Source organism: Halomonas sp. Cn5-12, assembly GCF_021532545.1.
Classification (GTDB): Bacteria; Pseudomonadota; Gammaproteobacteria; order Pseudomonadales; family Halomonadaceae; genus Vreelandella; species Vreelandella aquamarina.
In genome coordinates this window covers 1-43,256 of sequence record NZ_JAKGAY010000028.1, presented here as the reverse complement: position 1 = coordinate 43,256, position 43,256 = coordinate 1, and the positions used below count along the sequence as shown (strand labels likewise).

Annotated in this window: 39 protein-coding genes and 1 tRNA gene; 31 read left to right on the top strand and 9 right to left on the bottom strand. The window is 55.3% G+C overall.

The genetic code is table 11. From position 1 onward, the window contains the following. Positions 1 to 214 precede the first annotated feature (214 nt). Positions 215 to 290 (top strand) — tRNA-Ala (locus L1249_RS13760). 146 nt (positions 291 to 436) lie between these two features. On the opposite strand, the gene argF is transcribed toward L1249_RS13760, so the two are convergent. After that, on the bottom strand, positions 437 to 1,357 hold the full coding sequence (gene argF, locus L1249_RS13755) for an ornithine carbamoyltransferase (RefSeq protein ID WP_044630133.1): 921 nt from the start codon (positions 1,355 to 1,357) through the stop codon (positions 437 to 439). 217 nt (positions 1,358 to 1,574) lie between these two features. Here argF and grxD point away from each other — a divergent pair, with 217 nt between their 5' ends. The 8 genes from grxD (at position 1,575) to L1249_RS13715 (ending at position 7,568) form a co-directional block, all read left to right on the top strand. Further along, entirely contained in the window at positions 1,575 to 1,925 is a 351-nt protein-coding gene (gene grxD / locus L1249_RS13750; RefSeq protein ID WP_044630132.1) for a Grx4 family monothiol glutaredoxin, read from the top strand. 157 nt (positions 1,926 to 2,082) lie between these two features. Next, the gene (gene dnaX, locus L1249_RS13745; protein ID WP_228168999.1) at positions 2,083 to 3,987 is read left to right on the top strand and encodes a DNA polymerase III subunit gamma/tau; all 1,905 of its coding nucleotides are present in this window, start codon (positions 2,083 to 2,085) and stop codon (positions 3,985 to 3,987) included. 48 nt (positions 3,988 to 4,035) lie between these two features. Then, positions 4,036 to 4,362, top strand: coding sequence for a YbaB/EbfC family nucleoid-associated protein (locus L1249_RS13740; protein WP_044630130.1), 327 nt, complete (start codon positions 4,036 to 4,038; stop codon positions 4,360 to 4,362). Positions 4,363 to 4,365: 3 nt separating this feature from the next. Beyond that, positions 4,366 to 4,971 (top strand): recombination mediator RecR, encoded by a 606-nt coding sequence (gene recR, locus L1249_RS13735; protein ID WP_044630129.1) that lies wholly within the window; start codon positions 4,366 to 4,368, stop codon positions 4,969 to 4,971. Between the two features lie 53 nt (positions 4,972 to 5,024). Further along, positions 5,025 to 6,158: a ribonuclease D gene (gene rnd / locus L1249_RS13730; RefSeq protein WP_228168998.1), complete on the top strand. Its 1,134-nt coding sequence runs from the start codon at positions 5,025 to 5,027 to the stop codon at positions 6,156 to 6,158. Then, entirely contained in the window at positions 6,155 to 6,448 is a 294-nt protein-coding gene (locus tag L1249_RS13725; protein ID WP_044630128.1) for a YcgL domain-containing protein, read from the top strand. The genes rnd and L1249_RS13725 overlap by 4 nt, the downstream gene beginning before the upstream one ends. A 31-nt stretch (positions 6,449 to 6,479) precedes the next feature. Beyond that, on the top strand, positions 6,480 to 7,052 hold the full coding sequence (locus L1249_RS13720) for an acyl carrier protein phosphodiesterase (protein WP_228168997.1): 573 nt from the start codon (positions 6,480 to 6,482) through the stop codon (positions 7,050 to 7,052). 57 nt (positions 7,053 to 7,109) lie between these two features. Continuing rightward, on the top strand, positions 7,110 to 7,568 hold the full coding sequence (locus tag L1249_RS13715) for a YcgN family cysteine cluster protein (protein WP_044630126.1): 459 nt from the start codon (positions 7,110 to 7,112) through the stop codon (positions 7,566 to 7,568). 542 nt (positions 7,569 to 8,110) lie between these two features. Here L1249_RS13715 and L1249_RS13710 read toward each other — a convergent pair. After that, positions 8,111 to 10,183, bottom strand: coding sequence for a S9 family peptidase (locus tag L1249_RS13710; protein ID WP_228168996.1), 2,073 nt, complete (start codon positions 10,181 to 10,183; stop codon positions 8,111 to 8,113). A 62-nt stretch (positions 10,184 to 10,245) separates the two neighbouring features. Here L1249_RS13710 and L1249_RS13705 point away from each other — a divergent pair, with 62 nt between their 5' ends. The 8 genes from L1249_RS13705 to L1249_RS13670 all read left to right on the top strand — a co-directional run bounded on the left by L1249_RS13705 (position 10,246) and on the right by L1249_RS13670 (position 21,261). After that, on the top strand, positions 10,246 to 10,668 hold the full coding sequence (locus tag L1249_RS13705; protein ID WP_044630124.1) for a hypothetical protein: 423 nt from the start codon (positions 10,246 to 10,248) through the stop codon (positions 10,666 to 10,668). Positions 10,669 to 10,695: 27 nt separating this feature from the next. After that, positions 10,696 to 11,475 carry a class II glutamine amidotransferase gene (locus L1249_RS13700; protein WP_074210766.1) on the top strand — a complete coding sequence of 260 codons (780 nt, stop codon included), beginning with the start codon at positions 10,696 to 10,698 and terminating at the stop codon, positions 11,473 to 11,475. 165 nt (positions 11,476 to 11,640) lie between these two features. Then, the gene (locus L1249_RS13695) at positions 11,641 to 13,314 is read left to right on the top strand and encodes an AMP-binding protein (protein WP_213262229.1); all 1,674 of its coding nucleotides are present in this window, start codon (positions 11,641 to 11,643) and stop codon (positions 13,312 to 13,314) included. A gap of 203 nt (positions 13,315 to 13,517) precedes the next feature. Next, entirely contained in the window at positions 13,518 to 17,429 is a 3,912-nt protein-coding gene (gene hrpA, locus L1249_RS13690) for an ATP-dependent RNA helicase HrpA (protein WP_235253639.1), read from the top strand. Positions 17,430 to 17,542: 113 nt separating this feature from the next. Next, on the top strand, positions 17,543 to 18,664 hold the full coding sequence (locus tag L1249_RS13685) for a beta-ketoacyl-ACP synthase III (RefSeq protein ID WP_137094458.1): 1,122 nt from the start codon (positions 17,543 to 17,545) through the stop codon (positions 18,662 to 18,664). 65 nt (positions 18,665 to 18,729) lie between these two features. Next, positions 18,730 to 19,551 carry an MlaA family lipoprotein gene (locus L1249_RS13680; RefSeq protein WP_137094456.1) on the top strand — a complete coding sequence of 274 codons (822 nt, stop codon included), beginning with the start codon at positions 18,730 to 18,732 and terminating at the stop codon, positions 19,549 to 19,551. An 8-nt stretch (positions 19,552 to 19,559) separates the two neighbouring features. After that, entirely contained in the window at positions 19,560 to 20,753 is a 1,194-nt protein-coding gene (locus L1249_RS13675) for a PP2C family protein-serine/threonine phosphatase (protein ID WP_044630118.1), read from the top strand. Then, positions 20,743 to 21,261, top strand: a complete 519-nt coding sequence (locus L1249_RS13670) for an STAS domain-containing protein (RefSeq protein ID WP_044630117.1) — start codon at positions 20,743 to 20,745, stop codon at positions 21,259 to 21,261. The genes L1249_RS13675 and L1249_RS13670 overlap by 11 nt, the downstream gene beginning before the upstream one ends. Positions 21,262 to 21,326: 65 nt before the next feature. Here L1249_RS13670 and tal read toward each other — a convergent pair whose 3' ends face one another. Continuing rightward, complete coding sequence (gene tal, locus L1249_RS13665; RefSeq protein ID WP_058576304.1) at positions 21,327 to 22,265, bottom strand: transaldolase; 939 nt, start codon at positions 22,263 to 22,265, stop codon at positions 21,327 to 21,329. Between the two features lie 150 nt (positions 22,266 to 22,415). Between tal and L1249_RS13660 the strand changes: the two genes are divergently transcribed. The 8 genes from L1249_RS13660 to arsJ all read left to right on the top strand — a co-directional run bounded on the left by L1249_RS13660 (position 22,416) and on the right by arsJ (position 31,307). Continuing rightward, entirely contained in the window at positions 22,416 to 23,606 is a 1,191-nt protein-coding gene (locus L1249_RS13660; RefSeq protein WP_137094454.1) for a multidrug effflux MFS transporter, read from the top strand. A 2-nt stretch (positions 23,607 to 23,608) separates the two neighbouring features. Continuing rightward, complete coding sequence (locus L1249_RS13655) at positions 23,609 to 24,340, top strand: sulfite exporter TauE/SafE family protein (RefSeq protein ID WP_137094452.1); 732 nt, start codon at positions 23,609 to 23,611, stop codon at positions 24,338 to 24,340. Positions 24,341 to 24,456: 116 nt separating this feature from the next. After that, complete coding sequence (locus L1249_RS13650) at positions 24,457 to 25,470, top strand: substrate-binding domain-containing protein (RefSeq protein ID WP_074210762.1); 1,014 nt, start codon at positions 24,457 to 24,459, stop codon at positions 25,468 to 25,470. A 163-nt stretch (positions 25,471 to 25,633) separates the two neighbouring features. Then, positions 25,634 to 26,884: a phosphate ABC transporter permease subunit PstC gene (pstC, locus tag L1249_RS13645; RefSeq protein WP_044630112.1), complete on the top strand. Its 1,251-nt coding sequence runs from the start codon at positions 25,634 to 25,636 to the stop codon at positions 26,882 to 26,884. An 18-nt stretch (positions 26,885 to 26,902) separates the two neighbouring features. Continuing rightward, the gene (gene pstA / locus L1249_RS13640; protein ID WP_089675902.1) at positions 26,903 to 28,069 is read left to right on the top strand and encodes a phosphate ABC transporter permease PstA; all 1,167 of its coding nucleotides are present in this window, start codon (positions 26,903 to 26,905) and stop codon (positions 28,067 to 28,069) included. Between the two features lie 23 nt (positions 28,070 to 28,092). Beyond that, a complete protein-coding gene (gene pstB / locus L1249_RS13635; protein ID WP_044630110.1) occupies positions 28,093 to 28,932 on the top strand; it encodes a phosphate ABC transporter ATP-binding protein PstB in 840 nt (279 codons plus the stop codon). Between the two features lie 127 nt (positions 28,933 to 29,059). Next, positions 29,060 to 30,091, top strand: a complete 1,032-nt coding sequence (locus tag L1249_RS13630) for an ArsJ-associated glyceraldehyde-3-phosphate dehydrogenase (protein WP_044630109.1) — start codon at positions 29,060 to 29,062, stop codon at positions 30,089 to 30,091. 49 nt (positions 30,092 to 30,140) lie between these two features. Continuing rightward, on the top strand, positions 30,141 to 31,307 hold the full coding sequence (gene arsJ, locus L1249_RS13625) for an organoarsenical effux MFS transporter ArsJ (RefSeq protein WP_266100052.1): 1,167 nt from the start codon (positions 30,141 to 30,143) through the stop codon (positions 31,305 to 31,307). Between the two features lie 38 nt (positions 31,308 to 31,345). On the opposite strand, the gene L1249_RS13620 is transcribed toward arsJ, so the two are convergent. From L1249_RS13620 to arsH, 4 genes are all read right to left on the bottom strand, one after another. After that, complete coding sequence (locus L1249_RS13620; RefSeq protein ID WP_044630107.1) at positions 31,346 to 31,642, bottom strand: CC/Se motif family (seleno)protein; 297 nt, start codon at positions 31,640 to 31,642, stop codon at positions 31,346 to 31,348. Between the two features lie 17 nt (positions 31,643 to 31,659). After that, entirely contained in the window at positions 31,660 to 32,067 is a 408-nt protein-coding gene (gene arsC / locus L1249_RS13615; RefSeq protein WP_044630106.1) for an arsenate reductase (glutaredoxin), read from the bottom strand. Positions 32,068 to 32,343: 276 nt separating this feature from the next. Further along, positions 32,344 to 33,411: an ACR3 family arsenite efflux transporter gene (arsB, locus tag L1249_RS13610; protein ID WP_044630104.1), complete on the bottom strand. Its 1,068-nt coding sequence runs from the start codon at positions 33,409 to 33,411 to the stop codon at positions 32,344 to 32,346. Positions 33,412 to 33,424: 13 nt separating this feature from the next. Then, positions 33,425 to 34,144: an arsenical resistance protein ArsH gene (gene arsH, locus L1249_RS13605; protein WP_054641343.1), complete on the bottom strand. Its 720-nt coding sequence runs from the start codon at positions 34,142 to 34,144 to the stop codon at positions 33,425 to 33,427. A gap of 147 nt (positions 34,145 to 34,291) precedes the next feature. On the opposite strand from arsH, the gene L1249_RS13600 reads away from it, so the two are divergent. Together L1249_RS13600 and L1249_RS13595 are read left to right on the top strand one after the other, a co-directional pair. After that, entirely contained in the window at positions 34,292 to 34,702 is a 411-nt protein-coding gene (locus tag L1249_RS13600; protein WP_044630102.1) for an arsenate reductase ArsC, read from the top strand. Positions 34,703 to 34,728: 26 nt separating this feature from the next. Then, on the top strand, positions 34,729 to 36,351 hold the full coding sequence (locus L1249_RS13595) for a methyl-accepting chemotaxis protein (RefSeq protein WP_044630101.1): 1,623 nt from the start codon (positions 34,729 to 34,731) through the stop codon (positions 36,349 to 36,351). Positions 36,352 to 36,469: 118 nt separating this feature from the next. Here L1249_RS13595 and L1249_RS13590 read toward each other — a convergent pair whose 3' ends face one another. Then, complete coding sequence (locus L1249_RS13590) at positions 36,470 to 37,657, bottom strand: acetyl-CoA C-acyltransferase (protein ID WP_172514352.1); 1,188 nt, start codon at positions 37,655 to 37,657, stop codon at positions 36,470 to 36,472. A gap of 127 nt (positions 37,658 to 37,784) precedes the next feature. Between L1249_RS13590 and L1249_RS13585 the strand changes: the two genes are divergently transcribed. From L1249_RS13585 to L1249_RS13570, 4 genes are all read left to right on the top strand, one after another. Next, the gene (locus tag L1249_RS13585) at positions 37,785 to 38,348 is read left to right on the top strand and encodes a TetR/AcrR family transcriptional regulator (RefSeq protein WP_062373313.1); all 564 of its coding nucleotides are present in this window, start codon (positions 37,785 to 37,787) and stop codon (positions 38,346 to 38,348) included. 193 nt (positions 38,349 to 38,541) lie between these two features. Next, positions 38,542 to 40,212, top strand: coding sequence for an AMP-binding protein (locus tag L1249_RS13580; protein ID WP_228168995.1), 1,671 nt, complete (start codon positions 38,542 to 38,544; stop codon positions 40,210 to 40,212). Between the two features lie 17 nt (positions 40,213 to 40,229). After that, the gene (locus L1249_RS13575; RefSeq protein ID WP_228168994.1) at positions 40,230 to 40,997 is read left to right on the top strand and encodes an SDR family NAD(P)-dependent oxidoreductase; all 768 of its coding nucleotides are present in this window, start codon (positions 40,230 to 40,232) and stop codon (positions 40,995 to 40,997) included. 227 nt (positions 40,998 to 41,224) lie between these two features. Then, positions 41,225 to 43,030 (top strand): acyl-CoA dehydrogenase C-terminal domain-containing protein, encoded by a 1,806-nt coding sequence (locus L1249_RS13570; protein WP_137094448.1) that lies wholly within the window; start codon positions 41,225 to 41,227, stop codon positions 43,028 to 43,030. Between the two features lie 28 nt (positions 43,031 to 43,058). Here L1249_RS13570 and L1249_RS13565 read toward each other — a convergent pair. Continuing rightward, on the bottom strand, positions 43,059 to 43,256 hold a 198-nt coding region (locus tag L1249_RS13565), incomplete at its 5' end, for a hypothetical protein (protein ID WP_235253638.1).

Below are 43,256 nucleotides of genomic sequence, written 5' to 3'. Positions count from 1 at the left end.
CAACGGCTGTTTGCTCAAGGCCGAAGTGTTTTCTACCCCCCTCTGGAGAAGAGCGCCAGACGCCGAGGCGCGAATACCAGACTTGTTCACCTCCTCAGGAGGACTATGCCGATGACACGCCGGAAAAAATGGGGAGACCCTAGTTGCTTTAATGCTTGACTCTTACAGTGCTGTGAATTAGTATTCGCCCCGCTGCACGAAACTGGCAGCATGTGGGGCCTTAGCTCAGCTGGGAGAGCGCAACACTGGCAGTGTTGAGGTCAGCGGTTCGATCCCGCTAGGCTCCACCAATATTTCTAAACGCTACGTTATTTATAACGTGGCGTTTTTTTATGCTTGTTTTGTACCCGGCGTGGTGGCGTTTGCTTTCGAGGGCGTTGTGCACAAGCCCGCCCTGCAAAGCATACAGGGCGGGATAGAGGTTAGGCGATAGAGGTTATGCGTCGACTTTGCCTAGTAACAAAAACTCGATCAATGCTTTTTGAGCGTGTAGGCGGTTGCCGGCTTCCTGCCATACTACTGCCCTTGGGTCGTCCAGCAGCGTGAGGCTGATCTCTTCGCCTCGATGAGCAGGCAAGCAGTGTAAAAACAGCACGTCAGATTGGGCGGAGTCGAGCAGGGCTTCAGTTACCTGGAAGCCTGCAAAGTCGGCTTCTCGTTTTGCCTGCTCCTCTTCCTGGCCCATGGAAGCCCATACGTCAGTAGTGATTAAGTCAGCACCTTTAGCCGCTTCTTGTGGGTCGTGGAGCAGGGTGACGCAGTCACCCGCAGCGGCCATGATATCTTCGCGTGGTTCATAGCCTTCCGGGCAGCAGACCCGCAGATGAAAGCCGAACTGGCGGGCGGCGTTGATCCAGGAGTGGCACATATTATTGCCATCGCCAATCCACACCGCGGTGCGACCTTTGACGCTGCCGCGCAGCTCTGTCCAGGTCATCACATCTGCCAGCAGTTGGCAGGGGTGGTAGTCGTCGCTTAGGGCATTAATCACCGGCACGCTGCTGGCGCTGGCATAGGTTTCCAGGCCTTGGTGGGAGAAGGTGCGAATCATGACTGCATCCACCATCTCAGAGAGCACGCGAGCGGTGTCTTCGATTGGCTCACCGCGGCCAAGCTGGGTATCACGAGGAGAGAGGAAGAGCGCATGGCCACCAAATTGCGCCATGCCTGTTTCAAAAGAGACGCGGGTTCGGGTGGACGATTTTTCAAAAATCATCGCCAGCGTGCGGTTTGGTAGCGGTGTGTACACTGGGCCATTAGCTTTAAGATCCGTCTTGATCTTAATGGCACGCTGGATCAAATACGCCAGCTCATCTGGGGTCAAATCCAATAGGGTAAGGAAATGGCGTGTCGCCATGGACTTCTCTCCGCGCAAAAACACCATCCTAGCGATGCGGCAGGGGATGCGCAACGCGGGCGGCATGCGTAGAATGGCTGCCACGCGTTAAGGCCGAGTAGTTTGCTCGGGTATTGGTGTAATCACCAATCCATGGCATTACTAGGTCGTGGGGTTAAAGCCAGTTGACGAATTGCGTAAACTGGCTTGGATCACATCACTTATTTAGGAGCACATTATGAGCACCACTGCCGAAAATATTCAGCGTCAAATCAGCGAAAACCCGATTTTGATCTACATGAAAGGCACCCCCCAACTGCCCCAGTGCGGCTTCTCTGCACAGACAGTGCAGGCGCTGATGAGCTGCGGCGAACGTTTTGCCTTCGTCAACGTATTGGATAACCCGGATATCCGTGCTGAGCTGCCGAAAATTGCCAACTGGCCGACCTTTCCCCAGCTATGGGTAGAAGGCGAGCTGGTAGGCGGCTGCGATATTGTCATTGAAATGCATCAAAACGGTGAGCTTGAAAAGTTGGTAAAAGAAGCCGCCCAACGTGCTGGTGCCGCTGAAGGTGGCGATAACGCCTAAGCGTAACGCCTCATGCCGCTCGGCATCTGCCGGGCGGTTGGCGGGCTGCGGTGCAGCCGCTAGAATGGTGCTTTATGAAGCACCAACAATTAGCATCTACGGTTTACGATAGGCTGTTTAGCATCGACAGTCAGCCCGCCTAAGGAAGTTTTGCTCAATGAGCTATCAGGTTCTGGCCCGCAAATGGCGGCCACGTACATTCCACGAGCTCGTGGGCCAGGCCCATGTTCAACGCGCCTTGGTCAATGCCCTTGATCAGGGCCGCTTACACCACGCTTACCTGTTTACTGGCACGCGTGGCGTCGGCAAAACCACGCTGGCGCGCATTTTGGCGAAATGCCTTAACTGTACCGCTAATGGGCGCGGGGATGAGGGAATTACCTCGACACCCTGCGGTCAGTGCGATAGTTGCCAAGCCATCGATGAAGGCCGTTTTGTCGACCTGATCGAAGTCGACGCTGCTTCGCGAACCAAAGTAGAAGATACCCGCGAACTGCTCGATAACGTTCAGTACGCGCCTACCCAAGGGCGCTACAAGGTATACCTTATTGATGAGGTGCACATGCTCTCCACCAGCAGCTTTAATGCGCTGCTTAAAACGCTGGAAGAGCCGCCACCCCATGTAAAATTTCTGTTAGCGACCACCGATCCGCAGAAGCTCCCCGCCACGGTACTATCCCGCTGTTTGCAGTTTACGCTCAAGCATATGCCGCCTGAGCGGGTAGTCGAGCACTTAACTTATGTGCTGGGCGAAGAGGGGGTTGAGTATGATGAAAGCGCGTTGTGGCTGTTAGGCAAGGCTGCTGAAGGCTCCATGCGCGATGCAATGAGCCTGACTGATCAAGCCATAGCCTTTGGCCAAGGGGCTGTGCGCCATGCTGATGTAGCGGCAATGCTGGGCACGTTGGATCATCGCCATGTGCTGGCCGTGGTTGAAGCGCTAGCAGCGGTAGATGTTCAGAAGTTGCTGGCAGAAGTGGCCCAGCTAGCCGAGCAGGGGCCTGATTTTGCCGCCGTGCTAGATGAGTTAACTGCCATACTCCACCGCTTGGCCGTGGCGCAAATGGTGCCGGATGTAGTGGATAATAGCCACGGTGACCGAGCGCAAATTCAGCAGCTGGCCAGCCGTTTTACCGCTGAAGATATCCAGCTCTACTACCAGATTGGTATCCAGGGGCGTGGCGATATGGTACACGCCCCAGACTTGCGTAGTGCTCTGGAGATGACGCTGTTACGGATGCTGGCTTTCCGCCCTCAGGGCGTTCCCAAGCCACCTGCGACGCCGCTGCCGCTACGCCCTGAGCCTGCGCCGTCAGCAGATGCAACGCCAGCTCCCACAGCACCGCCAAGCGCCCCTGTGTTAGCGGAGCCAGCCGCAAAAAAGCCTGAGCCTGCACCCGCCGCTGCCGAGGCTGAGCCGCCTGAGCCTGCGGTGCAGGTAGCTCCACCAAGTGAGGCGCCCGAGGCATTAGAGCCGCAATATGATGCGCCGCCGCCCTGGTCGCTTGAAGAGGTAGAAAGCGCCGCTACGCTCTCGCCAGAGCCAGAGCCAGAGCCAGAGCCAGAGCCAGAGCCAGAGCCAGAGCCAGAGCCAGAGCCCACTCCATCCTTTAATGTGGCGCCTTCCTCGCTTTCGGCTGAATCGCTGGCCTCGGGAGATCTCTTAAACCACGCCGCGTGGCTGGCTTGTTTTGACGCCTTAGGTTTAGGCGGGCTGACGCGTAACTTAGCGGCACATTGCCAGTTAGAAAGCGATGATGGTGGCACTGTGGTGCTGCGGCTTGACCCCAGCCAGTCCGCCATGAAGGCCGAGGTTCATAACGTGCGCATTGAGCGAGCGCTGAAAGAGATCGGCATACCAAGAAGGGTTCAGTTCAGCGTGGCTGAACTTGACGCCACGCTGGAAACACCCCAGCAACAGGAAGAGCGTTTACAGCAAGAACGCCATGCGCAGGCTGTTGATCTGTTGCATCACGACCCCAATATTCAGAAGTTGCAGCAGGCGTTTGGGGCTACGCTAATTGAGTCAACCGTAAAACCAGCGCCAGAGCCACGTTCCTAACGGCCGACGGCTACCAACTCGCTTATTAATGATTTAGGAGAAGACCGCATGTTTAAAGGCGGAATGGGCAACATCATGAAGCAAGCCCAAGAAATGCAGGAAAAAATGCAGCGCGTTCAAGAAGAAGTGGCCAAAGCTGAAGTGCACGGCGAAGCGGGTGCGGGCATGGTAAAAATTACCATGAACGGCCGCCATGATGTCAGCGATGTGACGATCGACCCCAGCGTGCTGGAAGAAGATAAAGAGCTGCTTGAAGATTTGCTGGCGGCAGCGGTCAACGATGCTGTACGCAAAGTAGAAGCGAACTCCAAAGCGAAAATGGAAGAGGCAACAGCCGGTTTAAACCTACCGCCCGGCTTTAAGATGCCGTTCTAAACCATGCGCTTTTCTCCGCTTGTTGAGCAATTGATGGACGCGTTTCGCGTGTTGCCAGGCGTTGGGCCAAAAACGGCTCAGCGCATGGCGATGCATTTACTAGAGCGTGAACGCCCAGGTGGCCAGCGATTAGCCGCAGTGATTCAGCAGGCGATAGAGGAAGTAGGCTACTGCCAGCGCTGCCGTACGCTCACCGAAGCCGATATTTGCGCGCTGTGCGAGAGCTCTCGCCGTGATGATGCACTGTTGTGCGTGGTTGAATCGCCCGCAGACCAGCTAGCGATTGAAGAGGCTGGCGGTTTTCAAGGGCGCTATTTTGTACTGCATGGTCACCTTTCACCGCTAGATGGTATTGGCCCGGAAGCTATCGGGCTGGAGTTGCTCGAAAGCCGTGTAGCTGAAGGCAATATTCGTGAAGTCGTTCTTGCTACTAACCCTACGGTAGAGGGTGAGGCGACAGCGCATTACATTGCCTCTCAGCTTGCGCATTACGGTGTATCCTTTTCTCGTCTCGCCTATGGCGTGCCGATGGGCGGTGAGTTGGAGTATGTGGATGGCGGTACATTAAGCCGCGCTTTTAATGGTCGCCAGCCCTTTGCTAGCGATTAATGCTGATAATAAACGCAAGCGCTGATGCGGTTGTGCCAACTCGGAAGATTGCTTTGTCCTCTTCAACTTCTGCTTTGTATCAATGGATTGATAGCGCCGAGGCGTTAGACGCCGCCTGTGAACAGGTTTCCGGTGCCAGCGTTATTGCCTTAGACACCGAGTTTTTCCGCGAGAATACGTTTTTCCCCATACCGGCGCTGATTCAGTTTGCCAGTCATGAAGTGGCATATTTAGTCGACCCGTTATCAACACCCTGCACCAACGCTTTTAAAGCGCTATTGCAAAATAGCGCGGTGAAGCTGCTGCATGCCTGCAGTGAAGATTTAGAAGTCTTCCAACGCTGGGCGGGCGTGTTGCCTACGCCGCTGGTGGATACCCAGGTGGCGCAAGCCTTCTTAGGCGAAAATCCTGGCATGGGTTACCAAAAACTTGTAGAGCACTGGGTAGGCGAAACGCTTCCCAAAGAGGAGACACGCTCTAATTGGCTGGAGCGTCCGTTAACGTCTTCTCAATGTGAGTACGCCGCGCTAGACGTAATTTACTTGCTTAAAGTGTGGCAGCTTCAAGCGGAAAAACTCGACGCCTTAGGGCGGCGTGAGTGGTTGGACAGCGAGTGCTCCAGCTTGATCGAACAGGCAGGACGCAGCGTTGAAAACGACGGCCAGTGGTATACCCGCCAGCGCCAGCTTTGGCGATTGACGCCTCGCCAGCTTGAGGCCTACCGGCTAATGACGATTTGGCGCGAGGGCGAAACCCGCCGTCGAGATTTACCGCGTAATTGGCTGGTGAGCGATAAGCTGCTGTTCGTTGTGGCAGAAAAAATGCCCAAAAACCGCTATGAGCTAGCCGAGGTTGAGGGCATCAAGCCGCCGCTGGTCAAAAAAGAGGGCGATGCTCTACTGGCGCTAGTGAAGCAGGCCCAGCACTGTCCAGAAAGCGACTTACCTACGCGTTGGCCAGACCCCATGCAGCCTGCATTTAAGCGCCGTTTCAAGGCGATTAAGGGAGTGGTTGCCGAAAAAGCAGCGGCTCTTAATATTGCTCCGGAAATGTTGCTGCGTCGCCGGGATATTGAGGCGCTGGTCATGCAGCGGCTTGCACACCAGCCATTACAAGAACTGAGTGGTTGGCGCGATACCTGCTTAACGCAAGCGATTCATCAGGCGCTTGAGGAGTCATCTTTATGAGCGAAAAACTGCTATGCGAGATTTTTAAAAGCTCGCGCAAAGACGAAATGTACCTCTACGTGGATAAGCGTAAAGGAATGGAGACAGTGCCTGAGGCGCTGATGGAGACCTTTGGTAAGCCGGTTCCTGTGCTAACGATGATGCTGACCGCTGATAAGCCGCTTGCCCGTGTGAAGGCTGCCGATGTGATGGCTGCGATTGAGGAACAGGGATTTTACCTACAAATGCCGCCTGCCAAAGAGCCCTACTTACTGGACATTCATCGCGCTCAGACGACAGATCGCTCGTGAGTTATCGGCGCATTAGCGTGGCGCAAAAGCGATGAACTTTCTTGCCCACGCATGGCTGGCTCAGCCGGGGGACGACGGCTTTCTTTACGGTAATTTGATTGCCGATGGCGTGAAAGGCAGCGACCTTTCTGCTTGGTCGCCAAGCGTTGCCTGTGGCATTCGCCACCATCGGCGAGTTGATGCCTGGGTAGACCAGCACCCTAGCGTTATGATGGCCAAGCAGCGCGCTCCTCAGGCTCAAAGACGCTATGCGGGCATTGCGCTGGATGTTGTGTGGGATCATTTTATTTCTCGCCAGCAGGAGGGGGCTAGTCAACATCAGCTGATTGATCGCTGCTATCGATTACTCAGCGCGTGGCCCGCGCCACAACGTCTAGCGACGATGATGCCGGTGCTGGTTGAGCACGACTGGTTGCGCCGTTACGCTGATTTTGATTTTACATGTCGTGCGGTGGCGGGCATCGGGCAGCGCCTTTCCGGCCCCAACCGTCTGGCTGAATTAGTGCCCTGGCTGCGTGAAGACTACACTGCTTTAGAGGCGGATTTCAGCGTGTTATGGAGTGAGTGCCGGGAGGCGCTGACCAGTGATGGTAAGACAAGCTGAGATTAGCTGGCTGCTATAGCCTGCCTAACGTTAATGTTTAACCGGGGTGATTAGACGATGGAAACCGCGTTGCGCGAGCGCTTCTGGGAACGCTATTCGTTGGAAGAGCTAACGCCTCCAGAATGGGAAGCCCTGTGTGACGGCTGCGGTCAGTGCTGTTTGCTAAAGCTGCATGATGATGAGACGCAAGAGCTGGCCATTCTTAACGTAGCGTGCCGCCTGCTGGATACTCATAGCTGTCAGTGCAGCGATTATGAAAACCGCTTTGAGAGCGTGCCTGACTGCACCCAGCTGACCCCAGCGCTGGTAAAAGAGTTTACTTGGTTGCCACAAACCTGTGGGTACCGACGAGTGGCGGAAGGTCGCAAGCTGGCAGGATGGCATCCATTACTAAGTAACGATGCTGAACGAGTCCATCGAAAAGGCATCAGCGTCAGAGGGTTTGCTGTGTCCCAAGATGAGGTGCCAGAAAGGCAACTCGAAGAGCATATAATTGCCGTTCTTCCTATGTCGTGATTTTCATGTTTGAGCCCCTGCCGTAGCCTTCCTTGGCGTACGCTTAGACCGCTGGCGAATGCACTGTTAGCTAGCGGTTTTCGTTTTGCTGCTATCCCAAATCGTTAAAAAAGCCTCTTTAAGAGCCGAGGGTTGCGGCTTGGCAGCGGTTTTTTTGGTTGCCTGAGTGTTAGCGGGCTTCGTTGGGGTATCCCAAATGGTGGGAAACTGTTCCTGATATTTCATCGTGTTACTCCTAATGATCAGCAATATAGACGTTGGTATATAAAACTTATGGTTAGTATGCCGTAAAAATTATTTTATGGAAAATATTTTCATAAAATAAATGGCGTAAAAAAAGCAGCGCCTTGGCGCTGCGAGTGGTTGTATTGGTGGCTGTGTTAAAGCGCGTTTTGCTGCTGTACTGCTAACCAGTGGGTCAGAGGCTCAAATGCCATGGGTTTGGCAAATAAGAAGCCCTGCCGTACATCGCAATTCAGTGCCAAGAGGTGATGCAGTGAAAGTGCCATTATGAGCGTTTCAGCCGCTTAGAGACGAATTGATCAGCGGTTCCCTAACCCTAGCGCCCACAGAATAAACGCATCCTGGCGGGCTGTATCGCGCCACGCCTTAAACCTTCCTGATGCGCCGCCGTGGCCGCTGCTCATATCGGTATGCAGCAGGATAGGCGCAGCCCCCTGCTGTGCCTGACTCACTCGGGCGTAGAATTTGGCGGGTTCCCAGTAGCTAACGCGGGTATCGAACCAACTACCCTCAATCCAAAGCGCTGGGTAGCGCTGCGAGCGGATGTTATCGATAGGTGAATAACCGGCGATACGTTCAGCCACGTCGGGTGCCTCAGGATTACCCCACTCGGTATACTCAGCGGTGGTGAGCGGCAGCTCTGGGTTCTGCATGGTGCGCAGTACATCCAGGAAAGGAACATCCAACACCGCCGCGCAGAAGGCCTCCGGCGCACGGTTGATGCAAGTACCCACCAGCAATCCGCCTGCACTGGCACCGCAGGCGACTATCCGCTCAGGCTGGCTGATATGGGTGGCCACAAGCGCTTCACGGGCGGCTAAAAAGTCGTGAAAGCTGTTCTCTTTATGAGCCATCTTGCCTGCTAAGTACCACGGTTCGCCGCGCTCACCGCCGCCGCGCACATGGGCCACAGCAAAGGCCACGCCGCGCTCCAGTAGCTCTAAGCGAGCAATCGAGAACCAGGGGTCCAGCGCTTCACCGTAAGCACCGTAACCGTATAACAGGGTGGGCAGTGGCTGGCCTGCCAAGTCTTCTCGCATGACCACCGATACCGGGACTTGCTCGCCATCGTGGCTGGTGGCCCATATTCGGCGGCTGACTAGCTGCTCTGGAGCGAGACTGCCATGAACGGGCACCTGTTTTAAGAGCGTGCGTACACCGCTATCGAGGTCTAAGGCATACCAGCTCGGAGGGCGGGTAAACGACTCTTCGCGCAGGTGCAGCATGCGTGCATTAAAGTGTGGCGAGTCTTCCAGCAGCTGTGAACAGGGCGTTTCGGGCAGGTCAATGTAGCTATCAAGCAGCGTTTGATGGTGACTATCCAGCTCCAAGCGCCGCAGCAGTACCTGCGCATCCTGATGGCTTCTCTCAGCCAGTATCAAGCCCCACTCAAACGCATCAACCCCTTCCAGCGTCGCGTCATCGCGATGCGCAATCAGCGGCTGCCAACTGGCGTTATCGCTTTCGGCGCGCATATCCAGCTGAAAGTGAGGGCCCGTCTGGTTGTGTAGGCGATAAAAGACCCCTGGCCGATGATCAATGCTGACTTCCACGCCCGGCTCGCGGGCATGCAGGCAAACGAGGGGTGTTTCGGGCTGGTCGGCAGGTAGGGCGAGAACTTCGGTGGTGTCTTTTGAGCCGCTCTCGATGATCAACCACGCTTTAGAGCGCGTTTTACCCACGCCTACCCAAAATTCTGGGTCTGCCTCGCGTAACACTAGGGTCGGTGTCTGCATAGGGGCATGTTCTGCGAACGCGACCCATAGCCGCCATAGGCTGTCAGGGCGCTGGGTATCGTCGAAACGGGTAAACAGCAGCGTGGCGCCGTCTGCAGTTTGGTCCTCTGCCCAGCAAACGCTGGGTCCGATATCGCTAAGTAGTTGGCGCGGCGTGCCGTTAGGCAGCGCTTTTAACCAGAGTGTGAAGCGTTCATCGCCCTGGGTATCTTCGGTCCAGGCGAGCCACTGCTCATCCGGGGAGAGCGCCATATCACCCATGTCGTAGAACGGCTGCTCGGCAGCGCGCTCGCGAACGTCAAAAAAACAGCTTTTTTGCTCAGGTTGGCCATTTGGGTAACGCCACCAGCAGGGGTAATCATCCTCAGCGCCGGTCTCGCTCCAGAACGTAAAGTGGTCAAGCGCTGTCTCTAGACTTTTCACCGCCAATTCACGGCGCGCTAGATGCGAGTGGTAAAGGGTGTCTGCGAGGGGGGAGAGCGGTGCAAACCAATCGGCATGCTGCTGGTTGGCCGCGGTAAGAAAATCGCTGACATCAGCGCTTTCGCGGTTTTCTAACCAGTGCCATTCAGGGTCATCGGCGCGATAATAGCGCGCTACGGGCGAGCCTTCGTGCATACCAGGCTGTGCTTTCATAAATTGATAGGTACCATAACGGGAAATCAACGTCGGGTGCTTCCACCCACATGAGGGGTATTATGCTGTTTGCAGACTCAATGTCACTGCTGTGGTTCAGTTATTACGGTCTTTCACTGCTGGTGCTGCTAGCGGTTTACTTTGGATTGGCATTTTTGCCGCGTTTGCCTCGGCTCATCGTGACATGGGGCGTGGCGGGGGCGATGTGGATGCCTGCCAGTTATCGGCTGCCACTGGTCGAAGAGGGGGAGTTCTATAGCGGTTGGGCACCGTCCGCTATGGTCGCTGCCGTGGGCGTTTTTGAGAACAGTGCCACTGCTCTGCGCAACGGCTTGCTCTGGTTAGTCTTAGGGATAGCCCTAGGCGCGGGGATTGGTGTAGCGCTGTGGTGGTGGCGTCGTCCTGCGCCTGTTGAAGACACGCCTGCCCGCCGCCAAGTGGAGGACCCACAGCCTACTCGCCGCCGCGAACCGGTTATCCGTTAATGCGACTGGCATCAAGGGAGTGGGCCAATGTGTGAGCTATTGGGTATGAGCGCTAATGTGCCTACCGATATCTGCTTCAGCTTTTCAGGCTTTTTACATCGCGGTGGTGGCACAGGCCCTCATCGCGATGGGTGGGGCATCGCCTTTTATGAAGAGGGCGGCTATCGCGAATTTAGAGATCCTCACCCTTCTGTGGATTCACCGATTGCGCGTTTAATTTGCGACTACCCCATCAAATCAAATGTTGTGATCAGCCATATTCGCCAAGCCAACGTAGGCGGCGTGCGATTGGCCAACACGCATCCCTTTGCTCGTGAAATGTGGGGGCGGCCCTGGTGCTATGCCCATAATGGGCAATTAAGTGATTGGCAGGAACTGCCTTTAGGGGTTTACACCCCGGTTGGCAATACCGATAGCGAACACGCGTTTTGCTGGTTAATGGGCGAGTTGCGCCGGGTGTTTCCAACGCCACCGGCTGCCCCAGAAACGCTTTGGGAAAAGCTCCATGACCTCTGCGAGCAGCTAAGAGGGCTGGGCGTTTTTAATCTACTCCTTTCTGACGGCGTCCATCTTTATAGCTACTGCTCTACCAAACTGGCGCACATCACTCGCCGTGCGCCTTTTGGTGAAGCGGAGTTGTCAGATGCAGAGATGACGGTCAATTTTATCGAGCACACCACGCCTAACGACATTGTCTCGGTGATTGCCACCGAGCCACTGACTCAAAATGAAGCATGGCAGCGCATGGTGCCTGGGGAGTTATTGGTGTGGAGAGAGGGAGAAATTAACGCTCGATACTGTCCATAAGATAAGTCTCGGTGATGGACTATAAGCTAAAGTTGAAACGCAAGTTTCAATCGATCGTTTTACAGTGTCATAAACGTCGTATATCGTTGGCGTTTAATCTCTTTATACAACCACACCACAATAACAAGGTCGGTCTCACATCGACACGGATAGCGGAGATAGCCCATGAGCGAACACGCCAGCCCCCCCATTTTACGCGGCCCAGTGCTTGAAGGCTTGGATCAGTACAGCTCTATTACGGATGTTTTTCAGTCAGCCGTCTCGCGCTTTGCCAGCAAGCCCGCTTTTACCTGCATGGGCAAGACGCTGAGCTTTTCCGACCTTGATCGTCTTTCAGCTGATTTTGCTGCGTGGCTGCAGCATGAAACCGATTTGGTGCCGGGCGACAGAATCGCCATTCAGTTGCCGAACGTTCTGCAGTTTCCTGTCGCCGTATTTGGTGCTCTGCGAGCAGGGTTAGTGGTCGTCAACACCAATCCGCTGTATACCGAGCGGGAGATGGCGCATCAGTTTAAAGACTCCAATGCCAAAGCCATTTTGATTCTGGCCAATATGGCCGACAAGCTGGAAAAAGTGCTCGATAAAACCGATATCAAGCATGTACTGGTGACTCAGCTAGGCGACCTACATGATGTGCCCAAGCGCTGGCTGATCAACGCGGTGGTGAAACACGTCAAAAAAATGGTGCCTGCCTATTCGCTCCCAAGCGCCGTTGGTTTCCGAGACGCCCTGAAAAAAGGCGCTTCACTGAAGCACACCCCCGTAGAGCGCACGCTGGATGACTTGGCGGCGTTGCAGTACACCGGCGGTACGACCGGCATGCCCAAAGGGGCGATGCTGACCCACCGGAACCTAGTGGCCAACATGCTCCAGGCGCGCTCAGCGATTGGCGAGCATCTCACGGACGGCGAAGAGCTGGTGATTGCACCGCTGCCCGTGTATCACATCTACACCTTTACCGTTAACTGCTTGTTCTTAATGGAAACTGGCAACCATTCGTTGTTGATCACTAACCCCCGTGACTTGCCTAATTTCGTTAAAGAGCTGAAGGGGCTGCCGTTCACGGGGTTTATCGGCCTCAATACGCTGTTTAGCGCGCTGTGCAATCGGGACGATTTCAAGCAGCTCGACTTCTCTAAATTGAAGCTGACTATTTCAGGCGGCATGGCGTTAACCAAAGCGGCTGCCCAGCGCTGGGAAGATACCACTGGCTGCCCGATCGCCGAAGGCTATGGCCTAACGGAAACCTCGCCGATTGTCAGCTTCAACCCTAACGATGCGATCCAACTGGGGACGATTGGTAAGCCGGTAGCGGGCACCTCGGTGAAAGTGGTTGATGTTGATGGTAACGATGTACCGTTTGGCGAGCCGGGCGAACTTTGCGTGCAAGGCCCGCAGGTCATGAAAGGGTACTGGCAGCGTGAGGAAGAGACGCGCAACGCTATTGATGAAAACGGTTGGTTCCATACCGGCGATATCGCCGTGTTGCAGGACGACGGCTATATCAAAATCGTTGATCGTAAAAAAGACATGATTCTGGTGTCGGGCTTTAACGTTTACCCCAATGAGGTTGAAGACGTAGTAGCCGCCCATCCCGATGTGCTGGAAGCGGCGGCCGTCGGTGTTGCCGATGAAAACGCGGGTGAAGCTATTAAACTGTTTGTGGTGTCCAAAAACAGCCAGCTTGACGCTGAAACGCTGCGCGCTTGGTGCAAGAAAGAACTGACGGCTTATAAAGTGCCGAAGTACATCGAGTTCCGCGACGAGCTGCCGAAAACCAACGTTGGTAAAGTGCTGCGCCGCCAACTGCGCGACCAGGAAACAACTCATGCGCCGTAAGGGTTGAGCACTCGGTCAAGCAGGCGTTAGGCGTCTCGTTCGCGAAAGCGTTACAATGGTCGGCCCACTTGCGAGTGGGCCGACGTTTATTCTGAGATGGAACCGAGCCTAACGTGACCACCGACACGCACTCATCCCGCATCGATACCCCGCAAGACAACGCCCCCTCGCTTACAGCGCTCACTGAGTCGCTGAGTCACGTGATGCTGCGTGATCAAGAGCGGCTCTCGCGTAGAGTGGCGGGCCTGCGGCGTCGGCAGCGAGATAAGAAGCCGATCGACCGCGGCTTGAACGAGGTGGAGCGGGAAGTCGACAAAGCCAAGCAACTGCTGGCGCAGCGCGAAGCCCTGCGCGTGACGCTGGATTACCCGGCAGAGCTGCCGGTGGTAGAGCGCCGTGAGGATATTCTCACCGCGATTCGCGACCACCAGGTGGTGGTCGTGGCAGGGGAAACCGGTTCGGGTAAAACCACGCAGCTGCCCAAAATGTGTTTAGAGCTTGGCCGAGGCCGAAAAGGGTTGATTGGTCATACGCAGCCACGGCGGCTGGCTGCGCGCAGCGTTGCAGGGAGGCTGGCGGAAGAGCTAAGCGTGCCGCTAGGCGAGCAGGTGGGCTATCAGGTGCGCTTTAACGACCAAAGCTCGCCGAGCACACTCGTTAAGCTGATGACCGATGGCATCCTGCTGGCTGAGACGCAGCACGACCCGCTGCTGCTGCGCTACGACACGCTGATTATCGACGAAGCCCACGAGCGTAGCCTTAACATCGATTTCTTACTGGGTTACCTCAAGCGTCTGCTGCCTAAGCGCCCTGATTTGAAAGTCATCATTACCTCCGCAACGATCGACGTGGAGCGCTTTGCGGCCCATTTCGGCTCGCCTAAAACGCCTGCGCCGGTGGTCGAGGTGTCTGGACGCACGTTCCCGGTAGATGTCCACTACCGCCCGCTGGTGCGCAGCGAAGAGGACGAGGATGACCGCACGCTGCAGGAGGGGATTTTGCATGCCGTGCGTGAGATCGAAACAATCGAGCGTGAAAAAGGCTGGCTGCATGGCCCCCGCGATGTGCTGGTGTTTCTACCCGGCGAGCGGGAAATCCGCGAAACCGCCGATACGCTGCGCCGCGCGGATTTAAAGGGCACCGAGATTCTGCCGCTGTATGCACGGCTCTCTAATGAGGAGCAGAACCGGGTGTTTGCTCCCCACCGTGGGCGTCGCATCGTACTGGCAACTAACGTGGCTGAAACGTCGCTCACCGTGCCGGGAATTCGCTATGTTATCGACCCTGGCCTTGTACGCATTAGCCGCTACAGCTACCGGGCGAAAATCCAGCGGCTGCCCATTGAGCCGGTCAGTCAGGCAAGCGCCAATCAGCGTAAGGGCCGCTGTGGGCGGATTGCGGAAGGCGTGTGTATTCGTCTTTACGACGAAGAGGATTTCCTGTCACGTCCCGCGTTTACCGACCCGGAGATTCAGCGCACCAACTTAGCATCGGTCATTCTTTCAATGCTGGCGCTCAAGCTCGGCAATATTGAAGACTTCCCCTTTGTTGATCCGCCCGATGGCCGCTTTGTCAAAGATGGCTTCCGGCTGCTATTTGAACTGGGCGCAGTAAATGATAAGCAACAGCTTAGCGCCCTGGGGCGTAAGCTGGCGAAACTACCCATTGACCCGCGTTTGGCCCGTATGGTGTTGGCCGGTGCAGAGCGAGGCAGTCTGCGGGACGTGCTGGTCGTGGTCTCTGCGCTGGCGATTCAAGACCCCCGTGACCGGCCCGCTGACAAGCGCCAAGCCGCTGACCAAGCTCACCAGCGCTGGCACGACCCAGACTCCGATTTCGTTGCGCTGCTAAATTTATGGCATGGCATCGAGAATGCTCGTGAAGCGTTATCGGGCAACCAACTGCGCCGCTGGTGCCGTGACCACTACATTAACTACCTGCGCATGCGCGAGTGGCACGATACGTTCCGCCAGTTGCGCCAATTGCTGCGGGATATGGACATCGAGGTACCTGCGCCGCTGCCTCGTGATGAGAACGAGAGCGAAGAGCAGGCCAAGCAGGCAAGGCGAAAAACATCGGGCAAGCTGCATCAGGCGCTGCTGTCTGGCCTGCTCTCCAATTTGGGTACGCTGCTTGAGAACCGAGAGTACCTCGGCGCGCGTAACCGCAAGTTCATGATTCACCCTGGCTCTGGGCTGGCGAAAAAAACACCCAAATGGGTCATGGCCTTTGAGCTGATCGAAACCACCAAGCTGTTTGCGCGCACTGTTGCCAAGATCGACCCGCAGTGGATCGAGCCCCAAGCGCAGCATCTGGTGAAAAGTAGCTATAGCGAACCCCATTGGGAAATGAAGCGTGCTCAGGTCGTGGCGTTTGAACAGGTCACTCTGTTTGGCCTGCCGATTGTGGCGCGCCGTCGTGTCCATTACGGGCCTATTGCGCCCCAGGAGTCGCGGGAGCTGTTTATTCGTCGGGCGCTGGTGGAAGGCGAGTTCCAAACCAAAGGAGAATTCTTCACCCATAACCGTGCGCTGATCGAAGAGGTAGAGGCGCTAGAAGATCGTGCCCGCCGACGGGATATCTTGGTCGACGAAGAGACGCTGTTCGCCTTCTACGATGAGCGGATACCCGCCGATATCGTTAACGGCAAGGGCTTTGAACACTGGCGCAAGCAGGCCGAGCGCCAAGACCCCACGCTGCTGAAGTTTGATATCGATGCGCTAAAGGCCCGTGATGCTCACGACGTTACTCAGGCGCAGTACCCTGATCACTTAACGCTGTCTGGCGTAGCGTATCCGGTCAGCTACCACTTTGACCCAGATGCCGAGGACGATGGCGTGACCCTCACCGTCCCTGCGGCCATGTTGCCTCAGCTGCCGGTGCACGCGTTGGAGTGGCTGGTGCCGGGGCTGTTGCGTGAAAAGTGCATTGCGCTACTAAAATCGCTGCCGAAAAGTATTCGTCGCCAAGTGGTACCCATTCCCGACTGGGTCGATGCCGCGCTGGAGACGCTGGTGCCCGATGAGCGGCCGCTCACCGAAGCGCTGGGTGAATTTATCCGCCGCCGCACTGCTACCCGCGTTCACCCTGATGATTGGCGTCTCGATCTGCTGCCGCCGCACCTCATTATGAACGTGCGGGTCGTTGATCATGCGGGTAAAACGTTGGGCCAAGGACGCGATGTGCGTGCGCTGGAGCGGCGTTTCGAAGAGGCGGCGAGTGCAGGCGCCCAGGCGCTGGCCGATCAGGCAAGCCAAGCGCCCGCCTTGGATGAGTTACCAGAGTCGCCGCTGCCCGAGTCGCGGGTAACGACTCAGGCCGGTATCCGAGTGGAAGCTTACCCAGCACTAATGGCCGAGGCCCATAGCTTTAAAGTGGCGCTTTTTGATCATCCCGCGAAGGCGGCGGCGGTTCACCAGGAAGGCGTGGCACGCTTGGCCATTGCCAAGCGGCCAGAACAGGTGAAAGCCATCAAGCGCTTACCTGGCGTGGAAAAGTGCGCTCTACTCTTTGCTAAAGTGGGTAGTAAACAAGCATTAGTGGATGATTTGCTGCTGGCGGTCTTCACGCAGGTGGTGGCAACACATCCGCTGCCACGCTCTGCCAATGAGCTCACCGAGCGGCTTAAGGCAACCGAAAGTGAGCTGATTCCTTATGCAACATCGCTACTGACACGCATTGAAGAGGCGCTTAAAGGGCATCTGGCGGTGACCAAAGTGCTTAAAGGGAAGCTTAACTTTGCCCTAGCGCTCGTTTACAGCGATGTAAGCGCGCAGATGCAGCGCTTGGTTTATCCTGGCTTTATTCGCGATGCAGGGGAGTGGCTTAGCGAATATCCGCGCTATACCGAAGCGGCTCTCATCCGCCTCGATAAAGCGGCCCGTGAACGTGGTCGTGACCAAATGATGATGCAGGATGTCCAAGCCCTAGAGGCTCGTTTTGATGCGCGGCGAAAAAGCGAGCGCAGAGGTGCCGCTGAAGACCCTGAATTGGTCTCATTTGGCTGGTGGATACAGGAGTTGCGAGTATCGCTATTCGCCCAGCAGCTAGGCACTCAGATGCCGGTATCCGTGAAGCGCTTGGAAAAGCGTTGGGAAGAGATTACCAGCGTTTAATGCTAAACGAGCAAGCGCTTAGGCTTAGATAGGGCGGGGTGGACAACCTCGCCATACGCTATTTTACTGACGGTTTCGGCTATGTGCCTTGAGGCCGCAATAAGGAGACAGGCATGACCAATGTAGTGATCACCGGTACAGGACTCTATACACCGGAAAACGCCATTGATAACGCGGCGTTGGTCGCTGCTTTTAACGCGTGGGTTGATCACCATAACTCCCAGCATGCGGATGCCATCGCGCGTGGAGAGCAAGAAGCACTTGCTTATTCCAGCAGTGAATTTATTGAGAAAGCCTCGGGAATTAAAAGTCGCTATGTGCTCGATGCCCAAGGGATCCTTGACCCTGAGCGTATGCGGCCTAAACTGCCTCAACGTCATAATGATGAACCATCTATTCAGTGTGACATGGCGACCCAGGCAGCGCGTCAGGCGCTAGAAACGGCACAGGTCGATGCCGCCGATATTGAGCTGGTGATTGTGGCCTGTTCAAACTTAGAGCGTGCCTACCCGGCGGTCGCGGTAGAAGTGCAGCAAGCGTTGGGAACATCGGGTTACGGCTTTGATATGAACGTGGCGTGTAGCTCCGCCACGTTCGCTTTAGAAACAGCGGCCAATGCGATTGCGTCAGGCAGCGTAAAACGCGCGCTGATTGTGAATCCAGAGATTTGCTCTGCGCATTTGAACTTCAGAGATCGTGACAGCCACTTTATTTTCGGCGATGCTTGTACGGCTATGGTACTGGAAAATAGCGATGTTGCTGTGGCCAACGAGCGTTACGAAATTCTGGGAACGCGACTGGTGACTAAGTTTTCCAATGCGATTCGCAACAATGCGGGCTTTTTAAACCGCGTGACCGATAGCGATCCGCAGGCGTTAGATAAGCTGTTCGTTCAGGAAGGGCGCCGCGTTTTTAAAGAGGTGTGCCCCATGGTCGCTAAGCTTATCACTGACCATCTCGCTTCATTAGAGCTGTCGGGGGCGGATTTAACGCGGATGTGGTTACATCAGGCCAACCGCCATATGAACGATTTGATTGCACGTAAAGTGCTGGGTGAAGAACCCAACGAAGCACAGGCACCGATTATTTTAGATCGCTATGCGAATACCAGCTCAGCGGGTTCGATTATCGCTTTCCATCTTCACCGTGAGGCACTGTTGGAAGGGGATATCGGCGTTATTTGCTCGTTTGGGGCGGGGTACAGTGCAGGCAGTGTGGTGCTACGTCGCCAGTAATAGGCCGATGATGCCTATCACCGGCTATGTTAGGAATAGCGTTCTATGTTGAAAGAGGAAATCGCATGCTGAGGCTGTTGGCACCGCAAAAAGAGGGTCTAAGCACATGGCAGAAGCTATTGCCTATCGTGTTGCTAGCCACGTTAAGCATGGGAGGGTGTGCCAGTACGGGGTCTTCTCAAGAGGAAGACGCTGCGCAAGAGCGTGTAGCGGCAGACCCGCAGGACCCTTGGGAGGGCTTCAACAGGCGTGTGTTCGCGTTTAATGATGTGCTGGACCGCTACGCCCTCAAGCCCGTTGCACGAGGGTATAAGGCAGTCACTCCCGAGCCGGTGCAAACTGGGGTTGGCAACTTTTTCTCCAACTTAGGCGAAGTGCGTACCGTGCTCAATAGCCTGCTGCAGGGCAAACCCGCCAACGCGGGGTTAGCAACATCACGATTCTTGATCAACTCGACGGTGGGTATTGGCGGCTTGCTTGACTATGCCACGCTCATGGAAATTACCGCGGATAAAGAAGATTTTGGTCAAACCATGGCCGTGTGGGGCTGGGAGGACTCGCGCTATTTAGTGTTGCCTCTGCTAGGTCCGCGCACGCTCAGGGATGCCTCTGGCTTGCCAGCCGATTCCGCTGCGAATCCCATTACGTATATGGACGATCATCAGCTACGTGCAGGCCTGACGGCACTCGATATTATTCACCTTCGCGCGGGCTTGTTAGACCAAGAATCGTTGATTTCGGGGGATCGCTACCGGTTTGTCCGCGATGCCTATTTGCAGCGCCGCCAGTTTGAGGTGAATGACGGTGTGCTTGGCGAAGACCCGTTTGCCACAGATGATTTTGATTTCGACGATACCGACTTCGGTGACGACGATTTCGCCGATTGAGGCCTAACATGGATCACGCTAAGCAGTTGATCGCGGTAATCGACGAGCCCGGTGCAGAGCGTGACGCGCTGGCTGAGGCGATTACCTGTGACGGTATGTGGGTGTTTGCTGCAGATAATATTGACCATCTGCCTAGTGGCACGGCGCTGATTGTCGCGCATGCTCGGGCAGTGCCGCGTCAACAGTGGTCTCAGTTGACCCACCGGTTGCCAACCCTGGTCGTCAGCGACTCTCGTCAGGATGCTGACTTGATTAAGGCCATTGATGTGGGGTTGGTGGACTACATCGTTCATCCGCTGCGACATACCGAGCTGCTGCGCCGAATGATTCGTAAGGCGATTGAGCTTCACACCTTAGCCCAAGAGCGTGATCGTGATCGTGAACGTCTCGCTGAACTCAATGGGAGCCTTGAGACTCACCTTGCGCTACTGCGGATGGACCAGCAAAGCGGGGGGCATATTCAGCGGCGTTTGTTGCCAGCGCATCCTAAAGTGATCAACGGCGTTTATTACGACTACTGGTTTGCGCCATCGCTTTATTTGTCGGGGGATTTTCTCGACTATCAGCGTTATAACGACCGTTTTAGCGCGTTCTATTTTGCCGATGTCTCTGGGCATGGAGCGTCGTCGGCCTTTGTCACGGTGCTGCTGAAGTATTTGTGCAACCGATGGTTAAGCGAGTGGGATGGCCAAGCGCCAGAGCGGCTGCCGCCTGATTGGTTAGCGGCGATGAATCGTGAGCTTCAGGATACCAACATTGGTAAGCATGCCACGTTATTCGTCGGTGTTATTGACCATGAAGCGCATACTCTTCACTATTCGCTCGGCGCACAGCTACCGATGCCGCTGTTGGCGGCTGACGGTAAGCTGGAGCGCTTAACCGGGGAGGGAATGCCGGTAGGCCTTTTCCCAGATGTGGAGTATCCTGCGCTTAGCTGTGCTTTACCGGCCAACTTTCGTTTGTGGCTGTGTTCAGACGGTGTATTGGAATGCTTGCCGGGTAAAACGCTCGACACGCGGCTCACGGAACTTGAGCAACTCGTTAGCGAAAGTGTCACGCTTGAGCAGTTGCGCGATCGGCTAGCCAAAACCAATTCGCTTTTGATAGAGGGCGATGAGGATGATGAGGCGAACCAGGACCGCGATGCTTTACCCGATGACCTGACAATCATGATGGTGAGCGGATTTGGTCATGCTGATTGAAGAGGGCCGCATTAAAGCGGCGTTCAACTCTGGTGTTTTTGTGTTAAAACTCTGTGGCGATGTGCGGTTAACGCTATGCGCCACGCTAGATACCCAAGCGCAACGTCTTGCTGAAACCCCTGGCCTTCAGGCGGTGATGATTGACCTGCGCGAAGCGACCAATGTCGACTCAACGGCGCTGGGTTTTCTGGCCAAAGTAGCCATGGCGGTTAAAGGGCGGCTGGAACAGCCTCCGACGATTATTGCTGATAACCCTGATGTACGGCAAATGCTGGACGTGATGGGCTTCGCGCGTTTTTTTACTCTGATGGAAGCGCCTCTGCAGCCTAGTGCAACACTTAACTCTTCTATGCAAGACCTGCCCGCTGAGCCTGCAGATGAAGAAGGCTTGCGTACGCGTATTCTCGAGGCGCATCGCATTTTAATGCATATGAACGAGCATAATCGCGAACAGTTTCAGCCGCTGGTAGAGATGCTTGAAGCGCAATCCACAGTGGCACATAAATAAAACACCCTCTTACCTAGTCGATAAGAGGGTGTGATGGATATGCTACCCAAACTGGCTGGAAGCAATTAGCTCTGCCGTAGTTTGCCAAGTAGCTCTTCAAGCTTGCGCTGGTCGGCCATGAATTTACGAATGCCTTCAGCCAGCTTGTCAGACGCCATTTCATCTTCGTTCATTTGCCAACGAAAATCTGCTTGGGCTAGCGCCTGCTCTGCTGAGCTGCTGGCACCCATGGGCGTTAGCTGGCGGGGAAGGTCGCCCTGTAGTTCATCTAACTCGTTAAGCAGCGCAGGGGATATAGTGAGGCGGTCACAACCTGCCAAGGCTTGTATTTCGCCTACGTTACGGAAGCTGGCTCCCATCACAATCGTTGGATAGCCGTGACCCTTGTAGTAGTCATAAATACGCTTAACCGATTGTACGCCAGGGTCATTGGCGCCGCTGAAGTCAGCTTCCGGCGAGCGCGCTTTGTGCCAGTCGAGAATACGGCCCACAAACGGTGAAATCAGCGTAGCGCCAGCATCGGCACAGGCCTGCGCCTGAGCAAAGCCAAACAGCAGCGTCAGGTTGGTGCGAATGCCATCGCGCTCAAGCTGGCGGGCCGCTTGAATGCCTTCCCAGGTGGACGCCATTTTAATCAAAATACGCTCAGGGCCGACACCATGCTGGGCATAGCGCTCAATTAGCGAGTGCGCTTTGGTAATGGTGGCATCACGGTCAAACGAGAGGCGGGCACTGACTTCTGTCGACACATAGCCCGGCACCAGCTTGCTAATCTCGCTGCCAATATCCACCGCGACACGGTCTACCGCGTCGTCGAGATCGGTGCTCTCTTTGGCGATGCTTGCCAAGCGAGCGCGGCGCTCTTCCTGCTGAGCAGCTTGAAGGATGAGAGAGGGGTTGGTAGTTGCATCCTGGGGCTGGAAGCGGCGAATAGCCTCAAGGTCGCCCGTATCAGCAACCACGGTGGTCATTTCTTTTAATTGGCTTAATAGGCTAGTGGCCATGCAATGCTCCTTGGTTGTCCTGTGGGGTACTTTAGCAAGGGCCGCGCGTGGCGAACAGACACCGACAAATGAATTGAAATCGATTATGATTAGCGGCCTACCTTTTCGGCGGCACGCGCCGCTTTTTTTATGCCCATTTTAAGGAGGCTTATGGAACTTAATCCTCGTCGGGTGGCTTGGTTGGTGGCCGCCAACACAGCGCTTGCGCCTTTCGCGATTGATGCCTATCTGCCTGCCATCGGCATACTGGCTGAGAGTATTAATGCCAGCATTCACCATACTGAACTCTCGATCAGTATGTTTTTGTTTGGATTTGCATTGGGTCAGCTCTGCTTTGGGCCGTTATCAGATCGGTTAGGCCGGAAGCCGGTGCTGTTAAGTGGGCTAGTGGTCTTTATGCTGGCCAGCCTAATGATTACCACTGCCGATAGCTTAACGTCGCTATTGGTTTGGCGCTTTATTCAAGCGTTAGGGGGCGGCGCCTGTGTGGTGAACTCGGCTGCCATCGTACGCGACTGTTTCAGCGGGCGTGAGGCGGCTAAGGTGATGTCCACCATGGCCATGATCATGATGCTGGCCCCGCTGGTGGCACCGGCGGTGGGTAGCCTGCTGCTTCACATTGCTGGCTGGTGGCTCATCTTTATTTTCCTGGCTGTTTATGCCGGTTTCTTACTTTGGCTGTTAGGTACGCGCTTACCTGAAACCCGCGATACCAACTTGCCTGCGGCCTCGCCTCGGCAAGTGATCCGCAACTATGCAAGCGTGCTGCGCCACAAAGAGGGCATGGGTTATATCTGTGCGGTAGCCGCTTCGTTTGCCGGGCTATTTGCCTTTGTGACCGCATCGCCATTTTTATACTTGGACTATTTTTCGCTTTCGCCAAGCGTCTACCCACTGGTGTTTGGGGTCAACGTGGTGGTGATTGCACTCTCCAATCGCGTCAATATTCACTTGCTGCGCAATCGCACACCACAGCAGAACCTGCGCTTAGGACTGGCTGTTCAGCTGGTGGCCGCCCTGGGTCTTGTGTTGGCCACGGCGCTTAACGTGGCGTCGCTCTATGTGGTGGTGCCGCTGGTGATGATGTTTACGGGCATGATTGGTCTGATTACGCCCAACGCCATCTCTTCATTGTTGGATCATTTTGGCCATATCAGTGCCACCGCGACAGCGCTGCTGGGCGGCATACAGTTTAGCTGTGGCGCGTTGGCAGGCGTGCTGGTGGGGCTATTTCAAGTGGAGCACTTGTGGCCCATGGTTTTAACCATGCTAGGCGCTGCCCTGCTGGGTAATATCGGCGTAAGAGTGCTGACCGAAACCCCAAAGGCGGATGAAGCGTAGTAATGGATAGCCTGCTGCAGTGGTTAGAGGTGCCCTTGGATAGCTGGTTAGCCTGCGCAGCTGTACTGCTGTTAGGTGCCTTTGTACAGCGGGCCACGGGCTTTGGCTTGGCGGTGGTGGGTGCGCCACTGCTGTTGATGATAGAGCCACGGCTGGTGCCGGTGATTTTGGTGCTGTTTGGTTTCACTGTCTCTTTGATAATGGTGCGCCGTTACTGGCATGAGGTGAGGTTAAGGGAAATAGGCGTTGCCCTGATTGGACGCTTACCGGGTAATGGATTGGGCATTTGGCTGTTGCTGGCAGCGCCGATGGTTGTGCTGGAAAAGTTAATTGCTGCCATCGTGCTATTTGCTGTGCTGGTCACGGTATGCCGCTTCGAGCTGCCGGTGAACCGCTTCACGCTATTTGTGGCGGGCATTCTCTCCGGCGTTTTTGGGACGGTGGCGGCCATCGGCGGGCCGCCCATTGTGCTACTCATGCACGGTTTCTCACCTGACCGCATGCGTGGCAACTTAGCAGCCTTTTTTGTCCTCACCTCTTTGTTAACCCTGCTAACGCTGGCGCTGGCAGGACAGATCAGTGTTTGGCACTTCAAGCTGGCGCTTACTTTTCTGCCTGCCGTGTTGTTAGGCAATGCGCTGGCCGATGCCATTGCCGATCGGTTGGATAAACAGCTACTACAGCGGCTTTCATTGGGGCTTTGTACCTTTGCCGCGCTCGGTCTGCTGTTATAGAGAGAAACTTTTTAAAAAAATAGGCACGTTTTTGGTGATGTCATAAAGATGTCATCGAAGCGGTGCAAAGTACGTCATGCGAAGGTCAGAACCCTACATCGACAGGAGTATTTCGCATGAACCGTATTCTAAAAACCACCGTTATCGCGGCGGCTGTAATGAGCGTTGCCGGTGTGGCGCAAGCACGTGACCAGATTCGTATCGTCGGCTCCAGTACTGTTTACCCGTTTGCCAGCTACGTTACCGAAGAGTTTGGCGCGCTGACCAACTACCCGACGCCGGTTATCGAGTCCACAGGTTCTGGCGGTGGTATTCGTCTGTTCTGTAACGGTGTTGGCGAAGGTACGCCGGACATCACCAACGCATCTCGTCGCATGAAGCCTTCTGAACTCGAGCGTTGCGAAGAGAACGGTGTAACCGACATCACCGAAGCGAAAATCGGTTCTGACGGTATCGTTCTGGGCTTGGCTGCTAGCAACGAGCCGATCGACCTGACGCTTGAGCAAATTTTCCTGGCGGTGGCCGCCCAGGTGCCGGTCGACGGCGAACTGGTAGATAACCCCTACACCAACTGGAGCGACATCGACGCTTCTCTGCCGGATCGCGCCATCTCTATCTATGGCCCGCCCAGCACTTCCGGTACCCGTGATGCGTTCGAAGAGCTGGTGATGGAAGCCGCCTCTGCCGAAATGGACATCTACGGTGAAGAAGGTTACACCGATATCCGTACTGACGGTGTTTACATCGACGCCGGTGAGAACGACAACCTAATCGTTCAGCGTCTGGCGGAAGACACCGGTGCCTTCGGTATCTTCGGCTACTCCTTCCTGGTTGAGAACCCGGACACCATCATGGGTGCGACCATTGGCGGTGTTGAACCTGAAGTAGAAGCCATCAGCTCTGGTGAGTACCCGGTTGCTCGTTCACTGTGGTTCTACCTGAAGAACCAGCACGCTGACGAAGTCACTCCGATGTATGAATACGCCAACATGTTCATGGAAGACCAGATGATCGGTTCTGACGGTTATCTGGTAGACATTGGCCTGATTCCGCTACCGGAAGCGGAGCGTGAGCAGGCTCGCCAGAAAGTTGCTGACCGCGTTAAGCTGGTTGCTGCTGATCTGGAATAATCGCTAGCACATATAATCGCTAGCACATAGTGACAACATGGCCGGTAGCCTTTGCTACCGGCCATTTGTTTTTGGGTCACGCTGTCTTTGTCATATTGCTGTCATGTTTTTAATCCAAAGTAGCAGCCAACACGATTTCATTAGGTGATGCGAGCGAAATTCGATGCAAACAAACCAGCTACTTTTACTCTTTTGCACAGTGCTCTTGCTGCTTGGGCTAGTGGCCTTTTTTGTGGGCCGAGCGAAGGCTGCGCGGGTCCGTGCTTCTGGCGCGGCGATGTATGCACAGCCTGACCAATATGCGTGGTTTGCTGTTCTCTCAACAGCAGGCCCTGCGGTGCTGGTGGGGGCGCTAGGCTCGCTACTGTTATTACTGTTGGGCGCAGATATTCCGCCCATGTATTTATTAGCAGCCAGTTTAGTGGTCGCTGCGGCTGGTTTGGCGGTTGGTGTGGCTCAAGTGAAGCCCCATTTTCACGCTCGCCAAGCCATTGAACGGGTGATTCGCTGGGTGCTAACCGGCGCCGCGATGATATCGATCTTTACTACCTTCGGTATTCTGTTTTCGATCATTTCGGAAGCCCTGCGCTTTTTCCAAATGCACAGCTTCTGGGAGTTCATTACCGGTACAACCTGGAACCCTGGGGCGAGCTTCCTAGCTGCCGCCGGACGCGGCGATGGTAGTGGCGCGCAGTTTGGCTCAGTGCCGCTGTTCGCCGGTACCTTCATGATCACCGCGATTGCCCTGCTGGTGGCGGTGCCCATTGGCCTGCTGTCGGCTATTTACATGTCGGAGTACGCTCCACAGCGGGTGCGCACGATTGCTAAGCCGGTGCTTGAGGTGTTGGCAGGTATTCCCACGGTGGTTTACGGTTTCTTCGCCGCCATTACCGTCGCGCCGATTATCGTCAATATTGCTGGCTTCTTTGGTCTGGATGCCTCTTACAACAACGCCGTTGCCCCTGGCATCGTGATGGGCATCATGATCATCCCGTTCATCTCGTCGCTCTCTGATGATGTGATCAACTCTGTGCCTGACAGCATGCGTCAAGGCTCGCTGGCACTAGGGATGACGAAAGGTGAAACCATCCGGGACGTGGTCATACCTGCGGCACTGCCCGGTATCATTTCCGCCGCACTGCTAGGCATGTCCCGAGCGCTGGGTGAAACCATGATTGTGGTGATGGCGGCGGGTATGCGCCCGAACCTAACGGCCAACCCGCTAGAAGACATGACCACCGTGACCGTACGCATCGTGGCATCACTCACGGGCGACCAAGAGTTCGAGAGTGCTGAGACGCTGTCAGCGTTCGCCCTGGGCCTGGTGCTGTTCGTTGTGACTCTAACGCTCAACCTGGTATCTGTACTAATGATCCGCCGCTTCCGCGAAAAATACCGCGTGAACAACCTGTAACGCCGAGGAACTGATTCGATGAGCCACTCTTTTGACGAGATCAGCCAGCAGCTTAAGCGGCGTCACCGTAAGTCGGCACGCCTGAAGTGGATCTCCATGGGCGCGCTGGGCTTAGCAGGCCTGTTCTTAGTGCTGTTCTTTGCTGACATGCTGAGCAAAGGCCTACCTGCTTTCCAGCAGGCCTATATCAATACCGAAGTTCGCTACACCGAAGAAGCGAGCCGCGATGGTCGCCTAGCGTTTGAGGAGGAGCTGCTGCCGCTGATTAGCCGCACGGTGGTACGCGTTATTCCGCTACAGCTGCGCAACAACCCAGAAATGATCGGCACCTCTGAGCAGCGCTGGATGCTGGCCACCAGTGAGGTGGATCAGTACCTTAAAGGGCATCGGAACCGTCTAAGCGACGAAGAAAAAGCTGAGATTGATGAGCGTGTTGCCACCGGTCAGGTCGACTTGCGCTTTAATAAGACGTTCTTCGGTTCTGGGGATTCGAAAATCGCCGAGAACGCCGGTATCTTGTCGGCGGTGGTCGGTACCATCATGACCATGATCGTGACGCTGTTGATCTCTTTCCCCATCGGCGTGATGACGGCTATTTATCTGGAAGAGTTTGCCCCGGATAACCGCTTTACACAGCTGATCGAGATCAACATCAACAACCTAGCAGCGATCCCATCGATTCTATTTGGTTTGTTAGGTCTGGCGATCTTTATCAACTTCTTTGGTGTACCACGCTCATCTCCGCTGGCAGGCGGTATGACCCTGGCGCTGATGACCCTTCCCGTCATCATCATTGCCACCCGTACGGCACTGCGTAGCGTGCCGGACTCCATTCGCCATGCGGCATTTGGTGTAGGCTGCTCGCGCTGGCAAGTGGTGCGCGACCACGTTCTGCCGCTAGCGATGCCCGGTATCATGACCGGTTCGATCATTGGCCTAGCGCAGGCGATGGGTGAAACTGCACCGCTGATCATTGTGGGGATGGTGGCCTTTATTCCGGATGTCAGCGCTTCCTTTACCCAGGCAGCCACGGTCATGCCTGCGCAGATCTTTACCTGGTCAGGTGAGCCGGAGCAGGCCTTCGTTGAAAAAACCGCTGGTGGCATCCTAGTGCTACTGTCTGTGCTGATTTCGCTCAACGCCTTTGCCGTTGTGCTACGCAAGAAATTCGAGCGTCGCTGGTAAGCCGGCGCCCAAGAGGACACCTTATGAATAGCCAAGCACCCGTTATGAATCAGCAGCATGCACCAGACGTTGGCCAGCCTTACACACGTAATGAGCAAGCATGCCACGACCTCAGTATTCGTGTTCGCGATCTCAATTTGTGGTACGGCAAGAGCCAAGCGTTGAAAGGGCTGAATATCGACCTGTTCCAGAAGAACGTGACCGCGCTGATTGGCCCTTCGGGGTGCGGTAAGTCGACCTTTTTGCGCTGCTTGAACCGTATGAACGACTTGATTCCCAGCGTGCATATTGAAGGTCTGGTGGAGATGGACGGCCAGGATGTGAATGCTGGCAAGATGGATGAAGTGGCGCTGCGCCGCCGGGTGGGGATGGTGTTCCAAAAGCCTAACCCGTTCCCGAAATCTATCTACGAGAACATCGCCTACGCACCGCGTATGCACGATTTGGTGAGCCGTAAAGCCGATCAAGATGAGCTGGTCGAGAAGGCCCTGCGCGATGCCGGTTTGTGGAACGAAGTGAAAGACAAGCTGCAAGAGCCGGGCACCTCGCTCTCTGGTGGTCAGCAGCAGCGTCTGTGCATCGCACGGGCGATTGCTGTTCAGCCTGACGTCATTTTGATGGATGAACCGACCTCAGCCCTGGACCCGATCTCCACGGCCACCATCGAAGATTTGATGGATAAGCTGAAAGAGCAGTTCACCATCGTGACCGTGACGCACAACATGCAGCAGGCGGCGCGCGTGGCGGACTACACGGCGTTCTTCCATCTGGGGGAAATCATCGAGTACAACGATACGAAAGTAATGTTCTCGACCCCGGCACAGAAGAAAACCGAAGACTATATTTCTGGCCGTTACGGCTAAATAGACCGCTGTTTGTTGGCCCGCTGTCATGGCGGGCTTTCAAGCAGCGTTTTTTTGACTGTTGATATATGTTTTTTCGTATATAAGCGGTAGGCTTGGCCTTTATTGCATACTTGGAGACAACCCTATGTCACTTCGCATCGGTATTAACGGATTTGGCCGTATTGGACGCCTAGCGCTGCGCAGCCTTTGGTCGCAGGTAGCGGCAGGCGAGGTGACGTTGGTGCGTATTAACGACCCCGGTGGTGATGCGGCCACCTTTGCCCATTTATTGGAGTTTGATTCCGTCCACGGCCAATGGGCGCCGGGGCAGGGCATGGCAGCGCGTCAGGATGCCATTGTCATTGATGGGCATGAGGTGGCCTTTAGCACTCATAAAACCATTGCGGAAAGCGATTGGTCCAGCTGCGATGTGGTCATCGAGTGCTCCGGCAAAATGAAAAGTACCGACAAGCTGAATGCTTACCTGGATCAAGGCGTTGGGCGCGTGGTGGTGAGTGCGCCGGTGAAAGAGGAGGGCGTGCTCAATGTGGTGGTGGGTGTGAATGACCACCTGTTTGAGCCAGCCAAGCACCGTATTGTCACGGCCGCTAGCTGCACCACTAACTGCCTAGCGCCGGTCGTCAAAGTGATCCTTGAGCATTTTGGTATTCGTCACGGTTCCATGACCACCGTGCATGACATTACCAATACCCAAACCATTTTGGATGCCCCTCATAAAGACCTGCGTCGTGCCCGCGCCTGCGGCATGAGTCTCATCCCTACTACCACGGGCTCGGCGAAAGCCATTACGGCAATTTTCCCTGAACTGGAAGGCAAACTTAACGGCCACGCGATCCGCGTACCGCTGGCTAATGCATCGCTCACCGATATGGTGTTCGAGCTTGAACGAGAAGTGACCGTTGATGAGGTGAATCAAGCGCTCAAGGCTGCCGCCGATGGCCCCCTCAAAGGCATTCTGGGCTATGAAGAGCGCCCGCTGGTATCGATTGACTACCGTACGGACCCGCGTAGCTCGATTATTGATGCCCTCTCTACCATGGTGGTGAACGGCACTCAGTTAAAGCTCTACGCGTGGTACGACAATGAGTGGGGTTACGCCAATCGTACCGCCGAGCTGGCACTTATGGTGGGTGGGGAGCCGGTTGGTCGTGGCTGAATCGCTGCTGGATAACGTCAAGGCGCTACCGTTCGAGGTGCGCCAGTACATGCTGATTACCGGCAACTACTGGGCGTTCACCATTACCGACGGCGCGCTGCGGATGCTGGTGGTAATGTATTTCCACCAGCTCGGCTACTCGCCGCTGCAAATCGCCATGCTGTTTCTGTTCTATGAAGCGTTTGGCGTGGTAACGAACTTGGTGGGCGGCTGGCTAGGGGCGAGACTGGGCTTGAACCGCACTATGAATGTGGGGCTAGGGCTGCAAATTGTGGCGCTCGCCATGCTAATGGTCCCTGCTGGTATGCTGACCGTTGTGTGGGTCATGGCCGCCCAGGCGCTGTCGGGCATTGCCAAAGACCTCAATAAAATGAGCGCTAAAAGCGCCGTGAAGGTGCTGGTGCCGGCCACGAGTGCCAATGCCAACAGCGCCTTATACCGCTGGGTCGCTATGTTGACCGGCTCTAAAAATGCCCTGAAAGGCCTAGGCTTTTTCGTTGGCGGTGTGCTGCTCACGCTGATTGGCTTTCGTGGGGCGGTCATTGCCATGGCCATCATGCTGGGTGCTGTGCTGCTACTATCGCTCTGGCGCCTCAAAGCAGATTTAGGCAAGCAAAAAGTCAAACCCAAGTTCTATGAGATCTTTTCAAAATCCCGCGCCATCAACGTGCTCTCGGCCGCGCGGTTTTGTCTGTTTGCTTCTCGTGATGTGTGGTTTGTCGTGGCGCTGCCGGTCTTTCTTTATGATCAACACGGCTGGAGCCACTGGACCGTAGGTGGCCTATTGGCGGCCTGGATCATCGGCTATGGTGGCGTACAAACCCAAGCACCAAAACTCACAGCCCTGCTAAAAGGCGATGCGCGAACCATCACCGCTGGCTGGGCCGCCGCCCTGGCCGTTCTGGCCATTCTGCTTGCGCTACTTCCCTTGGCGCAGGTGGGCTGGCTGGTGGTGGGCCTGTTGGCGTTTGGCGTGCTGTTTGCCGTGAACTCCAGTTGGCACAGTTATCTGATCGTTCACTATGCCCGCGCTGACGGCGTCTCGATGGACGTCGGGTTTTACTATATGGCCAATGCCATGGGGCGCTTGGTCGGCACGCTGCTCTCCGGGTGGCTCTACATGGAATACGGCCTGAGTGCCTGCCTTTGGGTGGCGGCTGCCTTGGTGGCGGCAAGCTCTATGATGGCCCTTGCATTGCCTAAGCAGGCAGCGTGAGCGATGTGCACCATGCCGATTCACGGCGCGGGCGTGTCCTAGTGCCCAGCGCGTAGCGGGGCACCATCGACAAATAGCCGCTGCAGCTTCCACCACCCTTCCACCCGGAGTCGTAAGCCCTGATGGGTAAGCTCCGGGGCTATCCAGAGCGTCGCTCCTTGCAGCTGGTGGCATTCAAACGTTGAGGTCTCTTTGGGGGCAGATGTCTCGGCGATGGCGATGCGCGACGTGCCTCCGCAGCAGCCGTGACGGGGTGAAAACCGTACGGTGACCATGCCCCCTTGTTGCTTGATAAAAGCGGCGGCTTTTTCTTCTATTTCAATGATCGGGTCCATCGCTTCTTGAGCGCCCCTTACGTCGGTGGATAGGCAACATGCTCACCATCCTCTTTCACAAAGTGCGCCACCGGCCGGTCCAGCAGCGTCAACACCTGTTCGGAAGGTCGGCAGAGTTTTGCGCCTTTGGGTGTGATAACGATAGGGCGATTGATGAGGATTGGATGTGCCATCATGGCGTCGATAAGCTGATCATTGCTTAACGTCGGGTCATCCAATGTGAGTTCATCGTAAGGCGTGCCTTTGCGGCGCAGCAGCTCTCGCGGTGGTAGCTTCATCATCGCCAGCAGTTCTACCAAGCGCTCTCGGCTAGGCGGTGTTTCAAGGTAGAGGATCACTTCAGGGGACTCCCCTGATGCCTTGATCATGGCCAGGGTATTGCGCGATGTGCCGCAGTTAGGGTTGTGATAAATGATTACTGACATGGAGGAGCGTCACGCTGACTAGGAGTTTGATTGATAGCAGGGGATAAGCGGGTGGGGTCTTGCTCGGCTTTATACGCTTTGGCGGCGTTTGCCCACCACATCAATTGCACTAGCGTCCGACCAAAATAGCCTTCCCAGCGCTCTTGCTCTGCACGGAATTGTCCATCGTTATCGAGGGCTTTTGGATACCTGCTCGCCCAGGCGAGCAGGCGCGGGAGGCGTTGACGTTCTGGTTGAGCCGAGAAAAATCAAATAGTGCGCCATCAAGCAGACTCCTTAAGCATGAGTAGGGAAGTGCTGACGCGTGTTATTGGCAATGCGCACCAGGGCCAGCATCAGCGGTACCTCTACCAGTACACCCACCACCGTTGCTAGAGCAGCGCCCGATTGCAGGCCAAACAGCGCAATGGCGGCGGCCACGGCAAGCTCAAAAAAGTTGCTGGCACCAATCATCGCCCCGGGCGCAGCAATAGGGTGCGGTACGCGCCACGCTTTCGCCCAGCCATAGGCAATGAAGAAGATCAAAAACGTCTGCAGAATTAGCGGAATGGCGATAAGCACAATATGCAGCGGATTGTTCAGAATGACATCGCCCTGAAACGCGAAAAGCAGTACCAGGGTAATGATCAGCCCCATCGGCGTGATAGGTCCAATGCGCTTCATAAAGGCGTTGTCGTACCACTGGGCACCGCGCTTAGCGATAAGGGTTTTCCGCGTGAGGTAACCTGCCGCCAGGGGAATGACGATGTAGAGCACTACCGACAGCAGCACCGTATCCCAGGGTACCTGAATATTGGAAATACCCAGCAGAAAGACCACGATCGGCGCAAAGGCAAACAGCATGATCAGGTCGTTGAGGGCGACTTGTACCAGCGTGTAGGCCGCATCGCCACGGGTAAGGTAGCTCCAGACGAAAACCATCGCGGTGCAGGGCGCCGCACCCAGCAAAATGGCCCCCGCAAGGTACTGGCTGGCCAGCGCATCAGGGATCCAAGGTTTAAAAATCACCATAAAAAATAGCCATGCCAGGGCAAACATGGTGAAGGGTTTGATGAGCCAGTTCACCGTGGTGGTGATGGCCAGCCCTTTTGGCTGGCGGCGCACGCCAGCGATCGCGCTAAAGTCAATTTGCGCCATCATGGGAAAAATCATCGCCCATATCAGTACGGCGATCGGGATCGACACCTGCGCGTATTCAAAGCGTGAAAGAGCCTCGGGAATGGCGGGAGCCCACTGGCCTAGCGCAATACCGGCCACAATCGCAGCGGCGACCCAAAGCGACAGATAGCGTTCAAAAAGCCCCATATCAGCACTGCTGGGGGCTGCCTTCTCCTGATGTGACATGCTCGCTCCGTGATTATATGGCCCGCTGGTTAACGCGCTTGGAGAGCTCTTCGGCGCTCTCTTTACGCTCTGAGTATCGGTCGGTGAGCAGGTCGCTGCGCTCTCGTACCAGTAGAGTGAATTTTACGAGTTCTTCCATGACATCCACGATGCGATCATAAAACGGCGAGGGCTTCATGCGGTCGTTGTCATCGAACTCCATAAAGGCTTTTGGCACGGACGATTGGTTAGGGATCGTCACCATGCGCATCCAGCGGCCCAAAATGCGCAGCTGGTTCACCGTGTTAAAAGATTGTGAACCACCGCAGACCTGCATCACGGCCAGGGTTTTGCCTTGGGTAGGGCGTACGCCGCCCAAAGCCAGGGGTATCCAATCAATTTGTGCTTTCATAATGCCTGTCATCGCCCCGTGACGCTCTGGCGAGCACCACACCATCCCATCTGCCCACTGTGCTAGGGAGCGCAGCTCTTCCACCTTAGGGTGGCTGGCATCTTCGGCATCAGGAAGCGGCAGGCCACGCGGGTTAAAAATGTGTGTTTCAGCGCCCATCGCGTTCAGCAGGCGGGCGGCCTCTTCAACCGCCAAGCGACTAAATGAGCGCTCGCGTAGCGATCCGTACAGCAGCAGCACCTTTGGTGCAGGGCGCGAAGAGGGCGGTAACCCCAATGATTCGAGGCTAGGGGCTTGGAAGAGCTCAGGGTCGAGATTGGGTAAATCCGCAAGCAGGGCCATGGGGGCTCCTTGGTGAAAGCAGCAATAGATGGCTTTCATGATATATGTTTTTTCGTATATTTCTAGCCGCCTGCTTGAGCTGCAATATCTCCGTCATCATCTGGGCGTATGGTGGCGATGTAAAATTAAATAAGAGGTTGTTGAATTATGTCGAAGCGTCGCGTGCTCTTTCTCTGTAATGCCAATTCTGCGCGCTCTCTCATGGGAGAAGTGCTACTTCGCCATATGGCCGGTGATCGCTTCGAATCCTTCAGTGCAGGCTCTGAACCCGACGAGCCTCATGCGCTAACCCTTGAAGCCTTAAAAAAGCAGGGTCTTTCGACAGAGGGGCTGCACAGTAAGTCGCTGGATCAGTTCGAGAACGAAGCGTTCGACGTAGTGATCGTGCTGTGTGACAAAGCTCAGCAGGCGTGCCGCGATTGGCAAGGGAAAGCAGGCGAAATTTTATTCTGGGACATCCGTGACCCTCGTCTGATCAGTAAGTTGGACGCTTACGAGCAGGCGCTGTTCGAGATCCGCCGCCGTTTACAGCTGTGGCTACCGCTGCAAAAAAGCTGATCATTTCTATCTCGACAGGGTGCACCATGAAATTTATCAATAATTTAAGCGTCAAGGCGAGTTGGACGCTGGTACTCGTGACTTTTACTTGCCTTGTGCTTGCCATTGGTGGCTTAGGGCTTTTTGCCAACCAGTTTGGCCGCGATGCCTTTACATCGATGCATCAACGCGACATGGCTCAGGTGCGTGAGCTAAATAGCGCTTACACACAGCTGTTGCGTGCCAGGGTACAGATGAATCGGGCAGCTGAGCTGATTCGCACTCCCTCGTTTGATCGTCCAGAGCCGCTTCTGGAAGAGTCGGATCGGTTGCTGGCATCGGCGGCCACGCATTTTGAAGCTTTCCAAGCGAGCTTTCCGGAGGGGGAGCAGCCCGAGCTGGTCGGCCAGTTGGCGAGCAATTTTCAATCCCTGGTAAATAACAACCTTAGCCTGCAGATGATGATGCTAGAAGAGCGCGATGTGCGTGGCTTTCTCTCTGGCGAATCTCGGGTGGATGATAGCAGTCAGCAGTTCGTTAACACCGCGGAAGCGTTTTACGGCTATTCAGTGGCCCGTGGCGCTGGTTTGTCTGAGCGTTTCGAGAACGTTTCATCGCTGCTCTTCATGGGCGTGGTGGGTGTCGTCGTGCTGGCGCTGCTAGTCGTAGGCCTAGTCGTATGGGGCGTACGTCGGAACGTTTTGCGGCCGCTGCGGGTTATTACTCAACACTTTAAACGTATTGCTAAGGGCGATTTATCCTCTCCGGTAGAGGCGCACGCCAATAATGAAATTGGCCAGCTGTTTAGCGAGCTGGCGAATATGCAGCGTTCATTAACCACCACCGTGAATCATCTCAATAACAGCAGCCAGCAGGTGTATAGCGACAGCCAAGCCATGGCGACGCAAAGCCAGCAGTTGGCTGGACAAACCGATTCTCAGGTATCAGCGCTTCAGCAAATGGCTGCTAGCCTTGAGCAGCTCACCGCGACGGTGAATCAAAACGCAGAAAGCGCCGCGCATGTAAATCGCTCTACCACCGACGTGTCTCACAAAGCGCAGCAGGGCGATGAAGTGATCGCTCAGTTTATTGCCACCATGCAGTCTATCAACGAGCACTCCGAAGAAATTCAAAGCATTATCAAGGTGATCGAAAGCATTGCGTTCCAAACCAATATTTTGGCATTGAATGCCTCTGTAGAGGCGGCGCGGGCTGGCGAGCATGGACGCGGATTTGCTGTAGTGGCTAGTGAAGTTAGGGCGCTGGCAACGCGCAGTGCCGATGCTGCTCACGATGTTCGTGCACGTATTGAGGCCTCGAGTAAAAGCGTTGAGCAGGGTAGCGAACTTTCTCAACAGGCAGGCGAGCACACTCGGGCAATCATGCAAGCGGCGACTCAGGTAGAACACTTGATGGCGCAAATGGCCAAAGCCTCTGAAGAGCAGCGTCGCGGTATTGAAGAAGTGAACGTTGCTGTCACGCAAATCGACGCGACGACTCAAGATACGATGCGCTTGGTCAACCAAACGGCACAAAGCGCCGAGGGGTTAACCCAAGAGGCGCTGCAGATGCGTGAGTACGCGGGACAGTTCCGTATTATTGAGGAGGCCCCAGTACCTGACGTACATGATGACGAAGAGGCGGAGCAGCCTCTGGAGCAGTTGGATTGACAGGCAATGGCCAGCGCTGAATTGAGTAATCGCGATCATAAAGACGATATGCGCGCCTTGGCATAGTGGCTGCCAAGACGCGGATGGGCACTGTACTGTGTGATGCTGCGGTGAGTGTTTAATCCATGAGCTCAACGGCAACGGCGGTGGCTTCACCGCCGCCAATGCAAAGGCTGGCAATACCACGTTTGCCGCCTTTCGTGCGCAGGGCATGAATTAGCGTGGCGATAATACGTGAGCCGGTGGAGCCAATGGGGTGACCTTGAGCGCAAGCACCGCCAAACACGTTCACCTTCTCATGGGGTAAGCCCAGGTCGTCCATGGCCATGAGGGTTACGACGGCGAAGGCTTCATTGATCTCAAACAGATCGACGTCGTTGACTCCCCAGCCAAGCTTTTTCATCAGCTTTTCAATCGCGCCTACAGGGGCAATGGTAAATTCGCTGGGATGACGTGAGTGGGTGGCGTGTCCCAGCATTTTTGCCAGCGGTTTAACACCATGGCGCTGTGCGGCTTCGTGGCTTGCTAAGATGAGCGCTGATGCACCATCGGAGATGGAGCTAGAGTTAGCTGCTGTGATGGTGCCATCTTTAGCAAATGCAGGACGCAGCTGGCGGATTTTATCCAGCTTGGCTTGGAAGGGCTGCTCATCGTGAGAAACAACGGTGTCGCCCTGGCGCGTGGTGACCGTGACAGGGGCCATTTCGGCATCTAAATCGCCATTGTTGGTGGCAGCCATCGCTCGTTCCAGGGAAGCAATGGCGAAGTCATCCAGCCGCTCGCGGGTATAGCCGCGCTCTGTAGCTACATCCTGCGCAAAGGCGCCCATCAGTTTGCCGGTTTCGGCATCTTCAAGGCCATCTAGGAACATATGATCTTTGAGCTCGCCGTGGCCCAGTCGATAGCCGCCGCGTGCCTTAGTGAGTACATGAGGCGCATTCGACATAGACTCCATGCCGCCTGCTAATAAAATCTCTCCGCTACCGGCCTTGATCAAATCATGTGCGAGCATGGTGGCTTTCATGCCTGACCCGCAGAGTTTATTGATGGTGGTGGCACCGTTGGCATCGGGAATGCCTGCTTGGCGCATCGCCTGGCGTGCGGGGCCCTGTTTAACGCCAGCAGGCAAAACGCAGCCCATGATGCCCTCTTCAACAGCGGCAGCGTCGATACCTGCGCGTTCAATAGCGGCACGGATGGCAACTGCGGCAAGTTCGGGGGCGCTCATGCTGGAAAGGCTGCCCATCATACCGCCCATTGGGGTGCGGGCGGCGGATAAAAAGACGACGTCGGTAGCGCTACTCATTGTCTATCTCCTGATAGATTTTTTGTGATTATCTGGCTGAGCGATTAGCGATGCGTTGACCCATTCGCGGGGCTGTGGTCTTCTCCTAAGTAACCAAGCAAGCGCTAGTGTAAATGACATGAATGTAATGAATGCATCTCCTCGCCGCAAGGAATTGACGCGCTTAGCAGCTCAGCTATTCGTCCAAGAGGGCTTTGATCGCACCACGGTGCGCATGTTGGCCCAGGAAATGGGCATCAAGTCCGGCAGCCTGTTTCACCACTTCAAAGATAAGCAGGAAATTCTGGCAGCAGTGATTGAGGAGGGCACTCAGAACGCACTAGGCATCGCAAAAGCCGCGTTGCAATCTTGCCCCGACAGTGCAGAAGCTCGGCTGCATGCCATGGCAAGGGCGCACCTGGAAACGCTGTTTGCAGATCGTAATGCTCACGTGGTGGCGCTGTTTGAATGGCGACGGTTAGACCCCGCTGCCAGCGCCCACCTTAGCCACCTACGCGATGCTTATGAGGCGATGTGGGTTGAGGTGATTGATGATGCTCTGGCGGAAGGGTTGATTCATGGCGACCGCTTCCTCGTTTCCCGCTTTATTTTAGGCGCGTTGAACTGGACCGTTCGTTGGTATGACCCCAATGGCCCGCGCACCCCAGACGACCTTGCTGATGAGCTGGTGGCAATGATCCTGTCGCGCTAATGCTTGGCGCTGTCTCTTCCCAATCGACCAACGTCTAACCTCATGGCCGCGCTTGTGGCTTGCGCTCTTGGGTAAATGCTTTTAGCGTTGGTCTATCGGTAGGTTTCCGTTAACGTAAACGCACAATAATGCCAGCACTACGTTGAATCCTGCCTGCCCGAGTGCTCACGACCAACAACATAAGAGAGCCGTCATGACAGCAACAGCCACGTCACTTCCCCCGTATTCGACTTTTTTTGAAAGCTTTTCGGTTGATAGCGTTATCGCCAAACTTGACGACCATCAGGATGGATATTTAAACGCCTTTGACGCCTGTTGTGGACGGCATGTGCGCCAAGGGCGTGGTGATGTATTGGCGCTAGTACATGAAGATACCCAGGGCCAAACCTATACGCTGACCTATTCCGAACTTGATCAGCAGAGCGGCCAATTGGCGGGCTGGTTCAAAAGCCAAGGGTTCGGTGAAGGCGACCGGATTGCCTGCATGCTGCCTCGTTCTGTTAATTTGCTGATCACCGTGCTGGCAACGTGGCGCATTGGGGCCGTCTACCAGCCGCTGTTTACTGCCTTTGGGCCGGACGCCGTGGATTACCGTCTTAGCCGTGCCGATACCAAGTTGGTTATTACCGATCATGCCAATCGCTACAAGTTTGATGGGTTGAGCCAGTGTCCGCCCGTTTTAGCCGTGGGCGGTGCAACCAGTGAGCATGCCAACGACCTCGATTGGCAGATCGCATTGACGTGTACGTCAACGAGTGAAGCACCGCCCCGGCTTTCGCCGGATAAGCCGTTTCTTCAGATGTTTACTTCCGGCACGGTGGGTAAGCCCAAAGGGGTCGCCGTGCCGTTATCGGGTATGACCGCATTTGCGCTCTATATGGAGCTGGCGGTTGACCTTCGTGAAGATGACCGCTTCTGGAATATGGCGGACCCTGGCTGGGCCTACGGACTTTATTATGCGATTGCAGGGCCGCTGCTGTTGGGCGTTACCACGCATTTTTGTGAGGCCGGTTTTAGTGCAGAGGGGGCGCTGGCATTTATGAAGCGCCATCGCATCACCAATTTTGCAGCGGCACCTACGGCATACCGTTTGATGAAAGCGTCAGGCTTATTTGATGACGCCCATCAAACCTTAACGCTGAGAGCAGCCAGCTCTGCTGGGGAGCCGCTGAATACGGAGGTCGTTACTTGGGTAGAAAAATCGTTGGGTTGCCCGGTGATGGATCATTACGGCCAAACGGAAACCGGGATGACCTGTAATAACCACCACTCTCTTGAGCATCCCAAACATGTAGGTGCCATGGGCGTTCCTATGCCGGGCTACCGACTGGCCATTCTTGATGCGGAATATAACGAGCTGCCACCCGGTGAGCCCGGTGTATTGGCGGTGGATATCAAGAACTCACCCGCTCACTTTTTCCAAGGCTATACCTGGCAGGAGAAAGACCCCTTCGTTAACGGTTACTACCTGACCGGCGATGTGGTGATTCGTAATGAGGATGGCTCGTTCCAGTTCGCAGGCCGCGACGATGACATCATCACTACTGCAGGTTATCGGGTGGGCCCGACAGACGTTGAAAATAGCGTGATGACACATCCAGCGGTGGCGGAATCCGCGGCGGTGGGGCAGCCAGACGAGATTCGTGGCGAAGTGATTAAATCTTACATCGTGTTGCGCGACGGCTTCGAACCCAGCGATGCCCTGGCAGAAGAGATTCGCCAGCAGGTGCGCGAACGGCTCTCTACCCACGCTTTCCCCAGGGTGATTGAGTTTGTCGATGAGCTACCTAAAACCCCCAGCGGCAAGATTCAGCGCTTTAAGCTGCGTGCCCAAGCGGCAGAGCAAGTGCGCGATAACTCATAATTCATAGGAAGAGTGCTATGCAGGTAAAGGACCGTACGTTTTTGATTACTGGCGCTGCCTCAGGTCTTGGTGCGGCCACGGCAGAACGGCTGGTAAACGCTGGTGCCAATGTAGTGCTGTGCGATATGAGTGATCGGGTGTTGAATCTAGCAGAACAGCTGGGTGCTCAGGCTAAAGCCTGTGTCGCTGATATCACCTCTGCCGCTGATGTGCAGCAGGCGGTGAATACGGCGGTGGCGTTGGGTGGCGAAAGTGGGCTTTCTGGGGTGGTTCACTGTGCGGGTGTGGTGAGCGTCGCCAAGTTAGTGGATCGAGAAGGCAATCCTGCCGACCTTGACAGCTATGCACGCACGGTCAATATCAACTTAGTTGGCACTTTTAATGTGATGCGGCTAGCGGCCGCTGCGATGGCTAAAAACCCGCCCGGTGATAGCGGTGAGCGTGGTGTGATTATCAACACAGCGTCTATTGCGGCGTTCGATGGGCAGGTGGGGCAGTGTGCCTATAGCGCCTCTAAGGCGGGGGTCGTGGGAATGAGCCTGCCAGCGGCGAGAGAGCTGTCCCGACATGCCATTCGCGTTATGGCCATTGCCCCTGGAGTGTTTGAGACGCCAATGATGAGCGAGATTCCTGATGAGGCCGCCCAAGCATTAGCTGCTGCAGTGCCTTTCCCCAAGCGTTTGGGGAAACCTGAAGAGTTTGCGCTGTTAGCAGAGCAAATCATTACCAACTCCATGCTTAATGGAGAGGTGATTCGTCTGGACGGTGGAATACGCATGCAGTAAGCCGCTTTAAGCATACCACTCTTGGTCAGCCTGCTCATATTTTGAGCAGGCTTTTTTGTATTTAAAACAGGTGCTTGTATTTGTGGCGACCAAAGTCGTAGTCGGTTTTTTAGCTTAATTCAAACGACTGCTTGACTGGATTGTGTGAGCGCGCTAGTTTTCAAACATGTGTTTGAAAGACGTTGGTGAAGCCCAGCCCTTTCGGCCCCCTGTTTAGGAGAAGTGACATGCCCAGCTATCAAGCCCCTCTGCGTGACATACGTTTCGTGATGGACGAAATGTTTGATTACCCAAGCCACTACGCCGCATTACCCAATGGTGAAGATGCTTCGCCAGATGTCGTGAGTGCAATTTTGGAAGAGGGTGGTCGCTTTGCTCGTGAGGTGCTGCTACCTCTCAATCAAAGCGGTGATGAGGAGGGTTGTTTGCTGGAAGGGGGCGAGGTGAAAGCTCCTAAAGGGTTTAAAAAAGCCTATCAGCAGTATGTTGAAGGCGGTTGGCCGAGCTTGGCGGCAGATCCTGAGCAAGGTGGTCAGGGCCTTCCGCACTCATTGGCGATGATGCTCTCTGAAATGATCTGCGCTACTAACTTAGCGTGGGGTATGTACCCAGGCTTGTCGCATGGTGCGGCGGACGCGCTGCGTCATCACGGTACCGACGAGCAGAAGGCGACATACCTCACCAAACTGGTAGAAGGTGTTTGGACTGGCACCATGTGCTTGACGGAGCCACACTGCGGTACTGACCTGGGTTTGATCAAAACCCGTGCAGTGCCCGCTGAAGATGGTGCTTATCGCATTACGGGTACCAAAATCTTTATCTCGGCCGGTGAACACAATCTCGCTGAGAACATCGTCCATCTCGTGCTGGCCAAACTTCCAGATGCTCCTGAAGGATCTAAAGGTATTTCGCTATTCGTTGTGCCTAAATTTTTGCCGGACGCTGCGGGTAACCCTGGCGAGCGCAATGGCGTCAGCTGTGGTTCGCTTGAGCACAAAATGGGTATCCATGGTAACGCTACCTGCGTCATGAACTTTGATGGCGCAACGGGCTATCTAGTTGGCGCGCCGAATAAGGGCCTGGCCTGCATGTTCACTATGATGAACGCGGCTCGCTTAGGCGTGGGTATCCAAGGCTTAGGGTTGATGGAGGCTAGCTTCCAAAACTCGCTAAGTTATGCCCGTGACCGCTTACAGATGCGTGGGCTGTCTGGCGTACAAGCGCCGGATAAAGTCGCTGACCCTATTATTGTGCACCCTGATGTACGCCGTATGCTGCTGACACAAAAAGCCTTTGCCGAAGGCGGCCGCATGCTGGTGCTGTATACCGCTCAAATGCTCGATATTGTTGAGCACGGCGCGCCGGGGGCAGAGAAAGAGCGTGCCGAGACTCTCCTCGGCCTACTGACGCCCATCGTGAAAGCGTTTCTGACGGAAGTGGGCTTCGAGTGTACCAATGAAGGCGTGCAGATTTTTGGTGGCCACGGCTTTATTAAAGAGTGGGGCATGGAGCAACTGGTACGCGATGCGCGCATCACACGCCTCTATGAAGGTACGACCGGTATTCAAGCGCTTGATCTGCTGGGGCGCAAAGTACTGATGAGTCAAGGTGAGTCGCTGAAAGTATTCACCAAAGAGATTCACAAGTTCTGCAAAGCAGAAGCGGATAACTCCGCATTGAAAGAATTTATTGAGCCGCTGGCTAAGCTGAACGCTGAGTGGGGCGAGCTCACCATGGGCATCGGTATGAAAGCGATGCAGGACCGTGAAGAGGTGGGGGCTGCCAGCGTCGATTACTTGATGTACTCAGGCTACGTGACGGTTGCTTACCTGTTCGCACGTGCTGCCAAGCAGGCGGCTGCCTCCCAGGACGGTGATGATGCCGCGTTCTATAAGACAAAGTTGAATACCGCACGGTTCTATTACCAGCGCTTGTTACCGCGTACCAAAGCGCACGCGGCAATGATTCAGGCGGGAGCGGGCAGCTTAATGGCCATCTCGAGCGAAGATTTTGGCTTGGGCTTTGAGATTTAAGTCTAGGCGTTTACCAGGCACTCTCTGGTCAGGGTACTGATCGGTGGTTTGCGGCAGACTTGCCTTTGGCATCGTCTGCCGCTTTTTTTTCAAAACCCTCTTGCCAACCCGGCCGCGAATCCGTAAAGTACGCATCCGCTGCCGGGGACGCCCAGCGTTGCCAGCGGTGAATGAGGTTGAAAAACCTCTGGTTTGTCAGGAAGTTAGAGCCGTCTTGTTGTCGTTT

Excerpts from the sequence above, each read along its gene's own strand:
- argF (WP_044630133.1), bottom strand. The coding sequence starts at position 1,357 with ATGGCGACACGCCATTTCCTTACCCTATTGGATTTGACCCCAGATGAG.
- grxD (WP_044630132.1), top strand. The coding sequence starts at position 1,575 with ATGAGCACCACTGCCGAAAATATTCAGCGTCAAATCAGCGAAAACCCG.
- dnaX (WP_228168999.1), top strand. The coding sequence starts at position 2,083 with ATGAGCTATCAGGTTCTGGCCCGCAAATGGCGGCCACGTACATTCCAC.
- L1249_RS13740 (WP_044630130.1), top strand. The coding sequence starts at position 4,036 with ATGTTTAAAGGCGGAATGGGCAACATCATGAAGCAAGCCCAAGAAATG.
- recR (WP_044630129.1), top strand. The coding sequence starts at position 4,366 with ATGCGCTTTTCTCCGCTTGTTGAGCAATTGATGGACGCGTTTCGCGTG.
- L1249_RS13725 (WP_044630128.1), top strand. The coding sequence starts at position 6,155 with ATGAGCGAAAAACTGCTATGCGAGATTTTTAAAAGCTCGCGCAAAGAC.
- L1249_RS13720 (WP_228168997.1), top strand. The coding sequence starts at position 6,480 with ATGAACTTTCTTGCCCACGCATGGCTGGCTCAGCCGGGGGACGACGGC.
- L1249_RS13715 (WP_044630126.1), top strand. The coding sequence starts at position 7,110 with ATGGAAACCGCGTTGCGCGAGCGCTTCTGGGAACGCTATTCGTTGGAA.
- L1249_RS13710 (WP_228168996.1), bottom strand. The coding sequence starts at position 10,183 with ATGAAAGCACAGCCTGGTATGCACGAAGGCTCGCCCGTAGCGCGCTAT.
- L1249_RS13705 (WP_044630124.1), top strand. The coding sequence starts at position 10,246 with ATGCTGTTTGCAGACTCAATGTCACTGCTGTGGTTCAGTTATTACGGT.
- L1249_RS13700 (WP_074210766.1), top strand. The coding sequence starts at position 10,696 with ATGTGTGAGCTATTGGGTATGAGCGCTAATGTGCCTACCGATATCTGC.
- L1249_RS13695 (WP_213262229.1), top strand. The coding sequence starts at position 11,641 with ATGAGCGAACACGCCAGCCCCCCCATTTTACGCGGCCCAGTGCTTGAA.
- hrpA (WP_235253639.1), top strand. The coding sequence starts at position 13,518 with ATGCTGCGTGATCAAGAGCGGCTCTCGCGTAGAGTGGCGGGCCTGCGG.
- L1249_RS13685 (WP_137094458.1), top strand. The coding sequence starts at position 17,543 with ATGACCAATGTAGTGATCACCGGTACAGGACTCTATACACCGGAAAAC.
- L1249_RS13680 (WP_137094456.1), top strand. The coding sequence starts at position 18,730 with ATGCTGAGGCTGTTGGCACCGCAAAAAGAGGGTCTAAGCACATGGCAG.
- L1249_RS13675 (WP_044630118.1), top strand. The coding sequence starts at position 19,560 with ATGGATCACGCTAAGCAGTTGATCGCGGTAATCGACGAGCCCGGTGCA.
- L1249_RS13670 (WP_044630117.1), top strand. The coding sequence starts at position 20,743 with ATGCTGATTGAAGAGGGCCGCATTAAAGCGGCGTTCAACTCTGGTGTT.
- tal (WP_058576304.1), bottom strand. The coding sequence starts at position 22,265 with ATGGCCACTAGCCTATTAAGCCAATTAAAAGAAATGACCACCGTGGTT.
- L1249_RS13660 (WP_137094454.1), top strand. The coding sequence starts at position 22,416 with ATGGAACTTAATCCTCGTCGGGTGGCTTGGTTGGTGGCCGCCAACACA.
- L1249_RS13655 (WP_137094452.1), top strand. The coding sequence starts at position 23,609 with ATGGATAGCCTGCTGCAGTGGTTAGAGGTGCCCTTGGATAGCTGGTTA.
- L1249_RS13650 (WP_074210762.1), top strand. The coding sequence starts at position 24,457 with ATGAACCGTATTCTAAAAACCACCGTTATCGCGGCGGCTGTAATGAGC.
- pstC (WP_044630112.1), top strand. The coding sequence starts at position 25,634 with ATGCAAACAAACCAGCTACTTTTACTCTTTTGCACAGTGCTCTTGCTG.
- pstA (WP_089675902.1), top strand. The coding sequence starts at position 26,903 with ATGAGCCACTCTTTTGACGAGATCAGCCAGCAGCTTAAGCGGCGTCAC.
- pstB (WP_044630110.1), top strand. The coding sequence starts at position 28,093 with ATGAATAGCCAAGCACCCGTTATGAATCAGCAGCATGCACCAGACGTT.
- L1249_RS13630 (WP_044630109.1), top strand. The coding sequence starts at position 29,060 with ATGTCACTTCGCATCGGTATTAACGGATTTGGCCGTATTGGACGCCTA.
- arsJ (WP_266100052.1), top strand. The coding sequence starts at position 30,141 with ATGCTGATTACCGGCAACTACTGGGCGTTCACCATTACCGACGGCGCG.
- L1249_RS13620 (WP_044630107.1), bottom strand. The coding sequence starts at position 31,642 with ATGGACCCGATCATTGAAATAGAAGAAAAAGCCGCCGCTTTTATCAAG.
- arsC (WP_044630106.1), bottom strand. The coding sequence starts at position 32,067 with ATGTCAGTAATCATTTATCACAACCCTAACTGCGGCACATCGCGCAAT.
- arsB (WP_044630104.1), bottom strand. The coding sequence starts at position 33,411 with ATGTCACATCAGGAGAAGGCAGCCCCCAGCAGTGCTGATATGGGGCTT.
- arsH (WP_054641343.1), bottom strand. The coding sequence starts at position 34,144 with ATGGCCCTGCTTGCGGATTTACCCAATCTCGACCCTGAGCTCTTCCAA.
- L1249_RS13600 (WP_044630102.1), top strand. The coding sequence starts at position 34,292 with ATGTCGAAGCGTCGCGTGCTCTTTCTCTGTAATGCCAATTCTGCGCGC.
- L1249_RS13595 (WP_044630101.1), top strand. The coding sequence starts at position 34,729 with ATGAAATTTATCAATAATTTAAGCGTCAAGGCGAGTTGGACGCTGGTA.
- L1249_RS13590 (WP_172514352.1), bottom strand. The coding sequence starts at position 37,657 with ATGAGTAGCGCTACCGACGTCGTCTTTTTATCCGCCGCCCGCACCCCA.
- L1249_RS13585 (WP_062373313.1), top strand. The coding sequence starts at position 37,785 with ATGAATGCATCTCCTCGCCGCAAGGAATTGACGCGCTTAGCAGCTCAG.
- L1249_RS13580 (WP_228168995.1), top strand. The coding sequence starts at position 38,542 with ATGACAGCAACAGCCACGTCACTTCCCCCGTATTCGACTTTTTTTGAA.
- L1249_RS13575 (WP_228168994.1), top strand. The coding sequence starts at position 40,230 with ATGCAGGTAAAGGACCGTACGTTTTTGATTACTGGCGCTGCCTCAGGT.
- L1249_RS13570 (WP_137094448.1), top strand. The coding sequence starts at position 41,225 with ATGCCCAGCTATCAAGCCCCTCTGCGTGACATACGTTTCGTGATGGAC.